At 67.5% G+C, this 56,812-nt stretch carries 50 protein-coding genes and 1 tRNA gene (2 of these 51 cut by a window edge); 16 read left to right on the forward strand and 35 right to left on the reverse strand.

The genetic code is table 11. From position 1 onward, the window contains the following. A protein-coding gene (gene bioA, locus ACSYHF_RS15405) for an adenosylmethionine--8-amino-7-oxononanoate transaminase (RefSeq protein ID WP_262221386.1) crosses the window boundary here: on the forward strand, positions 1-861 show its 3' portion. 531 nt of this gene lie to the left of the window's left edge; only the last 861 of its 1,392 coding nucleotides appear in the window; the start codon falls outside the window, past its left edge; it ends in the stop codon at positions 859-861. Then, complete coding sequence (locus ACSYHF_RS15410; protein WP_065178188.1) at positions 852-1,589, forward strand: 16S rRNA (uracil(1498)-N(3))-methyltransferase; 738 nt, start codon at positions 852-854, stop codon at positions 1,587-1,589. The genes bioA and ACSYHF_RS15410 overlap by 10 nt, the downstream gene beginning before the upstream one ends. A 104-nt stretch (positions 1,590-1,693) precedes the next feature. Here the strand turns inward: ACSYHF_RS15410 and ACSYHF_RS15415 are convergent, their stop codons facing one another. The 7 genes from ACSYHF_RS15415 to pilG form a co-directional block, all read right to left on the reverse strand. Then, a complete protein-coding gene (locus ACSYHF_RS15415) occupies positions 1,694-2,158 on the reverse strand; it encodes a chemotaxis protein CheW (RefSeq protein WP_197599068.1) in 465 nt (154 codons plus the stop codon). Continuing rightward, entirely contained in the window at positions 2,155-3,492 is a 1,338-nt protein-coding gene (locus tag ACSYHF_RS15420) for a chemotaxis protein CheB (RefSeq protein WP_197599067.1), read from the reverse strand. Before ACSYHF_RS15420 ends, ACSYHF_RS15415 begins: the two co-directional genes overlap by 4 nt. Next, complete coding sequence (locus tag ACSYHF_RS15425) at positions 3,479-10,186, reverse strand: Hpt domain-containing protein (RefSeq protein WP_447575779.1); 6,708 nt, start codon at positions 10,184-10,186, stop codon at positions 3,479-3,481. The genes ACSYHF_RS15420 and ACSYHF_RS15425 overlap by 14 nt, the downstream gene beginning before the upstream one ends. A gap of 100 nt (positions 10,187-10,286) precedes the next feature. Then, positions 10,287-12,323: a methyl-accepting chemotaxis protein gene (locus tag ACSYHF_RS15430; RefSeq protein WP_049415562.1), complete on the reverse strand. Its 2,037-nt coding sequence runs from the start codon at positions 12,321-12,323 to the stop codon at positions 10,287-10,289. A gap of 41 nt (positions 12,324-12,364) precedes the next feature. Further along, positions 12,365-12,895 carry a chemotaxis protein CheW gene (locus ACSYHF_RS15435; RefSeq protein ID WP_005418454.1) on the reverse strand — a complete coding sequence of 177 codons (531 nt, stop codon included), beginning with the start codon at positions 12,893-12,895 and terminating at the stop codon, positions 12,365-12,367. Then, on the reverse strand, positions 12,895-13,257 hold the full coding sequence (locus tag ACSYHF_RS15440; RefSeq protein ID WP_005410717.1) for a response regulator: 363 nt from the start codon (positions 13,255-13,257) through the stop codon (positions 12,895-12,897). The genes ACSYHF_RS15435 and ACSYHF_RS15440 overlap by 1 nt, the downstream gene beginning before the upstream one ends. Before the next feature lie 18 nt (positions 13,258-13,275). Next, positions 13,276-13,677 (reverse strand): twitching motility response regulator PilG, encoded by a 402-nt coding sequence (gene pilG / locus ACSYHF_RS15445; protein ID WP_005418455.1) that lies wholly within the window; start codon positions 13,675-13,677, stop codon positions 13,276-13,278. Positions 13,678-13,917: 240 nt separating this feature from the next. On the opposite strand from pilG, the gene gshB reads away from it, so the two are divergent. After that, a complete protein-coding gene (gene gshB / locus ACSYHF_RS15450) occupies positions 13,918-14,865 on the forward strand; it encodes a glutathione synthase (protein ID WP_262221382.1) in 948 nt (315 codons plus the stop codon). Then, the gene (locus ACSYHF_RS15455; protein ID WP_065178182.1) at positions 14,865-15,749 is read left to right on the forward strand and encodes an energy transducer TonB family protein; all 885 of its coding nucleotides are present in this window, start codon (positions 14,865-14,867) and stop codon (positions 15,747-15,749) included. Before gshB ends, ACSYHF_RS15455 begins: the two co-directional genes overlap by 1 nt. A gap of 538 nt (positions 15,750-16,287) precedes the next feature. Here ACSYHF_RS15455 and ACSYHF_RS15460 read toward each other — a convergent pair. From ACSYHF_RS15460 to ACSYHF_RS15495, 8 genes are all read right to left on the reverse strand, one after another. Next, positions 16,288-17,232 carry an IS481-like element ISStma12 family transposase gene (locus ACSYHF_RS15460; protein ID WP_111187533.1) on the reverse strand — a complete coding sequence of 315 codons (945 nt, stop codon included), beginning with the start codon at positions 17,230-17,232 and terminating at the stop codon, positions 16,288-16,290. 118 nt (positions 17,233-17,350) lie between these two features. After that, the gene (gene tsaB / locus ACSYHF_RS15465) at positions 17,351-18,064 is read right to left on the reverse strand and encodes a tRNA (adenosine(37)-N6)-threonylcarbamoyltransferase complex dimerization subunit type 1 TsaB (RefSeq protein WP_005418458.1); all 714 of its coding nucleotides are present in this window, start codon (positions 18,062-18,064) and stop codon (positions 17,351-17,353) included. Positions 18,065-18,073: 9 nt separating this feature from the next. Continuing rightward, entirely contained in the window at positions 18,074-20,122 is a 2,049-nt protein-coding gene (locus tag ACSYHF_RS15470) for an ATP-dependent DNA helicase (protein WP_065185418.1), read from the reverse strand. A gap of 581 nt (positions 20,123-20,703) precedes the next feature. Then, positions 20,704-21,240: a hypothetical protein gene (locus ACSYHF_RS15475; protein WP_050562713.1), complete on the reverse strand. Its 537-nt coding sequence runs from the start codon at positions 21,238-21,240 to the stop codon at positions 20,704-20,706. After that, positions 21,237-23,663, reverse strand: coding sequence for a penicillin-binding protein 1B (mrcB, locus tag ACSYHF_RS15480; RefSeq protein WP_447575780.1), 2,427 nt, complete (start codon positions 23,661-23,663; stop codon positions 21,237-21,239). Before mrcB ends, ACSYHF_RS15475 begins: the two co-directional genes overlap by 4 nt. Positions 23,664-23,739: 76 nt before the next feature. Continuing rightward, on the reverse strand, positions 23,740-24,693 hold the full coding sequence (locus ACSYHF_RS15485) for a glycosyltransferase family 2 protein (RefSeq protein ID WP_069139357.1): 954 nt from the start codon (positions 24,691-24,693) through the stop codon (positions 23,740-23,742). Between the two features lie 185 nt (positions 24,694-24,878). Next, positions 24,879-26,450 (reverse strand): hypothetical protein, encoded by a 1,572-nt coding sequence (locus tag ACSYHF_RS15490; RefSeq protein WP_447575781.1) that lies wholly within the window; start codon positions 26,448-26,450, stop codon positions 24,879-24,881. A 30-nt stretch (positions 26,451-26,480) separates the two neighbouring features. Then, positions 26,481-28,637: a RelA/SpoT family protein gene (locus ACSYHF_RS15495; RefSeq protein ID WP_032954415.1), complete on the reverse strand. Its 2,157-nt coding sequence runs from the start codon at positions 28,635-28,637 to the stop codon at positions 26,481-26,483. 130 nt (positions 28,638-28,767) lie between these two features. On the opposite strand from ACSYHF_RS15495, the gene ACSYHF_RS15500 reads away from it, so the two are divergent. Continuing rightward, a complete protein-coding gene (locus ACSYHF_RS15500; RefSeq protein ID WP_053500608.1) occupies positions 28,768-29,292 on the forward strand; it encodes a hypothetical protein in 525 nt (174 codons plus the stop codon). Between the two features lie 74 nt (positions 29,293-29,366). Here the strand turns inward: ACSYHF_RS15500 and hrpA are convergent, their stop codons facing one another. After that, on the reverse strand, positions 29,367-33,449 hold the full coding sequence (gene hrpA / locus ACSYHF_RS15505; RefSeq protein ID WP_447575782.1) for an ATP-dependent RNA helicase HrpA: 4,083 nt from the start codon (positions 33,447-33,449) through the stop codon (positions 29,367-29,369). Between the two features lie 86 nt (positions 33,450-33,535). On the opposite strand from hrpA, the gene ACSYHF_RS15510 reads away from it, so the two are divergent. The 6 genes from ACSYHF_RS15510 to ACSYHF_RS15535 all read left to right on the forward strand — a co-directional run bounded on the left by ACSYHF_RS15510 (position 33,536) and on the right by ACSYHF_RS15535 (position 40,488). Next, positions 33,536-34,084 (forward strand): Dps family protein, encoded by a 549-nt coding sequence (locus tag ACSYHF_RS15510; RefSeq protein WP_005418469.1) that lies wholly within the window; start codon positions 33,536-33,538, stop codon positions 34,082-34,084. 507 nt (positions 34,085-34,591) lie between these two features. Next, positions 34,592-36,397: a DNA helicase RecQ gene (gene recQ, locus ACSYHF_RS15515; protein ID WP_005418471.1), complete on the forward strand. Its 1,806-nt coding sequence runs from the start codon at positions 34,592-34,594 to the stop codon at positions 36,395-36,397. A gap of 204 nt (positions 36,398-36,601) precedes the next feature. Next, positions 36,602-36,985: a CopL family metal-binding regulatory protein gene (locus ACSYHF_RS15520; RefSeq protein WP_197599062.1), complete on the forward strand. Its 384-nt coding sequence runs from the start codon at positions 36,602-36,604 to the stop codon at positions 36,983-36,985. A 75-nt stretch (positions 36,986-37,060) separates the two neighbouring features. Continuing rightward, entirely contained in the window at positions 37,061-38,872 is a 1,812-nt protein-coding gene (locus ACSYHF_RS15525; RefSeq protein WP_447575783.1) for a copper resistance system multicopper oxidase, read from the forward strand. Then, the gene (locus ACSYHF_RS15530; RefSeq protein ID WP_065196667.1) at positions 38,869-39,894 is read left to right on the forward strand and encodes a copper resistance protein B; all 1,026 of its coding nucleotides are present in this window, start codon (positions 38,869-38,871) and stop codon (positions 39,892-39,894) included. Before ACSYHF_RS15525 ends, ACSYHF_RS15530 begins: the two co-directional genes overlap by 4 nt. Before the next feature lie 81 nt (positions 39,895-39,975). Next, positions 39,976-40,488: a GNAT family N-acetyltransferase gene (locus ACSYHF_RS15535; protein ID WP_005418491.1), complete on the forward strand. Its 513-nt coding sequence runs from the start codon at positions 39,976-39,978 to the stop codon at positions 40,486-40,488. A gap of 77 nt (positions 40,489-40,565) precedes the next feature. On the opposite strand, the gene ACSYHF_RS15540 is transcribed toward ACSYHF_RS15535, so the two are convergent. After that, positions 40,566-40,868: a TFIIB-type zinc ribbon-containing protein gene (locus tag ACSYHF_RS15540; protein ID WP_053499357.1), complete on the reverse strand. Its 303-nt coding sequence runs from the start codon at positions 40,866-40,868 to the stop codon at positions 40,566-40,568. Positions 40,869-41,018: 150 nt separating this feature from the next. On the opposite strand from ACSYHF_RS15540, the gene ACSYHF_RS15545 reads away from it, so the two are divergent. Together ACSYHF_RS15545 and ACSYHF_RS15550 are read left to right on the forward strand one after the other, a co-directional pair. After that, a complete protein-coding gene (locus tag ACSYHF_RS15545) occupies positions 41,019-41,786 on the forward strand; it encodes a CPBP family glutamic-type intramembrane protease (RefSeq protein ID WP_447575784.1) in 768 nt (255 codons plus the stop codon). A 92-nt stretch (positions 41,787-41,878) separates the two neighbouring features. Then, positions 41,879-42,301 (forward strand): response regulator, encoded by a 423-nt coding sequence (locus ACSYHF_RS15550; protein ID WP_005418495.1) that lies wholly within the window; start codon positions 41,879-41,881, stop codon positions 42,299-42,301. A gap of 76 nt (positions 42,302-42,377) precedes the next feature. Here ACSYHF_RS15550 and ACSYHF_RS15555 read toward each other — a convergent pair whose 3' ends face one another. From ACSYHF_RS15555 to ACSYHF_RS15585, 7 genes are all read right to left on the reverse strand, one after another. Continuing rightward, entirely contained in the window at positions 42,378-43,316 is a 939-nt protein-coding gene (locus ACSYHF_RS15555) for an alpha/beta hydrolase (protein WP_005418496.1), read from the reverse strand. Between the two features lie 82 nt (positions 43,317-43,398). Further along, on the reverse strand, positions 43,399-44,259 hold the full coding sequence (locus ACSYHF_RS15560; RefSeq protein ID WP_447575785.1) for an alpha/beta hydrolase: 861 nt from the start codon (positions 44,257-44,259) through the stop codon (positions 43,399-43,401). Positions 44,260-44,308: 49 nt separating this feature from the next. After that, positions 44,309-44,752 (reverse strand): lysozyme, encoded by a 444-nt coding sequence (locus tag ACSYHF_RS15565; protein WP_447575786.1) that lies wholly within the window; start codon positions 44,750-44,752, stop codon positions 44,309-44,311. A 24-nt stretch (positions 44,753-44,776) separates the two neighbouring features. Further along, on the reverse strand, positions 44,777-45,313 hold the full coding sequence (locus tag ACSYHF_RS15570; protein ID WP_111128218.1) for a glycoside hydrolase family protein: 537 nt from the start codon (positions 45,311-45,313) through the stop codon (positions 44,777-44,779). Next, positions 45,310-45,507, reverse strand: coding sequence for a hypothetical protein (locus tag ACSYHF_RS15575; RefSeq protein ID WP_069139347.1), 198 nt, complete (start codon positions 45,505-45,507; stop codon positions 45,310-45,312). The genes ACSYHF_RS15570 and ACSYHF_RS15575 overlap by 4 nt, the downstream gene beginning before the upstream one ends. 125 nt (positions 45,508-45,632) lie before the next feature. Beyond that, positions 45,633-46,061, reverse strand: a complete 429-nt coding sequence (locus ACSYHF_RS15580) for a hypothetical protein (protein WP_057494732.1) — start codon at positions 46,059-46,061, stop codon at positions 45,633-45,635. After that, on the reverse strand, positions 46,051-46,311 hold the full coding sequence (locus ACSYHF_RS15585; RefSeq protein ID WP_069139346.1) for a YdaS family helix-turn-helix protein: 261 nt from the start codon (positions 46,309-46,311) through the stop codon (positions 46,051-46,053). The genes ACSYHF_RS15580 and ACSYHF_RS15585 overlap by 11 nt, the downstream gene beginning before the upstream one ends. A gap of 85 nt (positions 46,312-46,396) precedes the next feature. On the opposite strand from ACSYHF_RS15585, the gene ACSYHF_RS15590 reads away from it, so the two are divergent. Both ACSYHF_RS15590 and ACSYHF_RS15595 read left to right on the forward strand, forming a co-directional pair. Then, positions 46,397-46,903, forward strand: a complete 507-nt coding sequence (locus ACSYHF_RS15590; protein WP_447575787.1) for a hypothetical protein — start codon at positions 46,397-46,399, stop codon at positions 46,901-46,903. 88 nt (positions 46,904-46,991) lie between these two features. Then, complete coding sequence (locus tag ACSYHF_RS15595) at positions 46,992-47,225, forward strand: hypothetical protein (RefSeq protein WP_069139401.1); 234 nt, start codon at positions 46,992-46,994, stop codon at positions 47,223-47,225. A gap of 289 nt (positions 47,226-47,514) precedes the next feature. Here the strand turns inward: ACSYHF_RS15595 and ACSYHF_RS15600 are convergent. Further along, positions 47,515-47,590 (reverse strand) — tRNA-Lys (locus tag ACSYHF_RS15600). A gap of 178 nt (positions 47,591-47,768) precedes the next feature. Here ACSYHF_RS15600 and ACSYHF_RS15605 point away from each other — a divergent pair. Further along, on the forward strand, positions 47,769-48,725 hold the full coding sequence (locus ACSYHF_RS15605) for a DUF2268 domain-containing putative Zn-dependent protease (protein WP_338168098.1): 957 nt from the start codon (positions 47,769-47,771) through the stop codon (positions 48,723-48,725). A 91-nt stretch (positions 48,726-48,816) separates the two neighbouring features. Here the strand turns inward: ACSYHF_RS15605 and queC are convergent, their stop codons facing one another. The 10 genes from queC to ruvB all read right to left on the reverse strand — a co-directional run. Continuing rightward, a complete protein-coding gene (gene queC, locus ACSYHF_RS15610; protein ID WP_005410745.1) occupies positions 48,817-49,482 on the reverse strand; it encodes a 7-cyano-7-deazaguanine synthase QueC in 666 nt (221 codons plus the stop codon). 77 nt (positions 49,483-49,559) lie between these two features. After that, positions 49,560-50,261 carry a 7-carboxy-7-deazaguanine synthase QueE gene (gene queE / locus ACSYHF_RS15615; RefSeq protein WP_447575788.1) on the reverse strand — a complete coding sequence of 234 codons (702 nt, stop codon included), beginning with the start codon at positions 50,259-50,261 and terminating at the stop codon, positions 49,560-49,562. A gap of 176 nt (positions 50,262-50,437) precedes the next feature. Continuing rightward, the gene (gene ybgF, locus ACSYHF_RS15620; RefSeq protein WP_019660125.1) at positions 50,438-51,256 is read right to left on the reverse strand and encodes a tol-pal system protein YbgF; all 819 of its coding nucleotides are present in this window, start codon (positions 51,254-51,256) and stop codon (positions 50,438-50,440) included. Between the two features lie 3 nt (positions 51,257-51,259). Next, positions 51,260-51,778 carry a peptidoglycan-associated lipoprotein Pal gene (gene pal, locus ACSYHF_RS15625; RefSeq protein ID WP_005418510.1) on the reverse strand — a complete coding sequence of 173 codons (519 nt, stop codon included), beginning with the start codon at positions 51,776-51,778 and terminating at the stop codon, positions 51,260-51,262. A 64-nt stretch (positions 51,779-51,842) separates the two neighbouring features. After that, positions 51,843-53,162, reverse strand: coding sequence for a Tol-Pal system beta propeller repeat protein TolB (tolB, locus tag ACSYHF_RS15630; protein WP_005418511.1), 1,320 nt, complete (start codon positions 53,160-53,162; stop codon positions 51,843-51,845). 282 nt (positions 53,163-53,444) lie between these two features. Continuing rightward, positions 53,445-54,500, reverse strand: a complete 1,056-nt coding sequence (gene tolA, locus ACSYHF_RS15635) for a cell envelope integrity protein TolA (RefSeq protein WP_005418512.1) — start codon at positions 54,498-54,500, stop codon at positions 53,445-53,447. Next, positions 54,490-54,918, reverse strand: a complete 429-nt coding sequence (gene tolR, locus ACSYHF_RS15640) for a protein TolR (protein WP_005418513.1) — start codon at positions 54,916-54,918, stop codon at positions 54,490-54,492. Before tolR ends, tolA begins: the two co-directional genes overlap by 11 nt. A 24-nt stretch (positions 54,919-54,942) precedes the next feature. Further along, positions 54,943-55,722, reverse strand: coding sequence for a protein TolQ (gene tolQ, locus ACSYHF_RS15645; protein ID WP_005410752.1), 780 nt, complete (start codon positions 55,720-55,722; stop codon positions 54,943-54,945). 10 nt (positions 55,723-55,732) lie between these two features. After that, positions 55,733-56,164 carry a tol-pal system-associated acyl-CoA thioesterase gene (gene ybgC, locus ACSYHF_RS15650; protein ID WP_005418514.1) on the reverse strand — a complete coding sequence of 144 codons (432 nt, stop codon included), beginning with the start codon at positions 56,162-56,164 and terminating at the stop codon, positions 55,733-55,735. Further along, positions 56,154-56,812: the 3' portion of a Holliday junction branch migration DNA helicase RuvB gene (gene ruvB / locus ACSYHF_RS15655; RefSeq protein ID WP_005418515.1), read on the reverse strand. Its footprint extends 382 nt past the window's final position; 659 of the gene's 1,041 nt are visible here — the last part of the coding sequence; its start codon lies beyond the right edge, outside the window; it ends in the stop codon at positions 56,154-56,156. The genes ybgC and ruvB overlap by 11 nt, the downstream gene beginning before the upstream one ends.

Below are 56,812 nucleotides of genomic sequence, written 5' to 3' on the forward strand. Positions count from 1 at the left end.
TATCGCCGCGTCTATGCACCGCTGCTGGCCGAAGGCCTGTTCGCGCCATCGCCCGATGCCTACCTGGCCGAACCGGGCCAGAGCGCGGCAGATCGCGCACGGCAGGCTGCCGACGGCTTGACCACGCTGTTCGACCAGCATCCGGGCGAGATCTGCGCGGTGATCCTGGAACCGCGCCTGCAGTGTGCCGGCGGCATGCGCATGCATGACCCGGTCTATCTGCAGCGCGTGCGCGAACTGTGCGATGCCCATGGCGCGTTCATGATCGCCGACGAGATCGCCACCGGATTCGGCCGCACCGGCACCCTGTTCGCCTGCGAGCAGGCAGGGGTGATGCCGGACCTGATGTGCCTTTCCAAGGGCCTGACCGGCGGCTTCCTGCCGCTGGCCGCCGTGCTGGCCACGCAGGCGCTGTACGACGCCTTCCTCGACGACTCGCGCGAGCGCGCCTTCCTGCATTCGCACAGCTACACCGGCAATCCGCTGGCCTGCGCGGCAGCACTGGCGACGCTGGACATCTTCCGCGACGACGATGTGATCGCCCGCAACCGGGGCATCGCGTCGGTGATGGGCACGCTGGCGGCGCCATTTTCCGACCATCCGCACGTGGCCGACGTGCGCCAGGCCGGCATGGTAGTGGCGTTCGAGCTGTCGCGCGACGGCAACAGGCGCACGCCTTTCGACCCGGGCCTGCGGCTGGGCCTGAACGCTTACAAGGCCGCCCTCAAGCGCGGCGTGGTGCTGCGCCCGCTGGGCGACGTGCTGTACTGGATGCCACCCTATTGCGTGGATGACGAACAACTGGAGCTGCTGGCACACACCACGCTGGCGGCCATCGACGAGGCGATTGCATGCGCGTGACCCGCTGCCCCATCGACCTGGCGCTGCACAGCGGCCAGACCGTGACCCTGCCGGAAGAGACGGCCAACCACCTGGTGCGGGTGATGCGCCTGCGCGAGGGCGATACGTGCGTGCTGTTCAACGGCGATGGCAACGACTACAGCGCGACACTGACCGTGGCCGGCAAGCGCGAGGTACAGGTCCGCATCGATGCTGTGCAGGCCATCGACAATGAATCACCGCTGGCGATCACCCTGCTGCAGGGCATCGCCCGTGGCGAGAAGATGGACCTGATCCTGCAGAAGGCCACCGAACTGGGCGTGGCGGCGATCATTCCGGTCAACGCCGAGCGCACCGAGGTGAAGCTCGATCCAGCACGGGCCGAGAAGCGCGTGGCGCACTGGAACAACGTGGTGACGTCGGCCTGCGGCCAGTCCGGGCGTGCGCGCATCCCGCAGGTGGGTTCGCCGCTGTCGCTGGCGCAGGCTGCGGCGGTACTGCCGGCCGATACGCTGCGGCTGACCCTGGACCCGCGGGGCGCACATCGCCTGTCGACGCTGACGGCCGCTCCGGCAGGGGGCCTCGTGCTTGCGATCGGCCCGGAAGGAGGCTGGTCCCCGCGCGACCGCGACCAGCTGGCAGCGGCCGGGTTCCAGGGACTGCAGCTGGGCCCGCGGATCCTGCGCACGGAAACGGCCGGACTGGCCGCGATCGCGGCGTTGCAGGCGCGGTTGGGCGACCTGGGATAGGACCGGTTCGTGGTAGAGCCGGGCGCTGGCCGGCATCCACCGGATCATGGGGTTGCCGGCCAGCGGCCGGCACTACCGGGGGGATGCGACCGGCGGAATCGCGATCAAGCCACCAGCGAATCCAGGGCGGCTTCCAACGCGTCCAGGTTCGGCAGCAGTGCACTCTGCTCACCCAGCAGCACGCGCATGTGCACGGTCTGCGGCAGGGTTTCTTCGGAGGCGTCGGCCAGCAAGCCGTCGCGCGGCACCGAGATCAGCTGCGGAAAGTTCTGCGTCAGCAGCGCGTAGTACGGGCGCTGCGCGTTGCCGCTGAGGGACTTCAGCACCACCACCTTGTTGTGGCCGGCCACCGTCTCTTCGCCCAGCCCCGAAAGGCGTGCGAACGACACCAGCGGCACCTGCCAGCCGTGCCAGCCGATCTCGCCGACCAGCCAGCGCGGCGCATCGGAGACCGGCTGCACCGGCACGCGCGACATCATTTCGGCCACGGTGGCATTGGGCAGCAGCACGCGCTCGTTGCCGGCCTGGATCAGGACGCCGCGGATTTCGTCATTGCTGGCGTAGCTCATGGTGCGTCTCCGTTGTCGTCCTGCTCACCCCAGCGCACGGCAATCGCCTGCGCCAGTTCCTGCGGTTCACCGGCCACCATGCCGGCAGCCACCACGGCGGTGGCCGCCGCCGGGTCATAGCAGCCCTCGCCCACCTGCCCGGCCACCCACGCACCGGCGGCCGCCAGGTCCAGCGCCGGGCCTACGTGGGCCAGGTCGGCACCGCTGAGCAGCACCAGCGCGGTGTGTTCGGCCGGCAGCGAAGCGAGCGAAATACCGTTGGCATCGCTCTGGAAATGCAGGCCATCGCTGGCCGCGCGCACGCCGATATCATCGGCCAGAACGTGCACTTCGCCCGGCACCGCGTGCTGGCCGGCCTCGGCCAGCTGCACCGGCAACGGCGAAACACGGGACATCTGCTTGACCAGATTGCCGTAGCGGCCACCATCCAGACGCATGTGCACCAGGACCGGCACGCTCAACGACGCGGGCAGTGCGCCGAGCAGGCGACGCAACGCATCCGGGCCACCGATGCCGGCCAGCACCAGCAGCGATGCGGCACGCGCACCGGCCGGGGCGACGGCATCCAGATCGACCAGGCTCAAATGATCGGTATCGAACGAGGGCTGCGGCGCGACGACCGGCGCCACGGCTTCTGCCGATACGGGTGCTTCGATCGATTCTTCCACCAGCGACCAGGCGGTGTGATCGAAGGAGACCGGCGGTGTCGCAGGCGTCGCCGGTTCGGCCAGTGCCTGCGGCGCCGAAGGCGGATCCAGAGGCTCGGGCACGACCGGCTGCAGCGCCGCCAGGGCCTGCTCCAGCGCGATCGGTTCGTGCAGGTCTGCCGGTGGCGAATACAGGCCGTCGGCCGGAACGTCATCGGCCCAGCTCAGCGCCTGTTCCAGGTGCGGGCGCAGGGCTTCTTCCTGCGGCGCCGGCGCGGGCGCCGGATGGCCAGGCTCCAGCTGCAGGCTGGGCTCTTCTTCGGCGCCCGGCGGCAACACCTGCTGGTGGCCGTGCAGCTTGGCGGCCAGGTGGCGCCCCCAGCGTTGCGCCTCCCAGCCGTCGCGGCGGGCGGCCAGCTCAGCCTCATCGAACACCAGGGTCAGCCCCGGTGCCGAGAGCACGGATTCCAACCGTTCCAGTGCGTCCTCGATGGCAGCTTCCAGCGCGATCACCACGAACTGCGGGGCCGCGGCCTGCAGGACCTGCGGCTCCAGGCCGTTCGGATCATCTTCCAGGACCAGCTGTACATCGGCATGCGCCAGCGCCTCGCGCAGGCGTTCACGCGCCGTACCGGGGCGGGCCAGCAGGGCGACGGCCGGGGCCGGATGGGTTTCACTCACGGACACGGGCGATCCCCAGCAGGTCGTACACGTTACGCATCAGGTCCAGTTCCTGGTACGGCTTGCCCAGATAACGCTGGACACCGATCTCGAAGGCACGCTGGCGGTGCTTGTCGCCGCTGCGCGAGGTGATCATCACGATCGGCACATCCCTGTAACGCGGATCGGCACGCATCACAGTGGCCAGCTCGTAGCCGTCCATGCGCGGCATCTCGATGTCCAGCAACATCAGGTCCGGCACGCGCTCTTCCAACCGCTCCAGTGCTTCCACGCCATCGCGGGCGACACTGACTTCGAAGTTGTGGCGTTCGAGGATGCGACCGGTCACCTTGCGCATGGTCAGCGAGTCATCGACCACCATCACCAGCGGCACCTGGCGTTCGTCGCGCGGCGCATTGGCCAGCACCGGTGCCGTCGGATTGGCCAGGAAGCGGCGCACCAGCGGCGCGACGTCCAGGATCACCACCACGCGGCCATCGCCGGTGATGGTGGCACCGTAGATGCCCGGTACCGATGCGATCTGCAGGCCCACCGGCTTGACCACGATTTCGCGGTTGCCCAGCACTTGATCGATCGCCACGGCTGCACGCAGGTCGCCGGCGCGGACCAGCAACAGCGGCACCTGGTCCTGGCCATCGGCACGCGCCGGGGCCTGCCCGACCAGGCTGCCGAGGTCATACAACGGATAGTCTTCGCCGCTGTAGCGGTAGCTGCTGTCGGCGGCCTCGAAACGTTCGCGCGACAGGCGGCCGATGCCACTGACCGATGCGACCGGCACCGCAAAGGTGGTTTCGCCGATCTGCACGAACACCGCCTGGGTGACCGCCAGCGTCTGCGGCAGGCGCAGGGTGAAGCGCACGCCCTGGCCGCGCACTGACTGGATATCGACCGAGCCGCCCAGCTGGCGCACTTCGTTGCGCACCACGTCCATGCCCACGCCACGACCGGCCAGCTGGCTGACCTGGTCGGCGGTGGAGAAACCGGAGGCGAAAATCAGGTTGTCCAGTTCCTGATCGTTCGGCTGCGCGTCGGCGGCCAACAGGCCACGGTCGATGGCGCGGCGGCGGATCGCTTCGCGATCGAGGCCGGCACCGTCATCGGCCACTTCCAGCACGATTTCCGAGCCTTCACGGTGCAGGCGGATGGCAACTTCGCCCTCTTCCGGCTTGCCGGCGGCGCGGCGCTGTTCCGGCGCTTCCAGGCCATGGGCCACGGAGTTGCGCAGCATGTGTTCGAGCGGCGCGACCATGCGGTCGAGGACGTTGCGGTCCAGTTCGCCGTGAGTGCCTTCCAGGGTCAGGTGCACCTGCTTGCCGGTATCCATGCCGGACTGGCGGACCACGCGGCGCAGGCGCGGCACCAGGCCATCGAACGGCACCATGCGCGCGCGCATCAGGCCGTCCTGCAGCTCGGAGCTGACGCGCGACTGTTGTTGCAGCAGCGAATCGTACTGGCGCGACAGATCGTCCAGTACCCCTTGCAGGCCGCCAAGGTCGGCCGCCGATTCGTTCAGCGCACGGCTGAGCTGCTGCAGCGTGGAGAAGCGGTCCAGCTCCAGCGGATCGAACTTCTGGTCTGCCTGGTCCTGCTCACGCTGGTAGCGGGCGACGATCTGCGCTTCGGTTTCCAGGTCGAGCCGGCGCAGCTGGTCGCGCAGTCGCGCATTGGTGCGCTCCAGCTCGCCCATCGCACCACGGAACGCGCCGAGCTGCTGCTCGAGGCGCGAGCGGTAGATCGCCACTTCACCGGCATGGTTGACCAGGCGGTCGAGCAGATCCGCGCGAACGCGCACCTGTTCCTGCTGCGGGCGTGCCAGCGGATCTTCATCGACCACGCCTTCGGCCGGCAGCGGTGCCGACAGTGGCGCATCAAGCAGTTCCGGTGCCGATGCCGGACTGGCAACCGGTGCCGAAGTGGCTTCTGCGACGCTCGCCACGTTGGCTGCGGCTGCAGCAGCCGCCGCAGCGATATCGGTGGTGGTACGCACTTCGAACGCGTCGACCAGGTCCTGCGCCGGTTCCACCACGCGGTGGTCGCCGGTGCGGGTGAGCAGCTGGTGCAGCCGATCAAATCCGCGCTCCAGCAACTGCACATCGCGGCGTTCGATCTCGGTGCGACCAGCGGCGACGGCTTCCAGCAACGATTCGATGCTGTGGCCAAGATCGCCGATGGCGTTGATGCCGGCCATGCGTGCGCCACCCTTCAGGGTATGCAGGTCACGCTGCAGGCCGGCCAGCACCTCGCGGTCCTGCGGCGCATCGCGCAGCTCGCTGATCAGGCCATCACAGTGGTCGAGCAGGTCCTTGCCTTCCTCGACGAAGATGTCGACCAGCTCGCGATCGTAGACGCTGAAGTCGAGCGTATCGGCGCTGTCTTCCGGCACCGGGATGTCAAGGACGTCGGGTGCCACGGTTTCAACCACGTCGGCGTCAGGCGCGCCAACGGCCGGGGCATCCGATACGGCATCGGCATCGGCAGCTTCGGCGTGGACTTCCACCTGGCCCGGCGCGTCTTCCAGTTCGAAGAACCGCACCGGTTCGGCGGTGGCCGGCGTCGCGGCCTCCGCGATCTCCTCATTCACCGTCGCCGGGGACGGCTGATCGGCGCTCTCTCCTTCACCGATCGCCGCCTCCCCGCCGACGTCCGCATCCTCGGCAAAGGCTTCCGCCTCGCCCGGCGCGAGTTCGCTGGCCTGCAGGCCGAGCACGGACCATTGCCCGTCGTCGGCCAGGGGCTGCTCTTCGTCGATCACGTGCAGGCCGGCCTCGAGCGCGGCGTCCAGCGAGACCGGTTCTGCAAACCCCGGCGCAGCCATTTCATCCTGCAGGCTCGGCAGCTCGCTGTCGAGTGGCAGTGCAGCAGGCGTCTCGAATGCCTCAGCGTCCGCGACGTGCACGTGATCGAACGAGGACGCATTCAGGTCAGATGCGACGGCTTCGACAGCATCAGGAATCTCTTCGGCATCGCGGTCGTCGACCGGCAGCGCACTGGCATCCAGGTACGGCGACAGATCGTCCACGACGGTCAAACCGGCATCGTCGGCCAACAGCGGCGCGCTTTCGGCCTCCGCCTGGACACCGTCTACCTCAACGCCCGGAACGTCGTCGGCCACCTGGATCGATTCGACCACCGGTAGCGACGCCGCTCCCTCACCCGGTACCGACGGCCATCCGGCATCGAAGTAGCGCGAAAGATCGTCGCTGGCGGTCAGCTCACCGACCTCCAGCCCGCCCTCGCCCTCGATCGCGGCATCCTCGACCGGGTTTTCGGCGACATCGGCAACTGCCTGTGGTTCCTGCTCCGGCGCGACGGACGAAAGCGGGACCGCATCGGTTTCAGGCGCGACGGCTGCCGGGGCGTCCGCATCCCAGTCCGCCGTCGGTTCGTCATCCAGCGCCAGCTCAGCTTCGTCGTCCTCCAGGCCCACCATCGGCCAGCGCGCTTCCGGCAACTCGCTGGCCAGCGCCTGCAGGCGCTGTGCCAGTACCTGTTGCGGTGCGATACGCGGCTGTTCGGCCTGCAGCGCTTCCATGGTGGCGGTGATCGCCTGCGCGGCCGCATCCAGCGCGGCCACGCCCTCATCACCCGGCACCACTTCGGCGGCCAGTGCACGCTTGATGTAGGACTCTGCACCGCCGGTTACAGCCGTGATCTCGGGCACTTCGGTCATCGCGAAGGCGCCGTTCATGGTGTGCACTGCGCGCAGGAGTGCGTCGCTGACCGGCTGCGGTGCCTGCTGCGCCGAACGCAGCCAGTCCTGCAGGGTGGCCTGATGGACTTCCACCTCGGCCTCGAGAATCTCGCGCAGCACGCTGTCGATGTTGGCCGGCGTGCCGGTGGCTTCGGCCTTCTCGGCGGTATCGGCCAGCGCCGAAGCGGCAACCTCCGCGTCGACAATGCGGCTGATCTCGTCTTCGCCCTCGACTTCGGCCACCGGTGCAACCGATGCAGTGGCCCCAGGCAGGGGTACGTAGTAGGTCTCCTCGCCTGCACCGACACGATCGGCGATGGCCTGCATGGCCTGCAGGTCAACGCTGATGCGGTGGCCATGGCGCAGCGCCGCGTTCAGCTGCGGCAGCGCCGCATGCGCGTTGTCGACCATCGCCAGCACGGCGGGAGATGCGGCGCGGCTGCCATCCAGCACGCGGTTGAGCATGCCTTCGATCTTCCACGCGAACTCACCCAGGGTGCGTGCGCCGACCAGGCGGCCACTGCCCTTGAGGGTATGGAAGATGCGGCGGATCGGGCGCAGCCGGTCCATGTTGTCCGGCTGCATGCGCCATGCCGGCAGCAGCGTGCCGAGATTGGCCAGCTCATCGTCGAACTCTTCCAGGAACACCTCGCGGATGTCCTCGTCGATGTTCTCGGCATCGTCGTCGAACCCGGCGTCGAAGCCCGCATTGGTGTCGGCGTCGGTCCCGGCAACGGCCGAATCCACCGCCTCCGGCGCTGCCGCAGCGGCCATCGCCTGTGGATTGAAGCCGGCAGCGGCCGCACTCAACTCGGCGAAGAACTGGGCGTCGGCCTCGCTGAAATCGATCGGCGCGATGGTGTCGATATCGATCACCGACACGGCCGGAGCGGACGTATCCGCCGCAGGAGCCGCCGCATCGATCAACGGCGACGTGATCGACGGTACCGGCAGGTCATCCGGGGCCTCATCCACCCCGGCCAGCGGCGGAACGACGGCATCGACGATCTCCAGCGACGGATGCAACGCGGCGTCATCGTCCAGCGACAGCGTTTCCATCGCATGCAGCGACAGCACGTCGTCAGCGTTGTCCAGCGCGTCGGCATCGAAGCGGAACACCACGTCGTCGGCCACGGCAGCCGCATCCTGTTCGGCCGCCACCGGGTCGAACACCGGTGCAGCATCGAAAGCGGTCGCGGAGGAATCCACCGCGTCCGTCCTCTCATCGATCACAGGCGCTGCGCTTTCCTCAAGCATCTGCGGCGCCCCGGACAGCGACCACTGCGGCGCACCGGAGTGATCACCCTCGGCCAGTTCGAAGCTGACCGGATCGAAACTGGCGAAGGTCGGGCTGCGCTCGTCATCGGCAGGCACGATGGCGTCGGCCTCCGGATGGAACGGCGCCAGCTCCCACTGCGGGACATCCGGCGCAGGTGCGCTGGACGCCGCGAAGACCAGCGATGCGTCCGCATCGTCGTGCGTCGGCAACGGCGAAGCACCGGTATCAGCCGTGCTGGCGGCCACGGCTGCCGCGGTGCCCAGCGCGCCGAACATCAGGCGGTTGTCGGACACCATCGGCGCCGGCGAGGCCGGCGGCGGATCGAAGGTGAAGTCCGGCAGTGGCACCGGCACGTCGCCGGCAGCGGGCGCCGCAGGCTGCACCGGAACCTCGATGCGCTCCGGCTGCAGGGGCTCGGCCTGCAACGCAACCGGCTCACGTTCGACCGGCAGCAGTGCCGGCGCGTCCGGCGCAACGGCATTGTGCTCCGGCAGCGGCCAGTAGCGCAGTGCCTCGAGGCTGCTGCGGGTGATTTCGAGGATGTCCTCTCGGCCCGGGCGGCGGTCGCGCAGGGCTTCCAGGTAGTACTCCAGGCTGGCCATGGCATCGGCCAGGGTGTCCAGTTGACGGCCGCTGGGCACGCGCTGGCGGCCGATCAGTTCGGCCTCGATGTACTGCTGCACGCCGCGCAGGTAATCGGCGGCGGTACCCAGGTCGAGCATGCGCAGCGCGCCGGACACATCGCCCAGCAGGCGTGGCACATCCTGCAGCTCGGCATGGTTCCAGCTGGTTTCGATGAAGGCGACGAAATGCTCGCGGGCAGCGGCGAAGTTGGCGATGGCTTCATGCGCCAGCACCTCCACCGTTCGCCGGTTCTCGACCGCGCTCGGGTCGTCCTCGCCACTGCCGCCGGCGCCCAGATGGGCAACCTGGTCGTCCAGCGAGGCATCGACGTACAGCAGTGCACCGGCAATATCCAGCAGCAGGTTCTCGTCGATCTGCTGGCGACCTTCGACCACGCCGCGCAGCGCATCGCGCTGCTGCACGACCACGCCGCGGGCCACGCCCAGGCCCATCATGCCCAGCGTATCGGCCACGGCGCCGAGCTCGTTGGCCTGGGTCTGCAGCTGTTCCGGCGCACCACCTGTGCGCAGGTGCAGGTCAAGCGCATCCTTGATGCGCAGCAGTTCTTCCTTCACCGCGCTGCCGACCGTGTCGAGCAGCTCGCGATTACGCCCGCTCAGGCTGCCACGGGCATGGTCCAGCTCGGCCTCGGTGGCGGTGACGCTGTCCGGCGCAAAGGCCAGCAGCACACTGTCAGTGACGCCTTCTTCGCCGCGCGACGCACGGATCTCGTTGAGCAGCGGCATCAGCACGATCGGAATGTCGCGATGGCCGTTCTGCAGGCGCTCCAGATAGTCGGGCAGCAGCACGCTGCCACGCATCAGGGTTGCGCAGGCTTCATCACGGTCGGCCACGCGGCCGGCGCCGATGGCGTTGGCCAGCTGCTCCAGCTCTTCGGCCACCATCGCCGGGGCATACAGCTCGACCATGCGCAGAGTGCCCTGCACCTGGTGCAGGTAGCCGGCGCAGATGCGCATGCGGCTGGCATCGGTCGGGTCTTCGGCGTAGTACTCGACCTCGTTGCGCACCTGGCGCAGGGTCTCGTCCAGCTCGGGCTTGACCCAGCCCAGCGCTGCGTGGCTCATCGCATCGCGCAGACTGCTCATGGACGCGCTCCGTTCGCCGCCGCGCGGTGGCCGCGCGAGTTCTGGCGTGGGGAATGGAAATGCTTCATCGACTGGTTCCTTGCTCGCCGCCCTGCCCGTGTCACGCCGGCAGCTTGAAGTCGGCGACCGAACGGCGCAGGTCCGCCGCCAGCTGCGCGAGGTGGCCGATCGACTCGGCGGTCTGTCCTGCACCCTGCGAGGTCTGCCCGGTGATCTGCCGGATCACGCCCATGGTGCGGGTGATGTCCGAGGCGGCGGCCGACTGCTGCTGGGCGGCGATGGAGATGTTCTTGATGAGGGTGTTCAGCGCGTTTGACACGCGTTCGATCTCGGTCAGCGCGGTACCGGCGTCCTCGGCCAGGCGCGCACCAGACACCACTTCGGCCGTGGTCTGCTCCATCGAGGTGACCGCTTCATTGGTGTCGGCCTGAATGGCCTGGACCAGGTTCTCGATGCGTCGGGTCGCACCCGAGGTGCGTTCTGCCAGGCGCTGCACTTCGTCGGCCACGACCGCGAAACCGCGGCCCGCTTCACCGGCCGACGCGGCCTGCACCGCCGCGTTCAACGCCAGGATGTTGGTCTGCTCGGAAATGTCGTTGATCAGTTCCACGATCGAGCCGATTTCCTGCGACGACTCGCCCAGGCGCTTGATGCGCTTGGAGGTCTCCTGGATCTGGTCACGGATCTGGTCCATGCCCTGGATGGTCTCGCGCACCACGCCGGCACCCTCGGCGGCGATCACCACCGAGCGCTGTGCCACGTCGGCCGACTCGGCCGAGTTGCGCGACACCTGCTCGATGCTCGCCGCGATCTCCCCGATGCGGTCCGAAGCCGAGGTGATCTGGTTGGCCTGGTGCCCCGCGGCCTCTGCCAGCTGCATGGCGGTGGCCTGGGTTTCCTGGGTGGACATCGCGACCTTGGCCGAGGTGTCGTTGATGGTGGTCACCAGGTGGCGCAGCTCGTCCACCGCGTAGTTGATCGCGTCGGCGATCGCGCCGGTCATGTCCTCGGTCACCGAGGCCTTCACCGTCAGGTCGCCCTCGCCGAGCGAGGAGATTTCGTCCAGCAGCCGCATGATCGCCTGCTGGTTGCGGCTGTTGAATTCCACCTGGGTCTGGTAGCGCAGTTCCTGCTCGCGCGAGCGGCTGCGCACGTTGGTGGAGACGAAGCCGATGATCGCGATCAGCGACAGCGCACCGGAGACCACGCCAATCCAGAAGTTCGGGAACAGGCGGGTGTCGGATACCGAGCCGAACGAGGAGAACGCGTCGAACAACTTGCGGCTGTCATCCAGCATGTGGGCCGAACCCTGGCCCAGCGCGGTGGCAGCGGACTGCGCGGCGAACAGCTGGCGCGAGCTGGCCAGGATCGCGTCGGCGTCCTGCTTCATCGCTTCCCACTTCTGCTGCGACTGTTCCAGCGCGGCCACGGCGGCGGCACCGCGCACGGCGGTGATGCCCAGTTCCTCGTTGCCGTTGCGCAGGCCGTCGAGCACCTGCGAGAACACGGTGATGTCACGTGCCAGCGCATCGCCGGAGGTCGCCGCGGCGCTGCCGCCGGCACGCATTTCGGTCACGCGGCGGGCCATCGAACCGGCCACCACGACCTGCTGCAGCGCGCTGTACACCTGCGACGACGGCGCGCCGGAAGCGGACATCGCACGCACCAGCTCGTTCAGCTGGGCCTGCAGGCCCGGCACTGCGCCGGTGAAGTTGTTCGCGTTGCCGGCCAGCGCCAGCACGGCCGGTTCGCTGGCCACCAGCTGCCCGGCCTGCTTGCCCAGCGGCGCCCAGGTCTCGCCGAGGGTGGCGATGGCACCGGCTACGCCCGGCTCCTTGCCGTAGCGTCCCTGCAGGGTCGACACGTTCTGCTCGATCGCGTTGCGGGTGGCCTTGAAGGCGGTGAAGGCCTGGGCGTTGCCGCCGACCGCGTCACGTCCCTGGTTGGCCAGCTGCTGCGACAGCACCTGCAGGTCGGCGGCCTTGGAGCCGGCGTCGGCAAGGCGGCTGCCCTGCCAGGTGGCGACGCCGGTGTTGACGCCGAACAGGATCATCGATGCCAGCAGCAGGAACAGCCAGAGGTTGCTGCCGCCCAGCCGCAGCTTGCCGGTCTTGGTGGCGTCCGAAGCAGTACTCATCGTTCAACCTCGATCTTCAATGCAGGGGGCGATGCCCGGCCTCAGGCCGCGGCTTGCCGGAATTCAGGGGTGCGCGACAGCAGCGAGAGCGAGAACACGCCCCAGTCGTGGCCGTCGGCATGGAAAGCACGATCGACGAAATGCCCGTAGCGGCCTTCGGCCAACGTGCCCGCTTCGATCTGCTGGTCCAGCTCGAAGCTGCGCTGGCCGAACAGTTCATCGATGGTCAGTGCGACGTCGCCGCCGGCCTGGCGCATGATCAGCACGCGCTGGCCTTCCTGCTGCACGGTGCGCGTGCCTTCCAGGAAGTACTTCAGGTCGACCACCGGGAACAGGTTGCCGCGCAGGTTGCCCACGCCCAGCAGCCAGGGCTGCGCACAGGGCACCGGGGTCACCGGCGGCATCGGTACGATTTCCACCACTTCGCGGAAATCGGACACCAGCCGGCGCTGGCCGACGCGGAAACCCACGCCACGCCACAGGTCCTGGGCAAACTGCTTCCCGGGCAGCTGCACCGCATGGGCCAGGCTGCGCCGTTCATAGGCTTCAAGGATGTCGAAGGGCGAGCGCATCAGGCCACCAGTTCGTTGATCCGCGCGATCAGTTCATCCTCGCGCGGCGGCTTGACGATGTAATCGGCGGCGCCCTGGCGCAGGCCCCAGGCCTTGTCGGTTTCCATCGCCTTGGTGCTGACGATGATCACCGGGATGTGCTTGATCGCCGCATCACGGGCCATCGCACGGGTCGCCTGGAAACCGCTCATGCCGGGCAGGACCACGTCCATCAGCACCAGCTGCGGCACCTGGTCGCGGACCAGCTGCAGGCCATCCTCGGCGTTGTCCGCTTCCAGCACTTCGTGGCCGGCACGGCGCAGCCACTGGGTGAACACCGCGCGGTCGGTCGGTGAATCCTCGATCAGGACGATACGAGCCATTGTGCCTTTCCCCCCTGGTCAGGCGTTGACGTATGTGCGGATGGCACCCAGCAGTTCTTCACGCGTAAAAGGCTTCGTCAGGTACTGCTCCGAGCCGACGATGCGTCCCCGCGCCTTGTCGAACAGGCCATCCTTGGACGACAGCATGATGACCGGGGTCGCCTTGAACAGCTGGTTGCCCTTGATCAGCGCGCAGGTCTGGTACCCGTCCAGGCGCGGCATCATGATGTCGACGAAGATGATCTGCGGTTGCTGGTCTGCGATCTTGGCAAGCGCTTCGAAGCCGTCGGTGGCGGTGACCACCTCGCAGCCTTCGCGCTTGAGCAGCGTTTCCGCAGTCCTGCGGATGGTCTTCGAATCATCGATGACCATCACCCGGAGTCCTGCGAGTTCCCCGCCCGCAGTCGTGTTTTCAGTCATTGCCTATCCCCAAGCGCACGGCCCGATCTCTGGCGGGGGCCGCTGCGAAAGCGTATCTATATCGCACTTTCCGCGCCCGCTTCAAGGCCGCCCCACGGCGCGGGGCATGGCCCCCTCCTGAACGTGACGGGTTTCGCAATGAGTGCGCGACCGCCGGGCGGACGCTGCGTTGCAGTATGGCAGGGAGGCGCGCGACCGGCGTTGCCGCTACCATCAACGCCTTGCCTGACAGGTGCGACCATGCCGTTGAACGTCATCGTGGTGATGGACCCCATCGCCCACATCAAGATCGCCAAGGACACCACCTTCGCCATGCTGCTGGAAGCCCAGCGCCGCGGCCATGCCCTGCACTACGTGCGGCCGGGCGGACTGGCCCTGGAAGGTGGCGTGGCCGTGGCCCAGACCGCGCCGCTGCAGGTACGCGACGACCCGGCCGGCTGGTATGAGCTGGGTGAGTTCAGCCGTACCGAGTTCGGACCCGGCCAGATCGTGCTGATGCGCAAGGACCCGCCGGTCGACGCCGAGTACATCTACGACACCCAGGTGCTGGACGTGGCCGCCGCTGCCGGTGCCTGCGTGGTCAACAACCCGCAGGGCCTGCGCGACTACAACGAGAAGCTGGCTGCCCTGCTGTTCCCGCAGTGCTGCCCGCCGACCCTGGTCAGCCGCGATGCCAAGGCGCTGAAGGCCTTCGCCCTCGAACACGGCCAGGCCGTGCTGAAGCCGCTGGACGGCATGGGCGGCCGCTCGATTTTCCGCAGCGGCCAGGGCGATCCGAACCTGAACGTGATCCTGGAGACACTGACCGACGGCGGCCGCAAGCTGGCGCTGGCCCAGAAGTTCATTCCCGACATCAGCGCCGGCGACAAGCGCATCCTGCTGGTCGACGGCGAACCGGTCGATTACTGCCTGGCGCGCATTCCCCAGGGTGACGAGTTCCGCGGCAACCTGGCGGCCGGGGGCCGTGGCGAAGGGCGCCCGTTGAGCGAGCGTGACCGCTGGATCGCCGGCCAGGTCGGCCCGGAGATGAAGCGTCGTGGCATGCGCTTCGTCGGCCTGGACGTGATCGGCGATTACCTGACCGAGGTCAACGTGACCAGCCCGACCTGCGTGCGCGAGCTCGACGCGCAGTACGGCCTGAACATTGCCGGCACCCTGTTCGACTCGCTCGAGGCCGGCCTGCGCTGATGCCGTCCGCACCTGCCGTTCTGCCCCCGCCGCCACGCGAAGCGCAACGGCTGGGGGCCACCATCGCACTGTCGGTGCTGGTCCACGCCCTGCTGATCCTGGGCGTGGGCTTCGCCGTGAAAGGCGATGCTCCGCTGGTGCCGACGCTGGAAGTGATCTTCAGCCAGACGCGCACCGCACTGACGCCAAAGCAGGCTGATTTCCTTGCCGCCGCCAACCAGGAAGGCGGTGGCGAGCACGACCGCGCACAGCGTCCGCGCGACAACCAGGCCGGCATCGTGCCGCAGGCGCAATCCGGACTCAGCCCGGTTCCCCAGCAACAGCAATCGGCCGCGCCGGTTCCGCCGCCGCAGGCACGGGTGGTCAGCAGCCGCAATGGGGAGGACACCGTGGCGCAGGCGCAGTCCCGTCCAACGCCGGAACAGCCTGAGCCGGATGCGCCGCTGAGTGCGCGCGAGCAGCGTGATGCCGAGATGGCGCGGCTGGCGGCCGAGGTGCATCTGCGCTCGGCGCAGTACGCCAAGCGCCCGAACCGCAAGTTCGTGTCGGCCAGCACGCGCGAATATGCCTACGCCAATTACCTGCGCGCCTGGGTCGACCGCGCCGAGCGCGTCGGCAACCTGAACTACCCGGACGAGGCCCGGCAGCGCCGGCTCGGCGGCCAGGTGGTGATCAGCGTGGGCGTGCGCCGCGATGGCAGCGTGGAGAGCAGCCGCATCCTGCGTTCAAGCGGGACGCCGCTGCTGGATGAAGCGGCGCTGCGGGTGGTGCAGCTGGCCCAGCCGTTCCCGCCGTTGCCAAAGACCGAGGACGAGATCGACATACTGCAGGTCACCCGTACCTGGGTGTTCCTGCCGGGTGGCACCCTGCACGACGACCGGTAGGGGTTTGTTGCCCGGGCCTGCGGCCCGGGACCCGCTGAAAGGCTAGAGCAACGGCAACAGCAACAGCGGCGGTTGGTGTACTGAAGCGTGGCGAGGCGGTGTCGGGCGGCGGGGACGCCGCAAGTACGTCCGTGTAGGCTTAGCCGCGGCATCCATGCCGCGGATACCCCGCCGCCCGACACCGCCCCGCCTCTGACAGATCACGGCGCACCATTGCTTGGGTAGGTGTCGACCTTGGTCGACACACATCCACGCCACGCGTGGATGCGAGCGAAGCGATCCGCTTTTGACTTTGATTTTCTTTTGATTTTCCGTGGCGGACGCACACGGAAACTGTCAGAGGTCGGGCGGGGTGGGTTCGCGGGGGTGTCCGCGGCATGGTTGCCGCGGCCAAGCCCCCATGGGTGAGGGTGCTTCGCTTGCGAAGCATTGCTTCGCAAGCGCCCGAACGCCCAGCCGCCAGCGGCTGGGCCGGACTGGGGGTTCACGGCGTCCCCCGCGAACCCACCCCGCCCGGCCCTCTCACGATGCCAGTCGACTAACTGTGTAAACCCACCACGTTGTTCAGCGGGATTCTGGAAATAGGCGGCTGGCTGCCGATCCCCATGTGGGGTCGGTGCCAGTTGTAGTGATGCAGCCATTCAGGTAGCACGGCATCGCGTTGCTCTGACGAAGCGTACTCGCAGGCGTAGGCCCATTCGCGCAAGCTGGTCTGGATGAAGCGCTCGGCCTTGCCGTTGGTTCGCGGGGTGTAGGGCTTGGTCCGATAGTGCTTCATGCCCAACGAGGCGACGAGTCGAGCGAAGACGCCGGAGCGATAGCAGGCGCCGTTGTCAGTCAGGACACGCTGGAAGGTGACCCCCAGCGTCTTGTAGTACGCCAAAGCGGCCAGCAGCGCTTGGCAGGCCGTTGGGCCCTTCTCATCGGTGTGAACGCTGCTGAAGGCGACTCGGGAGTGGTCATCAATGGCCACATGGACATAGCCCCAGCCACCGCCGCCAGCATTGCCACGCCGATTCGGATCGACCCGGTGTCCGGGCCGGTGGAAGTTGCCGAGTTTCTTGATATCCAAGTGCAGCAAGCCGCCCGGGCTGTCGTACTCATACCGGACCGCCTTCTTCGGTGGGTCCAGAAGGCACAGGCGATTGAGTCCTCGTCGGCGCATCAGTCGTGAAATGGTGCTGTGAGCCACACCCAGTGCCTTGGAAATGGTCAGGTAGGTTTGCCGTTGACGTCGACGCTGGACGATCTGCTCTACCAGTGCCTCGGGGGTGCCATGGGGGCTGCGGCTGGGCCGAGAGCTGCGGTTCTGCAGCCCAATCAGGCCCTCGGCTCGATATCGGGCCAGCCACTTGTAAGCCGTGCGTACACTCACCCCGCAAGCCTGGGCGGCCTCTTCTGGCCGAAGGCCTTGCTCAGTGATGCGGCGGACAAGAAGTTCTCGACTAAACGGCGTCAAACGGGCATTTTTATGATGGTTCATCCGGGCTCTTTGGGGACTGGATAGGTGTGGTAACCACCATTTTCCAAAGATGCCCCGGATGAACAACCTACCGAGAGATCACAACTAACAGTCGACTCTACCGTCCGCCACGAGGGGCTCAACCGTTGGCTTTCGCCTTTGCCTCGCGCGCGGCCTGCTGCTCGACCAGGGTCAATGCCACGTTGTCGCGCAGGTACGCCGGCTCGACCTTCTCCGGTGCGATCGCCTCGCCACGCGCGAACGCCGGCACCGCCAGTGCCAGCACGTCCGACGCCCGCGGCAATGCCGCGGCATCGAAACCGCGCAGGCCACTGCCCAACTGTGCCACCAGCGCGCCGTCGCCCGCGCCGAAACCGGTACCGACACCGTAGGCCGACATTCCTTCCGGCAACGTCACCACGCAGGGCGCGCAGACGCGCTCGGCATCGCGCGCGACCGGCAGGCCGTCGACGCGTTCGAAGCGCGCGACGTAGAGTTCACCCATCCGGGCATCGATTGCCGACAGGATCTGTGTTTCTTCCACCGGTGCCCGCAGCGCCAGCACCTGCAGCGTCGAAACCGGCAGCAGAGGGCGGTCCAACGCCAACGCGATGCCCTGGGCGATGGCGATCGCCAGGCGCACACCGGTGAACGCCCCCGGGCCGCGACTGAGCGCGATGCCGTCGAGCTGGCGACGGCCGATGCCGGCTTCGGCGAGCAGCGCCTCGGCCCATGGCAGGCTCAGGTCGGCATGCCGGCGCGGGGCGATCTCGAAGCGTTCCAGCACCTGCCCATCGACATGCAGGGCAACGGAGCAGGCTTCGGTGGCGGTTTCAAAGGCGAGCAGTTTCATCAGATCAGGTCAGAACAGGGGGAACGTGGCACCGGGAGCCGGCTCCGGGCCCGGCGCGACAGCGGCCGGGTCAGCCGGATCATCAGCCACGGGCCCCCATTGTGGCGTAAAGAAGGCCTGCACATCGGCCAGGCTGCGGGTGCGGCGGAAGGGCGGCAGTGAATCCAGGAAGACCCGGCCATAGCCACGGTTGAGCAGGCGCGGATCGCACAGGACCAGCACGCCACGGTCGCTTTCGCTGCGGATCAGGCGACCGACACCCTGCTTCAGTGCGATCACCGCCTGCGGCAACTGTTCGTCGCGGAACGGATTGCCGCCCTGGCTGCGGATCGCCTCCAGGCGTGCCTCGTACACCGGATCGTCCGGTGCCGCGAACGGCAGCTTGTCGATCATCACCACGCTCAGCGCTTCGCCGACCACGTCCACGCCCTCGCGGAAACTGGCCGAGCCCAGCAGCACGCCATTGCCCGATTCACGGAAGCGCTGCAGCAGCGTCGCGCGCGGTGCCTCACCCTGCACGAACAACGGCCATGGCCCGTCGCGCAGTGCCTCGGCGGCCTCGCGCAATGCACGGTGCGAGGCGAACAACAGGAATGCCCTGCCCTGCGATGCCTGCAGCACCGGCCGAAGGGTCTGGATCAGCGCGGTTCCGAAGCCCCGTGCGGCCGGATCAGGCAGGCCTTCCGGCAGGTAGCACAACGCCTGCTCGGGCCAGTTGAACGGACTCGGCTGGACCAGGGTATGCGGATCGTCCAGGCCCAAGCGCGTGGCGATGTGGTCGAATCCATTGCCCACGGTCAGCGTGGCCGAGGTGAAGATCCATGCCGCGCGGCTGCGCTCGCGATGCTCGCGCAGCGGGCCGGACACATCCATCGGCGTGCGCTGGCAGCGGAAACCCCGCGGCGTGAGCTCGTACCAGAGCACATCGGCGGCACTGGCGTGGTCCGCCGGATCGGTATCGAAATCCAGGGTGGGTTCATCATCGCCCAGCCAGCGCTGCAACCGCGACACCGCCTCGCGCGCCCGCGCATGGCAGGCGTCCAGACCCGCCGCCGATTCGCGCAGCGGCTGAAGGCCCTGCTCCAGTGCCACCAGGCCGGCCATCACCGTATCGAAGCCGTCGCGGACCTGTGGCATGGCCAGCGCACGCCACTGCGTACCACGCGGCGGCAGCCCCTCCATCGCCGAACGCAACGCCAGCAACGCCTGTTGCAACTGGTCGACCGGCTCCTGCAGCGCAGATTGTGCGCCCCCTACGCCGCGCGCTTCAGCCAGGCAGTCGCGACCCAGTTCCTGCCATGGGCGCATGCCGAAACCTTCGCCGAAGAACTGCGCTGCCAGTTCGGGCAGCTGGTGTGCCTCGTCGATGACAAAGGCCTGCGCCCCCGGCAGCAACTCGCCGAAGCCGTCCTGTTTCAGTGCCAGATCGGCCAGCAGCAGGTGGTGGTTGACCACCACCACGTCGGCGGCCTGCGCACGCTGCCGTGCGCGCACCACGAAGCAGTCGTCCCAGAATGGGCAATCGGTGCCCAGGCAATTGTCGACAGTGGAGGTGACCATTGGCAGCAGCGGCGAGTCATCGGCTAGGCCCTCCAGCTCGGCGATGTCACCGAACTCCGAGCGGCCGGACCACGCCAGGATGCGCTGGAACTGCGCGGCCTGTTCGGGACTGGAAAACCGCGGCTCGCCCCGCGCCTGCTGCAGTCGATAGCGGCACAGGTAGTTCGCGCGCCCCTTCAGCAGCGCGCTGCGCAGGCCGACGCCCAGCGCCTGGCGCACGCGCGGCAGATCGCGGTGGTAGAGCTGGTCCTGCAGCGCGCGGGTACCGGTGGAGATGATGGTGCGCAGCCCGGACAGCAGCACCGGCACTAGATAGGCGAAGGTCTTGCCGGTGCCGGTACCGGCCTCGGCCAGCAGCAGGTCCCGCTGCTGCAGCGCATCGGCAATGGCAGCGGTCAGGTGCAGCTGTGCCGGACGCGGGACGAAGGCATCCAGATGCGAGGCGAGCGCGCCGCCTTCGCTGAGGGCTTCGCGGCTGGCATGGACAAGGTCGGACATCAGAGGGAAAGGATACCCGGCAGGGCGCTGCCCGGCACCCGTTTCAAGCCAGGGCAACAGCAACAGCGGTGTCCATGGCTCTGGGTTTTTACGTGCTGGGCAGGCCGGGCGGGGCAGGCAGGACACGCCGTAAACCCATCCATGGGGGCTCGATGGCGCCATCCATGGCGCCAACGGTCCTGCCTGCCCCGCCCGCCCCACCCTCGACAGTTTCCCAGTGACGGATGCACGCGCGGCGTCGCGTCGAGCTTGCTCGACTGCCCTTTCAGAAGCGGTGGGTGGAACGGAAACAAGAAGGGGTCGGATCCGTTTTCCTGCGGAAAACGGATCCGACCCCACAACGAGTGCGCGCAGCGCGCGACCCGCCTTTGTTTTTGATTTTGTTCTTGCCTGCGGCCCGCGCGATGTATGGCGGGCCGGGTGGGTGGGGCGTGCAGGACCGTTGGCGCCATGGATGGCGCCATCGAGCCCCCATGGATGGGTTTACGGCGTGTCCTGCACGCCCCACCCGCCCGGCCCATCACCCGCATCCATCAGTGCGCGCGCCGCAGAAGGGGCGGCGCCCGGTGGAGTGGAATACCTCAGTACCGCTTGATCCCCGGCACCGTGCAGCCTTCAATCTGCGCATGCGCCGACACCGCATTCTCCTTCTCGCCCCGCGCCAGGCGCGACTGCTCGATCGTCGCCCAGTGCCGGCGGCACAGCGGCCCGGTCTTCGAGCCCAGATCCACGGCCTTGCGCGCGAACGTCTCCGCCTGTGCCCACTGCCCCTGCAGCAGCGCCAGTTCGGCACGCTCCTGCAGCACGGCCGGGTCACCGGCCACGATCTCCAGCGCATGGTCCAGACTGCTGGCGGCACCGGCGAGGTCGTTGGCCTGGCGCTGCGCCTGTGCGGCCAGCCTCAGGTCTTCCACCTGCGAATCACGCAGCGGCTGCACCGACAGTTCCTTGTCGTCCGGACCCGCTGCAGCATCCACGGCCGCCAGGCGCTGCGCCGGCGTGGTGGTATCGACCGGCTTGACTACCGGCGGCGCGCTGCTCACGCAGGCGGCCAGGGCCAGGCTTAGGCCGGTCAGGGCCAGGGGCTGCAGCAGGGTACGCATGTTCATCGGCATCATCGGCTCGGGGGAGAAGTGGGGGCGGCAGGTTCGGCGGGTGCTTCCGGCTTGCGGTCCAGGCCGAACCAACTGCGCCAGCCACCGCCCTCGCCTTCAGCCTCGCCCTGCCCCTCGGGCGACGCGGCCGGCGCGCACGGCGCATAGGCAGGCGCATAGCCCACCACGAACGGGAAACGACGCGCGCCGGGGCAGCCTTCATCGGTGCTGTTGAGACCGGTGGGGGCCACCGGCTGCCAATCCAGGCCCTTGTTGCTGACCCGCAATGGCGCACTCGGCAGGCGCTGGAAGATGCCCGACCAGACCCGCATCGCACCAGTGGCGCCATACAGGCCGGCCTGCTGGTTCTGATCGTTGCCGATCCAGATCACCGCCAGGTGGTCGCCGGTGTAGCCGGCATACCAGCTGTCACGGCCATCGTTGGTGGTGCCGGTCTTGCCGGCTGGCTGCAGACGGCCGAGGCCATCAGCATTGAGACGCTGCGCGGTACCGCTGGCGACGACCTGCTGCAGGCCGACACTGATCAGGTTGGCGGCAATCGAATCGCCTTCCTGTGCCGGTGCCGGGGTCTTGTCGTAGCGCTTGAGCAGCTTGCCCTGCGGATCGAGCACGCCACGCACGGCGTGCAACGGCTGGATCTCACCACCGGACGCGAGGAACTGGTACAGCTGCGCCATCGCATACGGGCTCTGGTCGGTCGAGCCGAGGATCACCGCCGGATTGGCCTCGGCCTTGATGCCGGCCAGCACATGGATCAGCTGGGTCACGCGCTCGGGGCCGACCTGCATGCCCAAGCGCACCGTCGCCTGGTTGTACGAATGCGCCAGCGCATCGATCAGGCGCACCGTGCCGTGGCTGCGGTTGTCGGCGTTGCCGGGGCTCCAGTTGCGGCCGCGGCCGAGCTGCACCGTCACCGGCGAATCATCGACCCAGCTGGCCAGCGAATAGCGGTCAGGCTGCGCCAGGGCCAGCAGGTACACGAACGGCTTGAGCAGCGAACCGACCGGGCGCTGCGCCTCGATCGCACGATTGAAGCCGACCTCGGACACCTCACGGCTGCCGATCACCGCCAGCACGTCGCCGTTGTGCACGTCGGTCAGCACCATGCCGGCCTGCAGCTCAGGGCGACGCTGGCTTTCCAGCGACTTGATGGTGCGGGTCACCGCGCCTTCGGCATAGGCCTGCGCGGACGGCGACATGCCGGTCATCACGCTCAGGCCCGCGCCCTGCAGCGCAGATTCCGGATAGTCATGCGCAAGCTGCCGGCGGACCAGGTCGACGTAGGCGGGGAAGCGGTTGGCAGCCACCAGGCCCGGTGTCTTGGGCACGCCCAGCGGAGCCTTCAGCGCGCGCTGGTACTCGGCATCGTCGATCAGCGTGGCGTCGTGCAGCTTGCCCAGCACGAAGTTGCGGCGATCCAGCGCGCGTTCCGGGTTGCGCCGCGGGTCGTAGAAGGACGGCCCCTTGACCAGGCCGATCAGCAGGGCGATCTGCTCGGTCTCCAGCGACTGCAGGTCACGCCCGAACCAGAATTCGGCGCCGGAGGACATGCCATGGATCGCCTGGCTGCCGCGCTGGCCCAGGTACACCTGGTTGAGATACGCCTCGAAAATCGTGCGCTTGTCGTAGCGCGCTTCCATGATCAGCGCGTACAGCACCTCATTGAACTTGCGGGTGAGCGTCTGTTCCTTGCCGATGCCAAGCAGGCCGCTGCGGGCCAGCTGCTGGGTGAGCGTCGAAGCGCCCTGGCGGCTCTGGCCACCGGAACGGATCGTCACCCACACCGCGCGCGCGATGCCTGACAGGTCGATGCCGTGATGGCGGTTGAAGTCCTTGTCTTCCACTGCCTGCAGGCCGGTCACCAGCAGGTCCGGCGCCTCGTCCATGCGGATCAGGCGGCGTTCTTCCTGCTTCTGGCCGTACAGCGTGGCGATGCGCGCCGGATCCAGCCGCGCGGCCTTCAGTGCCTTGCGGCTGTCGGCGTCGCGCAGCGAGGCCACGCCGCCATCGGCCAGCGACAGCTCCACCCGGCGCGGCGCCACCCGGCCATCGACGTCGTTGTAGCCACGACTGGAGATCACAAAGCGACCGCCGTTCACCACATAGGTGGCCGGCTCCTTGCCCTGCCCGTCATCACGATAGGCGGAGGCGGCCAGTTCGGTCTTCAGCGTGGACGCATCCATCGCCTTGCCGGGGGTGAGCACCAGCGGGCGCGCATACACGCGCGTCGGAATCTGCCAGCGCAGCTCGCCGAAACGCTGGGTCACCTGCTGGTTCAGGTACAGCGTATAGGGAATGAGGAAACCCAATCCCAATGCGACCGCAGCCATGCTCCAGGTGATCAGCCGGCGCCGCCACAGCGGACCGCTGTCCTGCTGGTCGTCGTCGAAATCGTCGATGTCGTCGGAATCGTAGCGTCGGGGCACGGGAGAAGCATGGCAGGGGCGTCAGCGGAGTCTACCCCAGCCCATTTCCCCAAGGCAGGTTCACCAAACTGCCTGTTCAGTGATTTACCGGAGGCAGGGGCCCGGCCTTGCCCCGAAGCCCATCCCACAGTCCTCTCAACATGAACCGCAACCGAATCCAGCGAGGGGCGAGGAACAGGCCGTTGCCTGCCAGCTTCAGGAACATGCGCGGCACATCCTGGGCAATCCACACCCGTGGCGTATAGGCACGTCCATAGAGCAGAACCCGATTGCGCATGATGAAGTAAAGGCGGAAGGGCTTGTGCACGATCACGCCATCCGGCTTCGCACGTGATGGCAGCAGCTCCTCGCCGATGCTATGGGTCATCTGCGCGTCGCAGATGCCATACAGGGAATAACCATGGCGTTTGGCCCTGAAACACCAGTCCATGTCCAGGTTGTCAATGAACAGGGATTCGTCCATTGCACCGATATCCTGCAATGCCGACATCGGCACCAGCGAACCGGAGGTGATGAGGAAATCGCAGGAAATGCGCTGGCCCGCTCCCCCTCGCAACTTGTGGTTGAACGGGAAGCCAAAGCGAACGAACGGGGCAAGCATGCCACTGCGCGAATCGCGGAACTGCGGGCCGACAGCGGCCACGCGCTCTGCGCGGGCCAATTCGATCAGTGCAGTCCCCAGGACATCCACCATCTTTGGCGCCAGCACACTATCCTGATCCATCAGCAGCACATAAGCGAAGCCGAGCGCCTGCGCCCGCTCATAGGCCCGGTTCAAGGCACTCCCGAGGCCAACGTTGTGCGCCGAGGCAACCACGCTGATCCCCTCCCTTCCGGCCAGCAGTTCGTCGACATCAACACCAGTGCTGCCATTGTCGAACACCACCAGATGCCCCACCTGCTGCAGCACACTGTCAACGACCCGCCGCAACAGGTCCGGCTCGGGCCCATAGGTGACGATGACAGCGCAGACAAGGGAGGCATCGAATGCGGGCCCCGGACCTGGCCCTTGCGGAATCACTGGATTCATGACGTCATGTCGCTGGCTGCGGAACGCAGGCTGTGTGAAAAACGATGAAAACGACCAAAGGCCATCTCCGTCAAGCCTGCAGCAATAGCATTGACAGCAAGACTGACAACTCACTGCACCGCTTGAGCGTGACGCAGCGGCTGGACTATACCCGACCAGTGCGACCTGCACGAATCCTGTCGATATCAGCGTGGTCGCAGCTCACCACCGGCGCGGCGCAGGCGATCTTCAAACGCCGGCAGTTCGGCCAGATCCGGCTGCAGCAACCGCGCCTGTTCGGCGGCATGCGCGGCGAAGGCCAGGTCACCGTTGCCGAGCCGCTCGCTGCCGATCGCCAGCCAGCGCTGGGCCAACCGCAGCCGCGCCGAGGGCAGTCCGGCTGCGGTCGGTGACAGGGTCTGCCAGGCCTGCAGGCAGGCGCCTGCCGCCTGCACGCGGTTCTGCCGCAGATTGTCGTCAAAGCAGCGTCGGCTGGCGGGCAGCAAGCGTGCGGCGGCTGCCTTCACCCGCGCATCGCGGGGAGCCAGCGACTGGGCTTCGCGCAACGCGTCGAACGCGCTGTGCCCGGGTGGGCTGATCCACTGCCCCGCGCGCTCGGCACGCTCGATCTTCCGCAGGTGGTCGCGCAGCTGGCGTTCGCGCTGCGCCGTGCTGACCGCGGGCTGCTGCAGGGCCCGCTGCGCCTGCTGCGCGCGCTGCAGGCGCTGCGCCAGTTGTTGCCGGACTGCCTGCGAAGCACCCAGCTCCGCCGCCAGGGCCGCATCACGTTGCGCCGCATCGAACTGGAAGTCGTCGGCGGACTTCTGGCTGCGTGCAACCACTGCCTGCAGGGTCTGCTCACGCCCGCGCTGGGCATTGGAATCATCGGCGGCCACCACCAGCACCGCCTGGAAGCCCTTGGCCGCAGCTTCCAGCTGCTGCCGTCGCAACGCACGCTGCGCCTGCCGCAGGCGCCGGTCGGCGGCGCGCGCGAGGGCCTCCTCGCTCGCCGGTAGATCGGCATGACCAGCATCGAACTGACGGGCACGACGCAGGAGCGCGGCCGCCTCGGCCAACTCCCCTCGATCCGCCAGCGTGCGTGCCTGCAGCAGCAGGTCGCTCAGCGCATCTTCGCGCCCTTCCAGCGCCGGCAGGTTGTCCGGCTGCAGGGCCAGGATGCGCTGGAACAAGGGCAACGCACTGCTGTCGCCGTCATCCAGGCGTCCGGCCGCGAACGCGTTACGCGCCTGCGCCAACAACGCACCAATACCGGCTCCGGCGCTGCGTCGCGCCTGCAACTGGCGGGCAACCGCATCGGCGTCGCCCTGCGGCACCTGCAGCTCACGGGCCAGTGCCAGAGCCTGCGCGCTGCCGTCCAGGTCATCCGCCTGCAGGCGATCGCGCGCCTGTTGCAGCGCTGCCGCGCCGGTATTGGCCAGGCCCTGGCGCGCCTGCGGGCGATCACCGTCCAGCGCCAGCGCCGCCTGGTAGCGCTCGCGCGCACCACTGCCATCGGCATCGCTCAGGCGCCCAGCCGCCAATGCACGATCCCCCTCAGCCAGCAGCTGTTCGATCTGCGGCTCATCCCAGAACCAGTCTGCCAACGGCTTGCGCAGCAGGACCAGCAGCACGAACACGGCCAGCGCTGCGAGCAGCGCCCAGCGCCAGATCCGGCGCGCATGGCGCGCCTGCAGCCACCACCAACGCCCCTCGCGACGGACGCGGTCCAGCGCAGGGTGTTCAGCGCCATGCGGGCGATGCGGGGGCTCGCGTTCCATGCGTGCAGGGTAGCCGGGGCAGCGTGAAGCTCAGCCGAGGCGACGCGCCTCGCTCACGCCCGGCAGCGCATCGAGCTTGCCCAGCAGCGTCGACAACTGCCCGTAGTCACTGACCTTCAGGCGCAGCCGAAGGTGGGCACGGCCACTGTTGCGCACGTTGTCACTGTGGATGTCGAGCACGTAGGCGTCTTCCTGGGCGATCAGGTTGGTGATGTCCTTCAGCAGCCAGCGGCGATCGACCGCATCGACCACCACGTCCACCTCGTAGCCGCCCCCGGCCTGGCCCCACTCCACCGGCAGGATGCGCTGCGGGCTGCTGGCCGCCAGCCGGGCCAGCGCGGCGCAGTCTGCACGATGCACGGTGACACCCCGGCTACGGGTCAGGTAGCCGATGATCGGCTCGCCGGCCACCGGCTGGCAGCAGCGTGCCAGCTGCACCAGCAGGTTGCCCACGCCCTGCACGGTGAACTTGGACTTGCCCAGGTTCTCGCGGCGCGCGGTCGGCCGCGGCAGGGCCGGTGCGGGTGCGGGCTGGCTGGCGGCACGCTCCGCCTCCAGCAGCGCACGGCTGACCTGGTTCGGGCCGGTATCGCCCAGCGCCACCTGGATGTACAGGTCATCGACGCTGTCGGCATGGAACTTCTTCGCCGCCACGGCCAGGTCCGCGTGCTGCAGGCCCAGCCGCTTCAGCTCGCGCTCGAGCAGCTCGCGACCGGCCTGCACGTTGCGCGCGCGGTCCAGCTTGTGGAACCAGCTGCGCACTTTTTCGCGCGAGCGGTTGCTGGCCAGGAAGCCGTTGGCCGGCATCAGCCAGTCGCGGCGCGGATCGGCCTCCTTGCCGGTCAGGATCTCGACGCGGTCGCCGCTGCGCAGGCGGTAGGTCAGCGGCACGATGCGGCCGTTGACCTTTGCGCCGCGGCAGCGGTGCCCGACCATGGTATGCACCTGGTAGGCGAAATCGAGCGGGGTAGCGCCCTGCGGCAGGTCCAGCACCTCGTCCTTCGGGCTCAGCGCATAGACCCGGTCCTCGGTCAGCTCGGCATCAAGCGCCCCGGCCAGTTCATTGCCCTGCCCGTCCTGCGCCTGTTCCAGCAACTGGCGCATCCAGGTGATCTTGCGGTCGAAGGACTTCTCCGCGCCCTTGCCACCTTCCTTGTACTTCCAGTGCGCGGCCACGCCCAGCTCGGCCTGCGAGTGCATCTCGTGGGTACGGATCTGCACTTCGATGGTGCGCCCTTCCGGGCCGACCACGGCGGTGTGCAGCGAGCGATAGTCGTTGGCCTTCGGGCGTGCGATGTAATCATCGAACTCGCTGGGTACCGGTGCCCACAGCGCGTGCACCACGCCCAACGCGGCATAACAGGCGGCGACGTCGTCGACCATCACGCGCACCGCACGGATGTCATACAGCTGGTCGAAGGCCAGCCGCTTCTTCTGCATCTTCCGCCAGATGCTGTAGATGTGCTTCGGGCGGCCGCTGACTTCGGCCTTGATGCCCTGGGCGACCAGCTCGCGCGACAGCACCTTCTTGACGTTCTCGACGTAACGCTCGCGGGCGATGCGGGTTTCATCCACCTCGCGGGCGATGCGGCGGTAGGTTTCCGGTTCCAGGTGGCGGAACGCCAGGTCCTCCAGCTCCCACTTCAGCTGCCAGATGCCCAGCCGATTGGCCAGGGGCGCGTGGATGTCGCGGGTCAGCTGGGCCAGCGCGCGGCGCTGCTCCTCGTCCAGCTTGTCGGCCGCGCGCATCCGCGCCAGCTGCCGTGCCAGCAGGATCGGCACCACGCGCAGGTCGCGGATGATCGCCAGCAGCAGCCGGCGCAGGCCTTCGCTGTTGCGCCCCGCCTCACGGCCGGCGTGCAGCGCCCACACCGGGTCGGCCGCATCCTGGCCATCCAGCAGGCCGATCACCGCCGCCTTGTGGTTGCCCAGCGGCAGCTGGTCCAGGCTGGCGCGCAGGCCCGGCAGGTCGAACAGCAATGCGGCCACCACTGCGCCTTCATCGGCCGAGAGCATCGCCAGCGCATCGAGAGTATCGCCCAGCACCGACCAGGTGGCACGCATCTGGTGCTCGCAATCCGGCGCTTCCCAATGCTCACGCAGGGCCTGGCGCAGCGGAGCAGGCAGCACCGCTGCCGAGGGACGGTTCAACAAGGCATCCAGGCCAGGGACGGAAGCGCGGTTCACAGCATCGAGCAGGCAAGACAGAGGCCCCTACACTAGCGCCGGCGCCGTTCAGGGACAATCACTGCACCCACCATCACCCGGCATGAAGACATGCCGCTACACTCGCCCACACACCCAGGAGAGACCCGCCATGCCTTCGATTGCCCCGCGCGTCCGTCCACGGCTGCTGGCCTGTGCCGCCGTGCTGCTGTCCCTGTCCGCGCCTGCGCTGGCCCAGCGCGTGGTGGAGGGCGACCTGCAGCAGCAGATGTCGCCCTCCGAGTTCAAGGCCGCCGGCCTGGACAAGCTCAGTGCCGGTGAACTGGCCACGCTCAACCGCTGGCTGCAGGGCAAGGTCGAGGCGGCCACCACCCAGGCCGTCGCCGCAGCGCGCGAAGAAGGCCGCCAGGAAGTGATCAAGAAGAACCGCGGCTTCCTGGACTTCGGCAGCAGCGAACCGATCGAAAGCAACCTGCAGGGCGAATTCCGTGGATTCGGCCAGGGCCGCCGCTACGTGCTGCAGAACGGCCAGGAGTGGGAGCAGATAGACGCCACGCACTATTCCGGTGGCCGCAAGGACGCCCCGGGCGTCAGCATGCGCCCAGGGGTGATGGGCGCCTGGTATATGAAGGTGGACGGGGTGAACGTGCAGCCGAAGGTTCGCCGCACCAAGTAACGCCCGGGCATTCCGGCCATGCCGGCTCCCTGCCCGGCCGGCCACGGTCGCCCGACGGGGCGACCGTGGCGCGCTCAGGCCTGGCGCAATGCAGCCACGCGCTGCGCCAGCTTCTTCGCCGAGATACCGGTGCGTGCACCCAGCTCCTGCGCGAACAGCGATACCCGCAGTTCTTCCAGATCCCAGCGCAGCGCCTGCCATTGCGGGCGATCACGCAGGCCCTGCTGCTCGCCCGCCTCCAGCGCTTCCAGGAACGGATGCAGTTCCAGCATGCGCGCCTGGTCACGCGGCGGATCACGCTTGGCACGTTCGGTGCGCAGGATCATCGCCTTCAGATAGCGCGGGTACTGCGCCAGCGCGTCGGCCGGCGTGTCGCGCAGGAAGCCGGGGTGGATCAGCCCGGCCAGCTGCGCTTCCATGTCGTCCAGGTTGCCGCGCGCCCAGCCCATCAACGGCGCTTCCAGCATCGGCTTCAGCTCCGCCACCAGCGCCAGAATGGTCTCGGCCAGCTTCAGCCGCGACATCGCCTCGCCAAACAGGGCCTTGGCGGCGTGTTCGCGACGCTGCTCGAACGCCGTCGCATCGCGGATTTCCTCCAGGCCCTCGGCCAGCACCGCGTTCATCGCCGCATCGACCAGGTCACCACGCAGCCGCTCCTGCGATTCGATCGCGGCATACAACAGGCCGGTCTTGGCACCGACCGGCAACTGCTTGCGTGCCTGCTTCACCTTCTCGGCCAGGGCGATCTCCAGCAGGCGGCGCACGCCCAGCGGATGGGCGTCCTGCGCCTGCTGGCGATCGGCGAAGATGCGCAGCGCCACGCTGTCGCCCTCGTCCAGCAGCGCCGGATAGGCTGGCACGCCGGCTTCACCGGGTACCTGCAGCGGAATCGGCGTGGCCGGGAACGTGCGCAGGCCGTCAGCCGCCATCTCGCGCCCGGCACGCGCGGCGAAGGCATCGCCAGCACGGCCACCGAATTTCGCGCGCAGCGCTTCCAGATCACGCGAGGTAGCAAGCACCTTGCCCTGTTCGTCGCGCAGCCGCAGGTTCATGTGCAGGTGCGGCTCGATCGAACCCGGCTCGAAATCCAGTGCGGTCACCGTCGCGCCGGTCGCACGTGACAGGAAACGCGCCAGCTCGCCAGTGATGGCATCAGCGCTGGGCTGCGGGAAGGCCTCGTAGAACGCGCGACCGAAGTCCGGCGCCGGCACGTAGTTGCGGCGCATCGCCTTGGGCAGGCTGCGGATCAGTGCCGAGGCCTTGTCGGCGACAAAGCCCGGCGCCAGCCAGCCCAGCTGCACCGGATCCAATGCGTTGAGCAGGTGCAGCGGCACGTCCAGGGTCACGCCATCGTCGTCGGCCCCCGGTTCGAAGCGGTAGTGCAGCGGCAAGCGCGCCTGGCCCAGCGCCAGGTACTTCGGATAGCGCTCCTGTTCGCTGCCCTCACCGGGCAACAGGTCTGCCAACGACCAGTGCAGCGCCTTGCGCTGCTCCGGCGCCAGCCCTTTCCACCAGCTATCCAGTCCCGCCGCCGAGTGGATCTGCGGCGGCACCCGGTCCAGGTACCAGCGTGCCTGCCAGTCTTCGTCGGCAACGATGCCGGCGCGGCGCAGCTTGGCTTCTTCCTCGCGCGCGACCTCCAGCACCTTCTGGTTGTCGGCGACGAAACTGGCACGGGTATTGATCTCGCCGGTCACCAGCGCCTGGCGCACGAAGATGTCATGCGCCTCGCCCGGCGCGATGCGGCCGTAATGGACCGGTTTCTTCGGTGCCAGCACCAGGCCGAACAGGCTGATCTGCTCGGACGCCAGCACCTGGCCCTGCGCGCGCGACCAGTGCGGGTCGAAGTGCTTGCGCAGCAGCAGGTGCGGCAGTTCGGCGATCACCCAGTCCGGCTCGATCGCGGCCAGGGTCATGCCCCATACCTTCTGCGTATCCAGCAGGTTGGCCACCAGCAGCCACGGCGGTGGCCGCTTGGCCAGCGCCGAACCGGGGAACGGCAGGAAGCGGCGCTGGCGTGGTGCCTGGAAATCGCCCTTCTCGGTGCGGTGACCGATCTGCGTCGGCAGGCCCGCCACCAGCGCCCGGTGCAGGGTCTGGTAGGCAGCGGCACGCACGCGTTCGCTGAAGCCGCCGCCGGCGGGCGCCTGTTCCTTCTGCGCGCGCACGGCCACCGGTGCCGGTGCGGCCTCGGCCTTGCCTTCGCGGGCCAGGCGCGCGGCACGATGCAACTGGCCGCGGGTGGCCTTTACTGAGGCCGCGTCATCACGTGCCGGTGCCGGCGCACTGCTGCCGGCCAGCAGCGGTGCCATCGATGCCTCGCTGGCCTCTTCCTTCCAGCCCAGTTCCTCGCACAGCAGCCGCAGCTGGCGATGCAGCTCGCGCCACTCGCGCATGCGCAGGAAGCCGAGGAAATGACGTCCGCACCAGTCGCGCAGCTTGGACTGGGTCAGGTCTTCGTGGGCCTGCCGGTAGGCATCCCACAGGCGCAGCACGCCGACGAACTCGGAGCGGCCATCGGCGAACTGCGCATGCGCGATGTCGGCGGCACCGCGCGCTTCCGGCGGGCGTTCGCGCGGGTCCTGGATGCCCAGGAACGAGGCAATCACCAGCATCGGCCGCAGGCAGCCTGCAGCCTGTGCGGCCACCAGCATGCGCGCCAGCTTCACGTCCACCGGCAGGCGCGCCATCTGCTTGCCGATGGTGGTCATGCGCCGCTCGGCATCGATCGCGCCCAGCTCGGTCAGCTGCTGCCAGCCATCGGCAACGGCACGCTCGTCCGGCGCCTCCAGGAACGGGAACTCCTCGATGCGGCCCAGGCCCAGCTGCAGCATGCGCAGGATCACGCCGGCCAGGCTGGAACGGCGGATTTCCGGATCGGTGAACTCCGGCCGCGCCTGGAAATCCGCCTCGGCGTACAGGCGGTAGCAGATGCCTTCGGCGATACGGCCGCAGCGACCCTTGCGCTGGTTGGCGCTGGCCTGCGAGATCGGCTCGATGTGCAGGCGATCCAGCTTGTTGCGCGGGCTGTAGCGCTTGACGCGGGCGAAGCCCGGATCGACCACGTAGCGGATGCGTGGCACCGTCAGCGAGGTCTCGGCCACGTTGGTGGCCAGCACGATGCGCCGGTTCGGCCCGGGGTTGAACACCCGGTCCTGGTCCTGGTTGGACAGGCGCGCGTACAGCGGCAGCACCTCGGTATTGCGGTACTTGCGCCGTTCCAGCGACTGGTGCGCATCGCGGATCTCGCGCTCGCCCGGCAGGAAGATCAGCACGTCGCCGCGTGCGTCCAGGCGGGTGATCTCGTCGACAGCCGACACGATGGCATCGTTGACGGTGCGTTCGCCCTGGTCTTCGCCCTCGCCTTCCAGCGCGCGGTAGCGCACTTCCACCGGGTAGGTGCGGCCTTCGACGCTGATCACCGGTGCGTTGTCGAAATGCTGGGCGAAGCGTTCGGTGTCGATGGTGGCCGAAGTGACGATCAGCTTCAGGTCCGGGCGCTTGCGCAGCAGCTGCTTCAGGTAGCCCAGCAGAAAGTCGATGTTGAGGCTGCGTTCGTGTGCCTCGTCGACGATGATCGTGTCGTAGTTCGACAACCAGCGGTCGCTGGCGATCTCCGCCAGCAGGATGCCGTCGGTCATGAACTTGATGCGGCTGTCGTCGCTGACCTTGTCATTGAAGCGTACCTGGTAGCCCACCAGCTGGCCCAGTTCGCTCTGCAGTTCCTGCGCCACGCGGCTGGCCACCGCACGTGCGGCGATCCGTCGCGGCTGGGTGCAGCCGATCATGCCGGCCTGGCCACGGCCTGCGGCCAGGCACAGTTTCGGCAGCTGGGTGGTCTTGCCCGAACCGGTTTCACCGGCGATCACCACCACCTGGTGGTCGCGGATCAGTTTGATGATCGCGTCGGCTTCACGCGCAATCGGCAGCTGCGGGTCCAGAGTAATGGACGGCTGCTGTTGCGCCCGCACCTGCCGGCGCTGCACCGACGCCTGCAAGGCCTGCTCGAAAGTAGCGGCCAGTGCCGCATCCTGCGGCTTGGCCTGGCAACGCGAGAGCATTCCCAGCAAACGGCCCCGGTCGCGGCTCATGGCGCCGTCGATGGCGGCGCGCTGTTGGCGCAGGCGGGGCAATGGATTTTTATCGATAGAGTTCATCAATCGGTTCGTTCAAAACTTTGAAAGCGACCAGTCATCACGACCGGTTTATTGTGAAGGCCAACGATTCCATAAGGAGGAACCTCATGGCGAAGACCAAAAGCACGACCAAGGCCAAGACCGGCAAGCAGAAGCTTGCAGCGGCGGCACCGTCGGCGCCGAACATCGATATCGGGATCACCCAGGGCGACCGCAAGAAGATCGCCGACGGTCTGTCGCGCTTCCAGGCCGATGCGTTCACGCTCTACCTGAAGACGCACAACTTCCACTGGAACGTGACCGGGTCGATGTTCAACTCGCTGCACACCATGTTCGAGACGCAGTACACCGAGCAGTGGGCGGCACTGGACGACGTGGCCGAGCGCATCCGCGCGCTGGGCTTCAATGCCCCGGGCTCCTACCGGGAATTCGCTGCGCTGACCTCGATCGTCGAGGAACCGGGCCTGACCGACAGTGCGGACTGGCGTGAAATGGTACGCCAGTTGGTGGTCGCCAACGAAGCGGTATGCCGTACGGCGCGTGAAGTGCTAGATGTGGCGGCCAAGGGTGACGATGCCCCGACCGAGGATCTGATGACCCAGCGGCTGCAGACGCACGAGAAGTACGCCTGGATGCTGCGCTCGCTGTTGCAGTAAGGGTTGGGGGTGTTCGGCAGGGCTTGCAGCCCTGCACCCGCCGAAGCCTTCAAGCCAGAGCCAGAGCAAAAGCCAGTTTCCTGAAGGTTGGCGGGGTGGGTCCGGTTGAGGGGGACGCCGTAAACCCGTCCATGGGGGCTTGGTCGCGGCATCCATGCCGCTCACACCCCCTCAACCGGACCCACCCCGCCTTCGACAGATTTCCGCGATCTGCCAGGGCATTGCTTGGGGTCAGATCCGTTTTCCGCAGGAAAACGGATCTGACCCCATTTTGATTGTCGATATCTGACAGATTTCATCCACGCATGGCGTGGATCTACCGCCCACCGGGCCAAGTCCGGGGGAGAGCCCCCTGAGTCAGGGGGCGGACGCGAAGCGGCGGGGGTCTGGGAGCTGGTAAGTGGGGCCCGCGTTTCGCGCAGCGAAGCGTGGGAGCGGCAGCGCGCATGCGATGGCGCGTTCCCAGGGCGCAGCCCTGCCGCCGCCTCCGGGAGGTAAACTAGCGCGATGGCTTCCCGTCCCGCGCACGACCTGCTTCAACGCGTCTTTGGTTACGACGATTTCCGTGGTCCGCAGCAGGACATCGTGGAGCATGTGGCTGCCGGTCACGACGCCCTGGTGCTGATGCCCACCGGCGGCGGCAAATCGCTGTGCTATCAGGTCCCGGCCCTGCTGCGTGACGGTTGCGGCATCGTCATCTCGCCGCTGATCGCACTGATGCAGGACCAGGTCGAAGCCCTGCGCCAGCTCGGCGTGCGCGCCGAGTACCTGAATTCAACCCTGGATGCCGAGACCGCCGGCCGCGTCGAGCGCGAGCTGCTCGCCGGCGAACTGGACATGCTGTATGTCGCCCCTGAGCGGCTGCTGACCGGGCGTTTCCTGTCGCTGCTGTCGCGCAGCCAGATCGCCCTGTTCGCCATCGACGAAGCACACTGCGTGTCGCAGTGGGGCCATGACTTCCGCCCCGAATATCGCCAGTTGACCGTGCTGCACGAGCGTTGGCCGCAGATCCCGCGGATCGCGCTGACCGCCACCGCCGATCCGCCGACCCAGCGCGAGATCGCCGAGCGCCTCGATCTGCAGGAAGCGCGCCATTTTGTCAGTTCCTTCGACCGTCCCAACATCCGCTACACCGTGGTGCAGAAGGACAACGCCCGCAAGCAGCTGACCGACTTCCTGCGCGGCCACCGTGGCGAGGCCGGCATCGTCTACTGCATGTCGCGGCGCAAGGTCGAGGAGACCGCTGAATTCCTCTGCGGCCAGGGCTTCAACGCTCTGCCTTACCACGCCGGCCTGCCGCCGGAAGTGCGCGCCGGCAACCAGCGCCGCTTCCTGCGCGAGGACGGCATCGTGATGTGTGCCACCATCGCCTTCGGCATGGGCATCGACAAGCCGGACGTGCGCTTCGTCGCGCATACCGACCTGCCCAAGTCGATGGAGGGCTACTACCAGGAAACCGGACGCGCAGGCCGCGATGGCGAAGCCGCCGAGGCCTGGCTGTGCTACGGCCTGGGTGATGTGGTACTGCTCAAGCAGATGATCGAGCAGTCCGAGGCGGGCGAAGAGCGCAAGCAGCTGGAGCGGGCCAAGCTCGACCATCTACTGGGCTACTGCGAATCGATGCAGTGCCGCCGCCAGGTGCTGCTGGCCGGCTTCGGCGAGACCTACCCCCAGCCTTGCGGCAACTGCGACAACTGCCTGACGCCACCGGCCTCGTGGGACGCGACCATACCGGCACAGAAGGCGCTGAGCTGCGTCTATCGAAGCGGCCAGCGCTTCGGTGTCGGCCACCTGATCGACATCCTGCGCGGCAGCGAGAACGAGAAGGTGAGGCAGCAGGGCCACGACAAGCTGAGCACTTATGCCATCGGCCGCGACCTCGATGCACGCACCTGGCGCAGCGTGTTCCGCCAGCTGGTCGCGGCCAGCCTGCTGGAAGTGGACAGCGAGGGTCACGGTGGCCTGCGCCTGACCGATGCCAGCCGCGACGTGTTGACCGGCCGCCGCCAGATCAGCATGCGCCGCGACCCGGCCAGCAGCACCAGCGGACGCGAGCGCAGCGCGCAGCGCACCGGCCTGTCGGTGCTGCCGCAGGACCTGGCCCTGTTCAACGCGCTGCGCGGCCTGCGCGCCGAACTGGCCCGGGAACAGAACGTACCGGCGTTCGTGATCTTCCACGACAGCACCCTGCGCAACATCGCCGAGCAGCGCCCGACCAGCCTGGATGAACTGGCCCGGGTCGGCGGCATCGGCGGTACCAAACTGAGCCGCTACGGCCCGCGCCTGGTCGAGATCGTGCGTGAAGAGGGCTGACGGTATCGCGTTGCCGCGCTGCGCGGCCGCCGGGCATGGCCCCAACGGCGCGCGGGCGCCCCTGTAGAGCCGAGCCCACGCTCGGCTGCCTCTGCGCGAACAGCAGCCGAGCGTGGGCTCGGCTCTACGCTGGTGCAGGTCCAATCTTGAACCGGCCATTCAGCCGGAAGTGCATCCGCGTCCGCTTGCGGCTAGATTAGCGTCATGTCCCTGGCCTCGACCCTGCTCCGCGTCGTGCTCATGCTCAGCCTGTTGCTCAACGGGCTGAACGCGGCCATGGCCCGTGGTCACGAGGAAATGGGCCGGATGGCCCACGCCGCAGCCGCGGCTGTTGATGGCGGCACTGCCGACTGCCACCACCACGCGGGCATGCAGGCCGACCCGGCCCCGCAGGCCAAGGCCCCGGCCCACGACGCCCACTGCCAGATCAAGGACTGCGTGCGCAGCTGCGCCCAGCACCCGCTGCTGGTGGTGCAGCCGTTGCCGTTCATGGCCGGACCGGCGCTGTCGCTGGCCCCGCAGCCGATGCCGGCCACCGGCCGGCCGGCGCCGCCGCTGCCGCCGATCTCACGCCCTCCCATCGGCTGATTCCACACGCACCGTGCGCCCTGCGCACCGCAGCCGGCCGCCTGCCGGCGTCTTTACGTGTCTGGAGTCACCACCATGAATACCCGTATCCCCCGCGGTCCGGGCCCTGTGCCCATGCCGTCGCGCCGCCTGTTCGTGCAGGGCCTGGCCGCCGGTGGCGTGGTTGCCGGCATCGCCGCTGTCGGCGTGCCGCAGCGCGCGCTCGCCGCCGCCACTGCCGCCCCACGCCTGGCCGGCGCCCCCGCCGTGCTCAGCGACACCCGCATCGAACTGGCCATCGGCGAATCGCTGGCCAACTTCACTGGCCGCACCCGTCCGGCGATCACCGTCAATGGATCGCTGCCGGCACCGATCCTGCGCTGGCGCGAAGGCCAGACCGTGGACCTGTTCGTGCGCAACACCCTGGAACGCCACCCGACCTCGATCCATTGGCACGGCATCCTGCTGCCTGCGAACATGGACGGTGTGCCGGGACTGAGCTTCAATGGCATCGGCCCCGGTGAGACCTACCACTACCACTTCGAACTGAAGCAGTCGGGTACCTACTGGTACCACAGCCACTCGATGTTCCAGGAGCAGGCCGGCCTGTACGGAGCGCTGATCATCGACCCGGCCGAGCCGGCGCCCTACCACCACGACCGCGAGCACGTGATCCTGCTGTCCGACTGGACCGACATGGACCCCGGCGCGCTGTTCCGGCGCATGAAGAAGCTCGCCGAGCATGACAACTACTACAAGCGCACCCTGCCCGACTTCCTGCGTGACGTGAAGCGCGACGGTTGGTCGGCCGCGTTGTCCGACCGTGGCATGTGGGGGCGGATGCGGATGACGCCCACCGACATCTCCGACATCAATGCGCACACCTACACCTACCTGATGAATGGCACCGCGCCGGCCGGCAACTGGACCGGGCTGTTCCGCAGCGGCGAGAAAGTGCTGCTGCGCTTCATCAACGGCGCCTCGATGACCTACTTCGACGTGCGCATTCCCGGCCTGAAAATGACCGTGGTCGCCGCCGACGGCCAGTACATCCATCCGGTCAGCATCGACGAGTTCCGCATCGCGCCGGCCGAAACCTACGACGTGCTGGTGGAACCGACCGGGCAGGACGCGTTCACCATCTTCTGCCAGGACATGGGCCGTACCGGCTTTGCCGCCGGAACGCTGGCAGTCCGCCATGGTCTGCAGGCACCGATTCCCGCGCGCGACCCACGCCCGTTGCTGACGATGAGCGACATGGGGCACGACATGGGTAGTGGTGGCCATGGTGGCCACGACATGGCCGCGATGAAGGGCATGGAAGGCGGCTGCGGCGCCAGCATGGGCCACGGTGCGCACAGCGGTAGCGATGCCGCCAGCAAGGCACCGAAGCACCCGGCCAGTGAGCGCAACAACCCGCTGGTGGACATGCAGAGCTCGGCCACCGAACCGAAGCTGGACGATCCCGGCATCGGCCTGCGCGACAACGGTCGCCAGGTACTCACCTACGGCGCGATGCGCAGCCTGTTCGAGGACCCCGATGGCCGCGAGCCGAGCCGCGAGATCGAGCTGCACCTGACCGGCCACATGGAGAAGTTCTCCTGGTCATTCGATGGCATTCCGTTCGCCAGCGCCGAGCCGCTGCGACTGAACTACGGCGAGCGCATGCGCATCGTATTGGTCAACGACACCATGATGCAGCACCCGATCCACCTGCACGGCGTGTGGAGTGATCTGGAGAACGCGCAGGGCGAATTCCAGCTGCGCAAGCACACCATCGACATGCCACCCGGCACCCGCCGCAGTTACCGCGTGCGTGCCGATGCGCTCGGTCGCTGGGCCTATCACTGCCATCTGCTGTACCACATGGAAGCGGGCATGATGCGCGAAGTGAGGATCGAAGAATGAGCCGCTCACTGCTTTCCCCCAGCCTGCTGGCCCTGGGCCTGGCCGCCGCATTGCCGGTGTTCGCGCAGTCGCATGCCGGGCATGACATGGGCACGATGGACCCGCCGCCGAAGACCGCGAAGACCCCGGCCGAACCGGTCGATCATTCGAAGATGGATCATTCGAAGATGAACATGGGTGCGGCGGGTCAGGCCGGCATGGACCACTCCACGATGGACCACTCGAAGATGGACCATGGCGCGATGCAGCCAGCGGCGATGGACCATTCCACGATGGATCACGCCGCCATGGGTCACGGCACGCCCGCACCGATCGAACCGCGCGAGCCGATCCCGGTTCCCACCGATGCCGACCGCGCTGCCGCCTTCCCTCCGATCGCGCATGGTGCGATGGAGCATGCACCACAGATCAACAGCCTGCTGCTGATCGATCGCCTCGAACACTGGGACGGCAAGAACAGCACCGGCCAGGCCTGGGAGGCCACCGGCTGGATCGGTGGCAACATCAACCGCCTGTGGTTGCGCACCGATGGCGAACGCAGCCGCGGCAGCACGGAATCGTCGTCACTGGAAGCACTGTATGGTCGCAGCGTATCGCCGTGGTGGGACGTGCTGATCGGCGTGCGCCAGGACTTCCGGCCGGCCGACTCGCGCACCTGGGCGGCCATCGGCATCCAGGGCCTGGCGCCGTACAAGTTCGAAAGCTCGGCGACGCTGTACATGGGTTCCGGTGGTCAGGTGCTGGCCAAGGCCGAGGTCGAGTACGACGTGCTGCTGACCAACCGCCTGATCCTGCAGCCGCTGCTGGAAGCCACCGTCGCAGCCAAGGATGAGCCGGAGTACGGCATCGGTCGCGGACTGAACAAGGTTGAAGCCGGGCTGCGCCTGCGTTATGAGTTCAGTCGTCGTTTCGCGCCGTACATCGGCATCAGCCACGAGCGCACGTTTGGCGACACCGCCGATCATGCTGGCGACCACGCACGCGACACGCGCTGGGTGGCGGGCGTGCGCATGTGGTTCTGAGCAGCGGTTCGTGAGCATTGGCCAGCCCCGGCAGCCGCCGGGGCCGGCTACACTGCGCCACGTTCCAATGCAGGCTCCGCCATGTCGCTGCAGATCCGCCGCGCCACCCTTGCCGATGTCGACGCCCTGTCGGCCATCGCGATTGCCACCTACAACGAAACCTGGGGCGACTCGTACCCGGCGCAGGAGCTGCAGGATTTCCTGCAGGCGCACTACAGCAGCGAACCGCAGCGCGCCGAACTGTCCGACCCGCGCAGCGCGATCTGGCTGCTGGTGGACGGCGACAACGTGGTCGGCTACCTGGCTGCTGGTGCCAACACCCTGCCGCATGCCGAGGCCCGCGAAGGCGACATCGAACTGAAGCGGTTCTACATCCTGGCCGCACACCAGAACGGCGGCCATGGTGCACGCCTGATGGACGCGTTCATGGCCTGGCTGGACCAGCCGCACCGCCGCACCCTGTGGGTGGGCGTCTGGGAGGAGAACTTCGGCGCGCAGCGCTTCTACGCGCGCTATGGCTGCAGCAAGGTCGGCGAGTACGACTTCATCGTCGGGGATACGCGCGACCGCGAGTTCATCCTGCGGCGGACGTGATCACGCGCTCCATGTAGAGTCGAGCTTGCTCGACTATAGGCGGCAACATCCAGTCGAGCATGGCTCGACGCTACAAACTAGAAATCGAACAACTCAGACAGGAAGCTGTCCTTTTTCTTTTTCTTGTATCCGTGGCCCCGGTTGTCCTCGTAGCGCTGGCCCAAGTGGCGGGTATCACGATGCATCACCGGCGGCGGCGTGGTCGCCGGCTGCGCCTGCACAGGTGCCGGCGGCGGCAGCGCAGCGCCGGCGCGTTCGATGATCTTGTCCAGCTCGCCACGGTCCAGCCACACGCCACGGCAGCCGGGGCAGTAATCGATCTCGATGCCATGGCGCTCGGCCATCTGCAGGGTCTGGGTCTTGCACACGGGGCACAGCATGGGCATGGCTCCTGAAGGTCTGGCAACGACTCTACCTGCCCACCGATGACTGTGCGGCAACACATGACCGATGGCACACAGACTTCCGGCGCGTGCCAGCGTCCCCGGCCGCCTTCCACACTCCACGCTGGTTCCGCAGGGAGTGCGTGCATGACCGTCCTGTCCCGCCTGCCCGACGCCGCGCGCCTGCTGCTGGTGCTGCTCGGCGTCGGCGTTGGCCTGAATCTGCGCGATGTCGCTGCGGCCGCAGGCGCGCCGATTCCCGCCTTGCCTATGCCCTACGGCGGCAGCCTGCTGGACAACGCACTGGCCGTCCTGCTGGCGCTGCTCCTGGCCGCACTGCTGCGCCCGCATGGGGTGGGCCTGATGGCCAGCCTGGGGCTGCACGGGAACGGCTGGCGCGGCCCGTTTTGGGTGCTGCTGGCCAGCCTGCCCTGCTGGCTGGGCCTGGCGGTGCTGGGCACGCCCAACACCGCACTGACCGCACTCGATGCGACGATGCTCGCCGTGCTGTTCCCACTGGCCGAGGAAGTGCTGTTCCGTGGCCTCGGCTTCGTGCTGCTGGTGAAGCTCATGCGTGGCCCATGGTCCCTGCTTGCGCTGCCGCAGGCGCTGCTGTTCGGTTGGGTGCACTGGCTGGGCTTCGGCGGCTTCGACGGCGGCGGCACTGCCCTGTTCGTCGGCGCGGTCATCGCACTGGGCGGCTTCATCTTCGCTTGGCTTGACCATCTGGACGGCGACACCCTGTGGTGCGGCCTGGTGCTGCATGTATCGATGAACATGGCGTGGAACGTGTTCAACCTCGACGACGCCGTCGCGCTGGGCTGGCAGGCCACCAGCCTGCGTATCGGCGCCGCGCTGCTGGCGGTGGCGGTGCTGGCCTGGCGGGTACGCCAGCGACGCCCGCGCCTGCTGTAACGCTCACTTAGCCTGCCGTGCACGCCGGGATCACCCCCGGCTTGCGCATACTTGCGCGCCTTTTCATTGCTGCTTTCCGGAGCTGTAGCGCCATGTTGCTGTCCAAGCGCCACGTTGAACCCCGCGTCCTGCTGATCGAGGACGCAGAGGAAACCCGCGAGCTGAGCCGTCTTGCGCTGGAAAGCCAGGCCTGCCACGTGGTGGGCGTGAGCTCTGCCGAAGCAGCATTGGGCCTGCTGGCCGCAGGTGAGCGTTTCGACCTGCTGTTCACCGACGTCAACCTGGGCCCGATCAGCGGCATTGAAGCCGCCAACCGGGTCCGCGGCCTGTATCCCCAGCTGCCGATCCTGGTGACGTCGGGCATGGACCAGCACCAGGTGCTGCCGCAGCTGCGCGACGGCATTCATTTCCTGCCCAAGCCCTACAACATGAGCGAGCTGCTCGACGCCATCCGCCTGTGCTTCCGGCACGCCGATGTGGGCGTATTGATCGGGCCGGATGCGCAGGCAGCGTGAGGCGTTGATCCACACATGGCGTGGATCTACCGGGTTCTTGCAGTAGATCGACGCCATGCGTGGATGGCGCCCACCTTCAACCGCTGCTGTACGGTCCGGTACCCGGGAACACCTTCAGCAGCGCGCGGGTGATCATGTCCGGATACACGGTGAAGTGGTCCTCGTCGTCGATCACCATGTTCTCCACCTTCAACGAATGCCCGCTGGCGCGCAGCTGCTCGGCGAACTCGGCGTTGTGGCGCAGCATGTCGTTGCGGGTGAAATAGCGCGGCTCCGGCTTCACCGTTTCGAAGCTGCCGATCGACAGCACCACCGTGGTCGGCTGCGTGGGCGCCTTGGCCTCGGCCTGCATGCGCGGCACCCGATGGTTGTCGAACCACAGCGACGGGCTTGACAGGATGTAGCTGTGGAACATGTCCGGGCGCGTGGTCAGCACGTAGGCGCCAAACAGGCCGCCATAGGAATGACCGGCATAGGCGCGCCGCGACGGATCGGTGCGGTAGCGTGCATCGATCAGCGGCAGTACGCGCTCGGCGAGGAAATCGCGGTAATGTGCCGCGCCGCCGTAGCTGACGTCGTCGCTGTAGTCACGCGGATCGGTGCGCATCGGATCGCTGGGCGTGTAATCGCGCGAGCGGCTCTGCTTGGACGTCAGGCCTTCCTGCGGCGGCAGCCCGACCAGGATGAAATCCTCGATGTTGACGCCCTTCTGCCCCACCATGTTGCGCACGCTGCGCACCAGCGGGAAGCTGTACAGCGCGTCGGTCACATACAGCACCGGGTAGCGTTTCTCCGGATGCGCAGCGTAGTCAGCCGGCAGCGCTACCCAGATCGGGTAATCGCGGCCCACCGGATCGTGCACGCGCAGCGCTTCGGTATCCGGCAGCACCACGCCCGGCGCAGCGGTGGCCGCGCTTTCCTTCGCTTCATTCTGCGTTGCCGGTGGCGCCACCGACATCGCACAGCCACTCACGGCCAGGCAGGCCGCCACACTCCATCCACGCACACGCTGCATCCACACGCTCCCATTGCGGGCGGCGCACCGGATGGCGCCGCTGCCGCATCCTTGCATGGTGCGCAATCCACTGCCAGTGCGGTCAGGGCGAGGCCGGCGGCGCCGGGAACAGTGTGCGCATCGCCTGCAATGCGGCCGGATGATAGATCGTAGCGTGGGTTTCTTCCGGCAACGGCAGGTACTTCACCAGCGGCGACGGCGAAGCCTGCTGCAGCAACTCGGCCAGTCGTGCAGTGGATGCGGCCAGCTCCAGCTGCCCACTGCTGGCCAGGAATACGCGCGGCTGCGCACGCGTCACCGCCGGCAGCTGTTTGGCTGCGCCGGCCAGCATTGCGCCACGGTTCCACCACAGGCTGGGATCCAGCGCGATGTAGCTGTTGAACAGCGTCGGTTCCTGCAGCAGCGTTTCGACCACGAACAGGCCGGCCAGCGACTCGCCGATCAACGCGCGCTCGTCGGTGGTGGGGTAGCGATGGCGTACCTGCGGCATCAGTTCATCGCGCAGGAAGCTGCGATAGGCCGCCGATCCACCAATGCGTGGCGCGATCTTCTGGTCCTGCGGATCGCTGCTCGGGCCGGTCATGTCACGACGGCGCTCGGTGTCCTCGACGCCGACCAGCAGGAACGGGCGCATGCTGCCGTTGCCGCTCAGCACCTGCACCAGCCCTGCCACGTGCAGGAAATCCTCACCGATGCCGCCGTCGGGCATGTAGATCACCGGCAGCGGCGCCTTCGGGTCCAGGCCCCAGGGCTGCGGGCGGTAGACATTGATGCGGCGGGTTTCGCCCAGCGCCTTCGACTCAATGGTGAAGGTCTCGCCGATCACCAACGGTGCCGGCGCAGTGACCGGGCCCGGCGACGTCGCCTGCGCGGCGGGAACAGCGGCAATACCTGGACCTGCGGTGGCCAGCACGATCAAGACGGACAAGACAGCGACGCGCATGCGAACTTCCATATTCGTGAGGACGGCCAGCATAACTGTGCCGGCGCCCTCAACGGCGATCCAGTTCGATCACCGCCTGGCAGGCACGGAGCTGGTCGTCGGCATCGCGTCCGACTCGAACAAGCGCTGCCGCAACCTCTGCTCGTAACTGGGCGCCCTCATCACGTTTGCCGGTGCGGGCGGCGGCTTCGGACAGGCGGCCGGTGTGGCACGCGGCGAGGTCGTCGCGCAGGCGGAGAGTGCCAGCGCGCAGAGCAGCCACCACATCGGCATCCACCTCGGCCGCGCGCTCACGATCGTGTTCATGTTGTTCCCCCAGTGAGGCCATCGCCTCGCTCCGTTCTTCCTGAGCCCGGCGCAACCGCCGTTCGGACTGCACCACTCCGGCCTGTTGTTCCACATCGACACGCGCCATCGCCAGATCGCTGCGATCACCACGCCAACGCCAGCCGGCCACGAACATCAGCAGCGACCACAGCACCAGCGAAGCCATCACCACCACTCCGCGCGGCATGGGTCACTGCTCCGCCAGGCAACGCGCATGGCGCTGCTGCTGGCGCTCCCACACTCCCCAGCACACGCTGTTGGGGCGACCATCGACACGGGTCGAACAGTCGTAGCCCCCTGCCCGCTTCCACAGCAGCAAGGCATCACAGGCCTGGCGGTATTCACCCTGCAGTAGATGCCGGCGCATCGATGACGCGCGCCAGTTGCCGATGCCGTACTGGTAGAGGAAATCGACATAGACGTCGTACTCGCCCTGGCTGAGCGCCACGCCGGGCAGCGACGCGCGGAACTGTCCTTCTTCCCGGGCCAGATGAGCCTGTACGGCATGCAGCGCGCGTACCGGCGTGGTGCGATCACCCATCCTCACCGGCGTGCCGTCCTCGCGGACGGTCGAGCCGAAGCCATAGGTTGGACGGTCATTGCGCGTAGGCACCACCGCGGCGTCGGTGTATCCCTCGCGGTCGACGATGGCGATCAGGCCCGCAGCACTGAGCGCAAGCGCGGCGACCAGGCTGCGTATCGGCAATGTGCTGCCGGGCCGGCTCATTCGCGCTCCCGGCGGCGCCATTCGCGCAGCCAGCGCCAGCCAAGATAGGCAATCTGCGCCGCCAGGTAGATGATGGTGAGGACCACGACCAGGCGGTCCAGGGTGATGCCGGCGGCAAGCGCACCGGCAACGGTGACCGGCGGCGCCGACTTGACGACCGCCGCGCCGGCCGTACTGATGATTTCTTCTTTCATGAGGGTTCCTGGAGGAGATGCGGGCCGCGTCGCATCGACGTGGCCCGAAGAGATGCCCGCCTCGCTGCCGGCTCGGCACGAGGGTTGTTCCGGTCGGGAGGCGGGCGAAAGATCGAATCCGCCGCTCATGCGGCCTGGGCGATGCCCTCCATCCAGCCACGCACGCGCTGGAAACCGAGTTCGACCAGGTTGAGGTAATGCCGGTTGGACACCGGTCGCTGCCCGCAGTTGGCCAGCAGCAGATTCGCCGTCTCGAATCGTTCGACCTTGCGCCGGCCACGCCCGCAGTAATAGCCGCGCAGTGCACAGGCCATTGCCACGTTGTCGCGCGCGACCGCGGTGATGATGTCCTCGATCTGCTGCGCCAGCTGATCGGTTTCCAGAGGTTTGTATCCCTGGGCCCGACCGGGCATGTCACCGCGATGCTCGATCAGCACCGCCAGCAGGTTGCGGGACTGGAAGCCGAGGTATTCGCAGTCGCGATGCAGGGCATATTCGCCGCCCCAGTGTTCCAGCCGACTGCGGACGTACTCACCGAACGTATCAAGCTGCATGGGGGGCTTCTCCTTTGAGGGGCGACGGGGCCGGACCGAACACGTCCGGACGCAGGGATTCGCGGCGCACAGCGCCCGCAGTGGCCAGTTCGATGCGCCGGCACAGTCGCGCACCGGGCAGCTTGTGGCCGCGGGCGATCATGTAGAGGGTGCGCAGCGCGCAGCCGGTCTGGTGGGCCAGGCGCCGCATGACGGGGCAGCTGGGGGTGCCGTAGCCCCCCTGGGAGATCGCGTAGTCGATGAGGTTCATGGTGCACACATTACCGTGCGGGTAATGTCGAGTCAATACCGTTTTGGTCATTTGCTGGATTGGTAATGCAGCGCACCATCTACGCATGGACGCCAGTACCGCTCGCACCCTCAACATGCGCCTCCGCGTGGCCGCCGCCGGCGGCCCGGCCGAATGGGCCCGCCTGTTCGGTGGCACCCGCTGGGCACAGCCCCAGGTGAGCCAGTGGATTTCCGAGAGCAACCCGAAGAGCATCGGGCATCGTCTTGCGCGCGATCTTGAATCAGTGATGCAGCTTCCACATGGATCGCTGGATCGAGTCGATCAAGACGGTGAGGTGTCGCTTCAGTCTCAATCTACGGGACTGGATTTCGAGAAAATGAGCGCTGCGGTCAAGGTGCTTTCGCACTACCTGGAGCTGGTCGGCGATCCACCGGAATGGATCTACGATCCCGTGCTGCTGGAGACCGCATTCATGGTCGTGGACGAGTTCGGTCAGCCCTCTGCACCGGACAACGTGCTCGACCTGACGAAGCTTCTGGCAAGACGGATCAGGGAGGCAAAGGATGACTCACACGCGACTCGAGGAGCTCGCACAGCGGTTGGCCGCTAGGACCCAGGAACTGCGCGGAGAGCGCAGCCCGGCGCCGGCGTTGCGGGTGGTAGCGGGAGACGCGCACGTGGTTCGCGGGGAGAGGCGCATGGACGCGATCATGCGCGAGTGGCATTGCCGCATGATCCGCAACGTGCGCCGGCGTTGGGGCGAGCCTATGCAGCATGTGATCGACCAGGCATGTTGCGGTGTGATCAACATCGAGCAGCTCCCCGACGACGCACTGATCCAGTTGCACAAGGACATGGAGCGCGCCGAGGAGTGCATCCGTGAGGGTATTTCCTTCCACGACGCCGGGCTGTTGCGCGCGCATTACGGCTGACAGCGTCCTTGCCCGGCCGGAAACGGCCGGTTTTGATGACATTAATTACCTGCAATTACCAATATTCTTACCTTAAAGGTAATTTTTAAGGTGAGCGACGTGGGGGCAACAGCGACGGAAGCGGGTGCGCGGAGCGCCGCCTCCCCGCACCCGCTGCCAGCGGGCTCCAGGGAGTCGATAGCACGTGCAACACCGCATCGTTGCGACGGCGCCCCCCCCCCCATTGCAGAAGTGCTTTCGAGGAAGCAACAAAAAAGGCGCCCTTTGGGCGCCTTGATCATCAATGCAATGGTGGGCCGTGAAGGATTCGAACCTTCGACCAAAAGATTAAAAGTCTTCTGCTCTACCGACTGAGCTAACGGCCCGGTGCATTGCCCCGGCCTTTCGGCGGGGTCCGCATTCTACCCTACTTTGCCGAGTCGCGCGAAGTACAGGGGTGTTGCGTGTGCCGGCCAGCGGCCGGCACTACCCGGTCGGGTCAGCCCGCTTAAACCTTCCAGGCCTTCCATGCATCCCATCCGTGATCCCTATCCGGAGCCACGGATGCGCTTTCCCAGCTATCTGATCGCCATCCTGCTGCTACCCTGCACAGCGTTGGCCTCCCAATCACCGGTCGTCACTGACGATATCGCCCGCTTCTGGGCCACCTATGATGCGGTGCGCGCCGAGCCTGATGCCGAACGCCGGGTGGCGCTGGTCCAGCAACGCTACATCGATCCGGGCAGCCCCGGCCTGCATGCGCTGATGCAGGTGCGCAACTACACCGCCCGCGAATACGCCGAGGCCATGCAGGCCTGGCCGCGCTTCTGGACCTCAGTACGACCGCTCACCGCCAACGCGCAGCAGGCCAGTGCCACGCTGGAGCGCGATCTTGTCGCCTTCCGTGCGCTCTACCCTGCCCTGCGCCCGGCCACCATCACCTATGCGGTGGGCGTGCTGCGCACCGGTGGCACCACGCTGGATGACAAGGTACTGATCGGCGCGGAGATGGCGCTGGGCGATGAGCGCGTGGACGTGAGCGAGCTGCCGGCGAAGATGCGCGACCGCCTGCGGATCTTCTACGACAGCCGGCCGGGTGCGAACAACGCGCAGAACAACCTGCACGAATACGTGCATACCCAGCAGCGCGAGACCACCGGCAGCCTGGCCCAGTACGCGGTACGCGAAGGCGTGGCCGAATACGTGGCAGAGCGCATCAGCGGGCGCCGCCCGGCGTTGCCGCTGTACACCTATGGGCCAGCGCACGAAGCGGGAATCCGCGCGCGCTTCCGCACGGAGATGCACGGGGACAACCTGGACAACTGGCTGTACAACAGCGCGCGCAATCCATTCGGGGTGAGTGACCTGGGCTACTACGCCGGCTACCGCATTGCGCAGGAGTACATGCGCCGGCAGACCGACGAGAGGACTGCTGTCGCGCGGATGATCGAGTTGGACTATGCCGATCCGGCTGCGGTGCGGGCCTTCATCGAGGCATCGGGATGGTTGCAGGCCCGGTAGATCAAGGAGTGCGGACAAGCGCTTGGCACCCACCGAGGGAGTGATTGCCCCACCGGGGAAGCCGGCCAGCGGCCGGCTCTACCGGAAGCGGTCAGGCGTACAGCGTCGGGTCGGGCACGCCGGCTTCGGCGAAGCCCTGCGCGCGCAGGCGGCAGGCATCGCAATGACCGCAGGCGGCGCCGTTGGCGTCGGCGTTGTAGCAGGACACGGTCAGGCCGAAGTCCACGCCCAGGCGCACGCCTTCGCTGACGATCTGGCCCTTGCTGAGGAACTGCAGCGGGGCATGCACCTTGATGCCCGCGCCCTCCACGCCCGACTTGGTGGCCAGGTTGGCCAGCGCCTGGAACGCGGCCACGAACTCGGGGCGGCAGTCCGGGTAGCCGGAGTAGTCGACGGCGTTGACGCCGCAGAAGATGTCGTTGGCGCCGAGCACTTCGGCCCAGCCCAGGGCCAGCGACAGCATGATGGTATTGCGCGCCGGCACGTAGGTGACCGGAATGCCGGCACCACCGGCCTCCGGTACGTCGATGTCATCGGTCAGCGCCGAGCCACCGATGCTGCGCAGGTCCACGTCCACGGTCTTGTGCGCGACCACGCCCTGGGCCTTGGCCACGCGGGCGGCGGCATCCAGTTCGGAGGTGTGGCGCTGGCCGTAGCGCACGCTCAGGGCGTGCACGGCGAAGCCCTGTTCCTGGGCCATGGCGATGACGGCGGCTGAATCCATGCCGCCGGAGAGAAGCACGACTGCCTTCTTCATGGAGAATCTTCCGGTTGGGAGAGGAAAGCCAGCACGCTGTCCCGCGCCGGAGCTACATCAGGGAACGCTGCACCGGCTCATCGGCCGGGCTCGTCGTTCCACAGGATTTTATGCAACTGCATCTGGAAGCGCACCGGCAGCCGGTCTTCGACGATCCAGTCGGCCAATTGCCGCGCGCTGATCTCGCCCTTGCTCGGCGAGAAGAACACGGTGCAACGCTTCACCAGGCCGTGCTCGACGACCATGGCCTTGGCCCAGTCGTAGTCCTCGCGGTTGCAGATGACGAACTTGATCTGGTCGCGGACGGTCAGCAGCGGCAGGTTTTCCAGGCGATTGCGGACGGCTTCGGCCGAGCCCGGCGTCTTGATGTCGACCACGCGCGACACGCGCGGGTCCACTGCACTGACATCCAGCGCGCCGGAGGTTTCCAGCGAGACATCCATGCCCGCATCGCACAGCTTCTGCAGCAGCACCAGGCAGCGCTTCTGCGCCAGCGGCTCGCCGCCGGTCACGCAGACGTGGCGGACGCCCTGGGCCAGCACCTCGGCCACGATGTCGTCGATGTCCCACCAGGTGCCGCCGTGGAAGGCATAGGCGGTGTCGCAGTACTGGCAGCGCAGCGGGCAGCCGGTCAGGCGCACGAACACGGTCGGCCAGCCGGCGGTATCGGCTTCGCCCTGCAGCGAGGTGAAGATCTCGGTGATCTTCAGGCGCGGCAGCGGCGACTGCACGATGTCGCTGGGGGTGGCGACGGCGTTTGACGGGGTAACGGCGGTCATGGCGGGTACTTCTTGGTGGGGCACGTGGCGGGTGGGCTACCGTGGCCGGTAACGAAAGCAGCCGAGCATGGCTCGGCTCTACAACAGCAACCGGACGGCTTTGCTGGTCCGGAAACGAAAGCAGCCGAGCGTGGGCTCGGCTCTACAGGGCACCTATTGTACGCCCGCCCAGCGGATCAGCGGATCTGCTTGCCCAGGCGGATGGACTGCAGACGGTCCTGCGCGGTGCGCGCGGCATCCGAGCCGGGGTACTGCGCCACGACGGTCTCCAGCGTCTGCTGGGCCTGGTCGACCTTTCCCTCGCCGTACTGCGAAAGGCCGATCTTGAGCAGGCCGCCCGCGGCCTTGTCGTGGGTCGGATAGCGCGAGAGCAGCTCTCGGAACTGGGTCTCGGCCATCGGGAAATTGCGGGTGGCGTAGTAGCTCTCGCCCAGCCAGTACAGCGCGTTCGGCGCGTAGACGCCGTTCGGGTACAACTCCAGGAAGCTCAGGAACAGCTGCGCCGAATCGTCGTACCTGCCGGCCTTCAACGCATCGAAGGCAACGTTGTAGGAGGTGCGCTCGTCGCCGGTGGCGGCAAGGCTGCCAGCATCACCATGGACGGAAGGCGGCCGCTCGGAAGTGGCCGCCGCTGCCGGTTTTGCCGGGGCCGGTGCGGCCTTCGGCGCGCTCGCCGGAACGGGCGGCAGGGCCGGGGCGGCGTTGCCCCCTTCCAACCGGTTCAGGCGGCTGTCCAGATCCAGGTACTGGTCCTGGGCGGACTGCTTGAGCTGGGCGTTGTCATGCTGCAACTGCTCGATCGAGGCCTGCAGGCTGGTGACCTGCTGCCGCAGCTGATTGATCTGGTTCAACAGGTCCTGGTTGGCACTGTTGTTGTACATCTGCTGCTCGAGCGCGCCGACACGGTCAGCCAGGCTCTGTCGCTGTGCGTGCGCCGGTGCGGCAGCCACGAGGGCTGCCGCAACGACCAGCATCAGTTTGATGCCAATGCGCATGGATTACTGCGCGGTGTAGACGATTTCGACGCGACGGTTCTGCGACCAGCACGACTCGTTCGACTCGGTGCAGACCGGACGCTCTTCACCGTAGGACACGACGGTCAGCTGCGAAGCCGAACCACCGTTGGCCTGCAGGGCCGAGCTGACGCCGTTGCCACGACGCTCGCCCAGGGCCTGGTTGTACGCGCGCGAACCGCGCTCGTCGGTGTGGCCCTGCAGGGTGATGCGCGAGGACGGACGGTCACGCAGGTACTTGGCGTGGCACGCCATGATGGCCTGGAATTCCGGCTTCACGTCTTCCTTGTCCAGGTCGAAGTAGACCACGCGCTGGCGCAGGCAAGCGTCGGTGTCCAGGTCGCCCGGGCCGTACAGGCCGGAGGTCGACGGACCGGTCGGGGTGGTGGTCGAGGTGCCGGTGTCGACCGGGGCTGCCGGCTCTTCCTTCACCTTCTTCGAGCAACCGGCCAGGACGGCCACAGACAGCAGGGAAACAAGCAGAACGCGGGTGGACTTGTTCATGGCGATACCTTTGTGGCTCCTAAGCCGATGAGGGGTTCAAGACAACGAAAATATTAACACTCTTTTAGCGCTGGGTACGGTATGGGGACCATGCCGGTTCGCGCACATCACCGTCAGCCAGGACCAGGCGCTGGCGAACCCGCGCATCGGCCGAAACGGCATACAACACACCACGGCCACCTTCGCGGGCGGCGTACAGCACCATGCTTGCGTTGGGCGCAAAGCTCGGCGATTCATCCAGCGAACCCGGGGACAGCGTGCTCCAGCGCGGCGAGCCCAGCGAGCTGTCCATCATCGCGATCTTGTAGCTGTTGCCCGAGCCCTGGGCGACGGCGATCTTCTTGCCATCGTAGGACACCGACGGCTTGGCATTGTAGTTGCCCTGGAAGGTGACGCGCTCGGCGCTGCCGCCGCCGGCACCGACCTTGTAGACCTGCGGACGGCCGCCGCGATCGGAGGTGAAGTACACCGCGCTGCCGTCCGGTGCCCAGGTCGGCTCGGTATCGATGGCGAAGTGGTTGGTCAGCTGGGTCAGCTGCTTGCTGCCCAGGTCCATCACGTAGATTTCCGGGTTACCGGAGCGAGACAGGGTCAGGGCCAGCTTGCGGCCGTCCGGCGAGAACGCCGGGGCGCTGTTGATGCCGCGGAAGCTGGTGACCAGCTCGCGCGCACCGGTACCGATGTTCTGGATGTAGATGGCCGAATTGCCACGCTCGAAGCTGACGTAGGCCAGCTTGCTGCCATCCGGACTCCACGACGGCGACAGCAGCGGCTCGGCCGAGCGCACGATGGTCTGCGGGTTGAAGCCATCGGAATCGGCCACCATCAGCGCGTAGCGCATGGCGTCGCCCTTGCCACTGGCGGTCACGTAGGCGATGCGGGTCCAGAAGGCGCCGCGCACACCGGTGATCTTTTCGTAGATGGCGTCGGCCATCTGGTGGGCAACGTCGCGCATGGCATTGCCACGGGCGGTCATCGCCAGGCCCAGCAGGCGCTCGCCCTTGGGCACGTCGAACAGTTCGTACTCGACGCGGTAGGCACCGGCACCGGCATCAAGCACGCGGCCGACCACGATGTAGTTCTGCTTCAGCGCGCGCCAGGTCGCGAACTGGATATCCCCTCCCCGCACGGGCTTCTCGACGATCTGCGCTTCCGGCAGCGTGCGGAACTGGCCCGAACGCTCCAGATCGGCACGGACCACGCCGGCGACGTCGGTCTGCGGAGCGGCCGACGAACCCTGATAGGGCATCGGCACGATGGTGATCGGCAGCGCGGAGGCATTGCCGCCGATGATGTCGATATCCAGCCCCTTCTGCTGCGCGACGGCAGCAAAGGGCAGCAACAGGGCCGCAAACACGGCAAGCCAGCGAGGCATCTTTTTCATGGAGCGCTCAATAAGGGGAAACCGGAACGAGGGATAACAAAGCGGGAGTGAACCGCTTCGCAATCATGAACCAAGGGTACGTGAATTCCGGGTCAGTTCCAGCCCGTCTTCTCACGCACCGTTAACGTCGTGGCTAACATCGCACCGTCTGCCCTGGTCACGCCGCCCCGGAGGACGGCGTTCGACAGCAGCCCACAGCCTGCCCGGTCGAAACCGAGCACACCAGAGGCAAGCGCGACAACCGTGGGCAGGAGTGGCCCGAGCCCCCCTGCCCTGCCCGCCTCAGCGATCCTGGGCGGTAAAGGTGAAGTTGAGCGTGCGTGCGAACACGGACTCGAAGCCACGGTACGGCAGGGGCTGCGCGTTGAGCACGGCGGCCTCGATCGAACGCTTGCCGGCCTCGTCGTACGGGCAGTTCGGGCTGACCTTGGCCTGCATCACCGTGCCACCCGGAATCTGGGTGATGGTGATCTGGCAGCGCTGGCCCAGCGGCACCGTATCCGGGCGCACCCACTGCGACAGGACCTTGGCCTGGATCGCCGCGGCGTACTTGGCCGAAAGATCATCGCTGTTGCCACCGCCACCGGCGGCCGGCTGGGACGCACCGCTGGCTCCGGCGGCGGCACTGCCGGCGGCATTGCGCGCAGCAGCCACCTGGCGCAGCTTCTGCTCGGCCAGCTTGGCTTCCTTCTCGGCCTGCTCACGACGGGCACGGATCTCGGCGATCTTCTTCTGCTTCTCGGCCTCGGCCTTGTCCGCGGCCTGACGCGCCTGATCGGCCAGCTTCTTCTTCGCGTCTTCTTCCTGCTGCTTGGCCAGGCGCAGCTTCTGCTCGGCCTCTTCCTGGCGCTTGCGTTCGGTCAGGTCGATCTGCTCCTGGCGGCGCTTGGCTTCCTGCTCCTGTTTCGCCTTCTCCTGCGAGATGGCCAGCGCGCTCACTGCTTCCTGGTCCTTGGTATCCGGCTGCGCGACGCGCTCCTGTGCCTGTTGCTGCTGCGGCGTGGGGGCGTCCTGTGGGCGCGGCTCGGGAATCGGCTGCGGCGGCGGAACGGTGTCTTCCGGCACCGGGATCGGCTCGGCCACCGGCGGCGGCAGGTCCTCCAGCTTTTCGGACTGGCGCAGGGCCTGGCGGGCGGCGGACGCCTCGGACGCGGACAGGGCCAGGCTGGCCTCCACCGACGGATCACCGGCGGCGGCGTCGGTGTTGCGCTCGGGCGACCAGAACCAGGCCACGATGAAGACCAGCGCGACCAGCAGGTGCACCAGCAACGCCAGCGCCAGGGGCAGGCCCCAGCCGGGCTCGCGCTGCTGTGGAGGTGGCAGGGCGTCAGCGTGCATCGGTGGCCAGGCCTACCTTGTCTACCTTGGCGCGCTTGATCACATCCATCGCGGCGATGACCTTTTCATAGGCCACGGCACGGTCGGCGGCGACGATCACGCGCACGCCCTTGTCCTGGGCGGCGATGCCAGCCAGGCGGCCTTCCAGTTCCTCGGCCGACACGGCGATCGGCTCCTTGGCGTCGGGCAGCTTCAGGCTGAGCTGGCCGTCCTGGCGCACCGAGACGATCACCGGGTCCTGCTTGCTTTCCAGCGCCTTGGCGTTGGATTGCGGCAGGTCGACGTCGAAGCTCAGGGTGAGCAGCGGCGCGGTGACCATGAAGATGATCAGCAGCACCAGCATGACGTCGATGTAGGGAACGACGTTGATTTCCGATTTCAGCTTGCGGCGCTTGCGGCGACCGATGGCAGCGGACATGGCTTGGACTCCCGGGTCAGGCGCTTACTCGTCGCCAGCGCTCTGGCGCTGCAGGATGGAGCTGAACTCTTCGGCAAAGGTCTCGAACCGCACCGACATGCGCTCCACGCGGGTGGTGAAGCGGTTGTAGGCCCACACCGCCGGGATCGCCACGAACAGGCCGATGGCGGTGGCGAACAGGGCTTCGGAGATGCCTGGCGCGACGGCGGCGATACCGGCCTGCGCACCGCTGCTGATCATGTCGTGCATGGTCACCATGATGCCGAACACGGTACCGACCAGGCCCACGTACGGGGCAGTCGAACCGATGTTGGCCAGCAGTTCCAGGTTGCGCTCAAGCTGGTCCACTTCGCGGGTGTAGGTGGTGCGCATGGCACGCTGCGCGCCTTCCAGCTGCGCACGGCCATCCAGGCGGCGCTTGTCGCGCAGGCGGGTGTACTCGCGGAAACCGGCTTCGAAGATGGCTTCCAGGCCGGTCACGCTGCGGCTGCGGTCGGTGGCGGCGCTGTACAGCTTGCCCAGGTCGGCGCCGGACCAGAAGCGGTTCTCGAACTCGTCGGCTTCGCGGGTGGCCTGCTTGAACACGCGGGCCTTGCGGAAAATGATCACCCAGCTGACGAACGAGCCGACCAGCAGCAGCAGCACGATGATCTTCACCGGCAGGCTGGCCTTGGCCATCAGCTCGAGGTAGTTGATGCCGCCGCCGGTGGTGGCCTGGGCAAGGGTCTGTGTCGCGGCGTTGCTGACGTCGGCCGGCAGTGCCTCGGTGACCGTGGCCTGCAGGGCCAGGAGCGTTGCGATCATCCGTTGTTCCTCAGTGTTCGGATTCGGGGTGGAGGTGGGGTTGCAGCATGGCAAGGACGGCCTCGTCCATGCCACGCGGGCGGAAACTGGCCGCTTCCAGTGCGGCGATGCGGACCTGGGCCGACAGCAGCAGCTCGCCGTCGCGCAGGATCTGCTGGTCGAAGACCATGCTGGCCTTCTTCAGCTGGACCAGGCGGGCGCTCACCTGCAGGGTGTCATCCAGCCGTGCCGGCCTGATGAAATCCATCTGCATCGAACGCACTGCGAAGACCATCCCGTGCTCGGCGCGCATGCGCTCCTGGCCGTAGCCGAGCGCACGCATCCATTCGGTCCGGGCCCGTTCCATGAAGGCCACGTAGCGGGCGTGGTAGACCACGCCGCCTGCGTCGGTATCTTCCCAGTAAATGCGTGTCGGCCAACTGAATAGTGGCTCAACCGACATCGGGAACCTCCGCGAACAGGTCCTGCGGCGGGTTCTTCGGCTTCAGGCCCATGTGCCGGTAGGCCTTGTGGGTGGCCATGCGGCCGCGCGCGGTGCGCACCAGGAAGCCCTGCTGGATCAGGTACGGCTCGACCACGTCTTCCAGCGTGCCGCGCTCCTCGGACAGCGCCGCGGCCAGCGACTCGATCCCGACCGGGCCGCCATCGAAGTAGTCGACCAGGGTCTTGAGCAGGCGCCGGTCGAGCTCGTCGAAGCCTTCCGGATCAACCTTGAGCATCTTCATCGCGGCCTGCGCCACGGCCTCGTCGATGTGGCCGCCCGCCTTCACCTGCGCATAGTCGCGCACGCGGCGCAGCAGGCGGTTGGCGATACGCGGGGTGCCGCGCGCGCGGCGCGCGATCTCGCCGGCGCCATCGGCGGTGCAGTCGATGCCGAGGATGGTGGCCGAGCGGCGCACGATCCGGGTCAGCTCTTCGACGCTGTAGAACTCCAGCCGCTGGACGATGCCGAAGCGGTCGCGCAGCGGCGCGGTCAGCAGGCCGGCGCGGGTGGTGGCACCGATCAGGGTGAACGGCGGCAGGTCGATCTTGATCGAACGGGCCGCGGGGCCCTCACCGATCATGATGTCGATCTGGAAGTCTTCCATCG

This window comes from Stenotrophomonas maltophilia group sp. P373 (assembly GCF_053295075.1).

Bases quoted from the DNA above. Each gene is read 5' to 3' on its own strand.
- ACSYHF_RS15410 (WP_065178188.1), top strand. From the start codon at position 852: ATGCGCGTGACCCGCTGCCCCATCGACCTGGCGCTGCACAGCGGCCAG.
- ACSYHF_RS15415 (WP_197599068.1), bottom strand. From the start codon at position 2,158: ATGAGCTACGCCAGCAATGACGAAATCCGCGGCGTCCTGATCCAGGCC.
- ACSYHF_RS15425 (WP_447575779.1), bottom strand. From the start codon at position 10,186: ATGAGCAGTCTGCGCGATGCGATGAGCCACGCAGCGCTGGGCTGGGTC.
- ACSYHF_RS15430 (WP_049415562.1), bottom strand. From the start codon at position 12,323: ATGAGTACTGCTTCGGACGCCACCAAGACCGGCAAGCTGCGGCTGGGC.
- ACSYHF_RS15435 (WP_005418454.1), bottom strand. From the start codon at position 12,895: ATGCGCTCGCCCTTCGACATCCTTGAAGCCTATGAACGGCGCAGCCTG.
- ACSYHF_RS15440 (WP_005410717.1), bottom strand. From the start codon at position 13,257: ATGGCTCGTATCGTCCTGATCGAGGATTCACCGACCGACCGCGCGGTG.
- pilG (WP_005418455.1), bottom strand. From the start codon at position 13,677: ATGACTGAAAACACGACTGCGGGCGGGGAACTCGCAGGACTCCGGGTG.
- gshB (WP_262221382.1), top strand. From the start codon at position 13,918: ATGCCGTTGAACGTCATCGTGGTGATGGACCCCATCGCCCACATCAAG.
- ACSYHF_RS15455 (WP_065178182.1), top strand. From the start codon at position 14,865: ATGCCGTCCGCACCTGCCGTTCTGCCCCCGCCGCCACGCGAAGCGCAA.
- ACSYHF_RS15460 (WP_111187533.1), bottom strand. From the start codon at position 17,232: ATGAACCATCATAAAAATGCCCGTTTGACGCCGTTTAGTCGAGAACTT.
- tsaB (WP_005418458.1), bottom strand. From the start codon at position 18,064: ATGAAACTGCTCGCCTTTGAAACCGCCACCGAAGCCTGCTCCGTTGCC.
- ACSYHF_RS15470 (WP_065185418.1), bottom strand. From the start codon at position 20,122: ATGTCCGACCTTGTCCATGCCAGCCGCGAAGCCCTCAGCGAAGGCGGC.
- ACSYHF_RS15475 (WP_050562713.1), bottom strand. From the start codon at position 21,240: ATGATGCCGATGAACATGCGTACCCTGCTGCAGCCCCTGGCCCTGACC.
- ACSYHF_RS15485 (WP_069139357.1), bottom strand. From the start codon at position 24,693: ATGAATCCAGTGATTCCGCAAGGGCCAGGTCCGGGGCCCGCATTCGAT.
- ACSYHF_RS15490 (WP_447575781.1), bottom strand. From the start codon at position 26,450: ATGGAACGCGAGCCCCCGCATCGCCCGCATGGCGCTGAACACCCTGCG.
- ACSYHF_RS15500 (WP_053500608.1), top strand. From the start codon at position 28,768: ATGCCTTCGATTGCCCCGCGCGTCCGTCCACGGCTGCTGGCCTGTGCC.
- hrpA (WP_447575782.1), bottom strand. From the start codon at position 33,449: ATGAACTCTATCGATAAAAATCCATTGCCCCGCCTGCGCCAACAGCGC.
- ACSYHF_RS15510 (WP_005418469.1), top strand. From the start codon at position 33,536: ATGGCGAAGACCAAAAGCACGACCAAGGCCAAGACCGGCAAGCAGAAG.
- recQ (WP_005418471.1), top strand. From the start codon at position 34,592: ATGGCTTCCCGTCCCGCGCACGACCTGCTTCAACGCGTCTTTGGTTAC.
- ACSYHF_RS15520 (WP_197599062.1), top strand. From the start codon at position 36,602: ATGTCCCTGGCCTCGACCCTGCTCCGCGTCGTGCTCATGCTCAGCCTG.
- ACSYHF_RS15525 (WP_447575783.1), top strand. From the start codon at position 37,061: ATGAATACCCGTATCCCCCGCGGTCCGGGCCCTGTGCCCATGCCGTCG.
- ACSYHF_RS15530 (WP_065196667.1), top strand. From the start codon at position 38,869: ATGAGCCGCTCACTGCTTTCCCCCAGCCTGCTGGCCCTGGGCCTGGCC.
- ACSYHF_RS15535 (WP_005418491.1), top strand. From the start codon at position 39,976: ATGTCGCTGCAGATCCGCCGCGCCACCCTTGCCGATGTCGACGCCCTG.
- ACSYHF_RS15540 (WP_053499357.1), bottom strand. From the start codon at position 40,868: ATGCTGTGCCCCGTGTGCAAGACCCAGACCCTGCAGATGGCCGAGCGC.
- ACSYHF_RS15545 (WP_447575784.1), top strand. From the start codon at position 41,019: ATGACCGTCCTGTCCCGCCTGCCCGACGCCGCGCGCCTGCTGCTGGTG.
- ACSYHF_RS15550 (WP_005418495.1), top strand. From the start codon at position 41,879: ATGTTGCTGTCCAAGCGCCACGTTGAACCCCGCGTCCTGCTGATCGAG.
- ACSYHF_RS15555 (WP_005418496.1), bottom strand. From the start codon at position 43,316: ATGCAGCGTGTGCGTGGATGGAGTGTGGCGGCCTGCCTGGCCGTGAGT.
- ACSYHF_RS15560 (WP_447575785.1), bottom strand. From the start codon at position 44,259: ATGCGCGTCGCTGTCTTGTCCGTCTTGATCGTGCTGGCCACCGCAGGT.
- ACSYHF_RS15565 (WP_447575786.1), bottom strand. From the start codon at position 44,752: ATGGCTTCGCTGGTGCTGTGGTCGCTGCTGATGTTCGTGGCCGGCTGG.
- ACSYHF_RS15570 (WP_111128218.1), bottom strand. From the start codon at position 45,313: ATGAGCCGGCCCGGCAGCACATTGCCGATACGCAGCCTGGTCGCCGCG.
- ACSYHF_RS15575 (WP_069139347.1), bottom strand. From the start codon at position 45,507: ATGAAAGAAGAAATCATCAGTACGGCCGGCGCGGCGGTCGTCAAGTCG.
- ACSYHF_RS15580 (WP_057494732.1), bottom strand. From the start codon at position 46,061: ATGCAGCTTGATACGTTCGGTGAGTACGTCCGCAGTCGGCTGGAACAC.
- ACSYHF_RS15585 (WP_069139346.1), bottom strand. From the start codon at position 46,311: ATGAACCTCATCGACTACGCGATCTCCCAGGGGGGCTACGGCACCCCC.
- ACSYHF_RS15590 (WP_447575787.1), top strand. From the start codon at position 46,397: ATGGACGCCAGTACCGCTCGCACCCTCAACATGCGCCTCCGCGTGGCC.
- ACSYHF_RS15595 (WP_069139401.1), top strand. From the start codon at position 46,992: ATGGACGCGATCATGCGCGAGTGGCATTGCCGCATGATCCGCAACGTG.
- ACSYHF_RS15605 (WP_338168098.1), top strand. From the start codon at position 47,769: ATGCGCTTTCCCAGCTATCTGATCGCCATCCTGCTGCTACCCTGCACA.
- queC (WP_005410745.1), bottom strand. From the start codon at position 49,482: ATGAAGAAGGCAGTCGTGCTTCTCTCCGGCGGCATGGATTCAGCCGCC.
- queE (WP_447575788.1), bottom strand. From the start codon at position 50,261: ATGACCGCCGTTACCCCGTCAAACGCCGTCGCCACCCCCAGCGACATC.
- ybgF (WP_019660125.1), bottom strand. From the start codon at position 51,256: ATGCGCATTGGCATCAAACTGATGCTGGTCGTTGCGGCAGCCCTCGTG.
- pal (WP_005418510.1), bottom strand. From the start codon at position 51,778: ATGAACAAGTCCACCCGCGTTCTGCTTGTTTCCCTGCTGTCTGTGGCC.
- tolB (WP_005418511.1), bottom strand. From the start codon at position 53,162: ATGAAAAAGATGCCTCGCTGGCTTGCCGTGTTTGCGGCCCTGTTGCTG.
- tolA (WP_005418512.1), bottom strand. From the start codon at position 54,500: ATGCACGCTGACGCCCTGCCACCTCCACAGCAGCGCGAGCCCGGCTGG.
- tolR (WP_005418513.1), bottom strand. From the start codon at position 54,918: ATGTCCGCTGCCATCGGTCGCCGCAAGCGCCGCAAGCTGAAATCGGAA.
- tolQ (WP_005410752.1), bottom strand. From the start codon at position 55,722: ATGATCGCAACGCTCCTGGCCCTGCAGGCCACGGTCACCGAGGCACTG.
- ybgC (WP_005418514.1), bottom strand. From the start codon at position 56,164: ATGTCGGTTGAGCCACTATTCAGTTGGCCGACACGCATTTACTGGGAA.